Raw genomic sequence first — 56,464 nt, 5'->3', positions numbered from 1 at the left:
TCGGCCATGAGGTGGCCGTTGCGCCGGTAGGACTCGATGACCTCGATGACCCGGGCTTCCTTGTCGATCTGCCCCTCGCGCGTGACCCGCACGTCCGGCATCCAGCGCACCGGCTCGTAGGGGATCCGCAGCGAGCGGAAGACCTCGTCGTAGAAGCCGTCCTCACCCAGCAGCAGCGAGTGCAGCTTGCGCAGGAAGTCGCCGGACTCCGCGCCCTGGATGATCCGGTGGTCGTAGGTCGAGGTGAGCGTGATGATCTTCGAGACGCCCATGTCCGTGAGCACCTCGGGGCTCATCCCCTGGAACTCGGCGGGGTACTCCATGGCCCCCACGCCGATGATCGCGCCCTGCCCGGCGGTCAGCCGCGGCACCGAGTGGTTGGTGCCGATCGTGCCCGGGTTGGTCAGGCTGATCGTGGTGCCGGAGAAGTCCTCCATCGTCAGCTTGTTGTTCCGGGCGCGCCGGATGATGTCCTCGTAGGCGGCCCAGAAGGCGGCGAAGTCCATCTCCTCGGCGGCCTTGATCGACGCCACCACCAGGGACCGCGAGCCGTCGGGCTTGGGCAGGTCGATGGCGAGCCCGAAGTTGACGTGCTCGGGCGCCACCAGCACCGGCTTGCCGTCGACCTCGGCGAAGGCGCTGTTCATGTTCGGGAACGCGTCGAGCGCCCGGATCAGCGCGTAGCCGATCAGGTGCGTGAAGGAGACCTTGCCCCCGCGTGCGCGGGCCAGGTGGTTGTTGATGACGATGCGGTTGTCGACCAGCAGCTTCGCCGGGACCGCGCGCACGCTCGTCGCCGTCGGCACGGTCAGCGAGGCGTTCATGTTCTTGACCACCGCGGCGGCAGCGCCGCGCAGCGGGGACTGCTTGCCGTCGCCGGCCGACGGCTTGGGCGCCGGCTTGGCGGCGGGGGCGGCCTTCTCCGCGGGGGCGGCCTTCTGCGCGGGGGCGGCGGGCTTCGGGTTGCTCTTCTGCACGGGTGCGCTCCCGGTCGGCTCGGACCCGGCGGCCGGGCGCTGGACGTCCGGCGCTGCCGCGCCGGCGGGCTCCGGCGCCGCGCTGGGCGCCGGAGCGGACTGCGGCGGGGACGCCGGTGCGGGGGCGCCCTTGGCGGGCGGCGCCTGCTCGCGGTCACCGCCACCGACGGGGCTGCCCGGCCGGTAGTCGGCGAAGAACTCGTGCCACGCCTGATCGACGCTGGACGGGTCGGCGAGGAACTGCTGGTACATCTCCTCGACCAGCCACTCGTTGGTGCCGAAACCGGCGACCGGGGACGAGGTGGACGACGGGCGGGATGAGTTCACGCTTGACACGGGGTCGAGTGCCTTCTTCGTCTTGGGGCTGCGTCTGAGGGGCGTCGCTGGACCGGGTGTCGAGTCTACGCCCGTGCCGGGTCGCCGACCCGGCACGGAGCGGGAACCGCGCGCCCGTCCCGCATGGTGGTCAGTGCGTCGCGCCGTGGGCCACGAGCAGTTCGACCAGGGCGTCGTTGCCGCTGGCCTCGTGCTCGTCGGCCCGCCGGTGCCGGGCCGCCGCCACGCGGCTGATGTCCAGCGCGCTGGCACCGTCGTGGGTGGTGGCGTTGACGTCGGCTCCCGCGTCCAGCAGCAGCCGGACGATCTCGGGCACGTCCCCCGTGGCGCCCGCCGCGACCGCCGCGTGCAGCGGCGTGCGGCCGGTGTCGGGATCCCGGCGGTCGACGTCCGCGCCGGCGTCCAGGAGGAGCCGCACCAGCTCCGCGCTGCGGCCGGTGGCGGCCGCGTGCAGCGCGCCGCCATCGGGGTCGGCGCCGCGTGCCAGCAGCAGCCGGGCGGCGCCGGCGGCGCCGCCGAACGCGGCCCACGCGAGCAGGTCGACCCCCGTGGCCGGGTCGGTCAGCGCTGCGCCGCCGTCGAGCTCGGCGGTGAGCCGGTCGACGTCGTCGAGGTAGGCCGCGCTGGGGGCGTCGACCACCGCGCCCAGCTCCACCAGCACCGGGACCAGCCCGGGCGCGTGCTCGAGCGCCAGGTGCAGCGGCGTGCGGTGCTGGTCGGTGCGGGCCGAGAGGTCGGCGCCCGCCCCGGCCAGCACGCGGACGACGTCGACCCGGTCGCAGGCGACCGCCAGGTGCAGCGGGGTCCAGCCGTCCTGGCCGTCGCGCTCGACGGTGCCCTGGACCAGCTGAGGCGACTCGGCGACCGCCGTCCGGACGGCATCTGTCTCCCCGTCGGCGATCAGCCGGCCGAGTCGTTGGACCGTCATGCGAGTGGTCACGCGTTCTCCGTTCTGCGTTCGGGGCTGCTGTTCGACCGGAGCAGGGGTCGTAGGCCTGCCACTGGCGCCTCAGGCGATGTCGCGGCGGACCGCCAGGAAGGTGCCCAGGAACGCCGCCAGGAGACCGTAACCGAGCAGCAGGAGGCCGCCCTGCCACGGCGTCAGCAACTCGGGTGCCTCGAAGTCGGACGTGAGGGCCTGCACCGCCCCGCCGGGCAGCCACTTGTAGGCCGCCTGGATGGCCCCGACGGAGGCCACGATCGGCTCCACGACGTAGAGGTAGACCAGCGCACCGACGATCGCGCCGACCTGGTTGCGCAGCAGCGCGCCGACCCCGACGCCGATCACGGTGAACAGGACCAGCACCAGACCCGACAGGGCGATGGTGCGCAGGTTGTCCCCGGCCAGGGACGGCGTGGCCCCGCGGGCACCCGCGTAGACGACCGCGACCAGGACGTTGACCGCCAGGACCACCAGCGCGAACGGGAGGGCGACGAGCGCGTACGCGAGCAGCTTCGCGCCGACCACCCGGCCGCGGTGCGGGGTCGTCAGGAAGGTGGGGGTCGCGGTGCGGTGCCGGTACTCCTGGGTCATCCCGATGATGCCGAGGATGAGCAGCAGCACGCTGGCGTTGGAGCCGACGGAGAAGATCAGCTCCTCGTAGGCGGGGGTGCCGACCGCCGGCAGTCCCGGCTGGCCCTGCTGCTCCACGCCGGCCAGGGCGGTGAACAGTGCCGTGAAACCGCCGGCCAGGACGCAGGCGCCGATCAGCAGCCCGATCCACACCCGGGTGGTGAAGAGCTTGGTCCACTCGGCGCGGACGAGGTCGGTCATCGGGAGACCTCCGGGGACGTGGCGCCGGCGGCGTACTGCTCCTGGCCGGCCGTGAGCTGGAAGTAGATCTCCTCGAGGCCGCTGGTGCGGGAGCGCAGCTCGTGCAGCTCCACCCCGGCGGCGAAGGCGCGGGCGCCGACCTCGGCGGTGGTCCGGCCGGAGACGGTCAGGGAGTCGCCGTCGAGGGTGACCGGTATGCCCGCGGCGCGCAGCGACTCGGCCAGCCGCGCGATCTCCGGGCTGCGCACCAGCACCGTGCCGCCGCTCTCGGCGCCGGAGCGGAGCTGCTCCATCGAGGCCTCGCGAACCAGCCGGCCGGCGCCGACGATGACGACGCGATCGGCGGTCTGCTCGACCTCGGCGAGGAGGTGGCTGGAGACCAGCACGGTGCGGCCCTGCTCGTGCGCGAGGTGGCGGAGGAAGCCGCGCAGCCACTGGATGCCCTCGGGGTCCAGCCCGTTGGCGGGCTCGTCGAGCACGAGGACGGCGGGGTCGCCCAGCAGCGCCGTCGCCAGACCGAGCCGCTGGCGCATGCCAAGGGAGTAGCCGCCCGCCCGGCGGCCGCCGGCGTCGGCCAGGCCGACCTGGGCCAGCACCGCGTCCGCGCGCTGCAGCGGCAGCCCGGCGGCGCGGCAGTAGACGCGCAGGTGGTTGCGGCCGGAGCGGGCGGGGTGGAACGCCGTCTCCAGGACCGCCCCGACGGTGCGGATCGGCTCCCGCAGGCCCGCGTACGGGGTGCCGTTGAACGTGGCGGTGCCCGCGTCGGGCTGCACGAGCCCGAGCAGCATGCGCAGCGTCGTGGTCTTCCCCGCGCCGTTGGGGCCGAGGAACCCGGTGACGGTGCCCGGCTCGACGGTGAACCCGAGATCGCTCACCGCCCGGACGGCGCCGAAGGACTTGGTGAGCCCCTGGACCTCGACCCGCACGGGGCCGGTCGTGGGGGCGGGGGCGGTGGAAATGTCGCTCTCCTCGTCTGCTGGCCCGTGTTCCCCACCCATCCAAGCGCACGCGGGTGACCTTCCGGGAGCCCGTGGGTGCACGTTCCCCGCCACGTGGTCGACTGGGTGCGTGGGACCGGTGCGGCTGGGGCGTGCGCGGCTGGCGGTGACCGTCGTCTTCGCGGCGAACGGTGCCCTCTTCGGGAACTGGGCGGTGCGGATCCCCGCGGTCAAGACCGCCCTCGGGCTCTCCGACGCAGCACTCGGCGGCGCCCTGCTCGTGCCGGCGGTCGGGGCGCTGATCGCCATGCCGCTGGTCGGTGCGCTCAGTGCCAGGCTCGGCAGCCGGACGACGACGGTGGCCACCGCGCTGGCCTTCTTCGCGGTCCCGGTCCTGCTGGGGCTGGCGCCGTCGCTGCCCTGGCTGGTCCCGGCGCTGCTGGTGTTCGGGCTGGCGTTCGGCGGCCTGGACGTGGCCATGAACGCCCAGGCCGTCACGGTGGAGCGGGCGATCGCCCGGCCGGTGATGTCGTCGTTCCACGCGGCGTTCTCGGCCGGGGCCCTGGTGGGGTCGCTGACCGGTTCGCTGGCCGCGGCGGGGGACGTCGGGCTGCCCTGGCACCTGGGCGGCACCGGCCTGGCGCTGCTGCTCCTGACCGCGCCGCTGTTCCCGGCGCTGCTGCGGGAGCAACGGACCGAGGGGGAGGCGGGGCCGCTGTTCGCGTGGCCCCGCGGCCGGCTCCTGCCGCTGGCCCTCATCGCGCTGGTCGTCCTCCTCGCGGAGGGCGCGGTCGGCGACTGGAGCGCGGTCCACCTGCGCGACGAACTAGGTGCCTCCGCCGGGGTGGCGGGGCTGGCGTTCACCGCCTTCAGCCTGACGATGGTGGCCGGCCGGCTGGCGGGCGACCGCGTCGTCGCTGCGTGGGGGAGGGTCCGCACCGTCCGCACCTCGGCACTGGTGGCCACGGCCGGCGGGGTGCTGGTGGTCGCCGGCCCGACCGTCGCCGTGGTGCTGGTCGGCTTCGCCGCCCTGGGGGCCGGGCTGGCCTGCACGGTCCCCCTGGTCTTCTCCGCCGCGGCGGAGGGCGAGCCGGAGGCCGGGCCGGCGCTCGCCGCGGTGAGCACCCCCGGGTACCTCGGCTTCCTGCTCGGCCCGCCGGCGATCGGGGGCCTGGCCGAGCTGGTGGGGCTCTCCGCGGCGCTGGCGCTGCTGCCGCTGCTGCTCGCCGCGGTGGCGCTCCTGGCCGGCCGCACCGGCCCCGCCCGCGTGACCCCGGGCACACGGGCGGTCGTCGTCCCCTAGAGTGCCCGCCGTGAGCGAGCCCGTGACCGCCTACTCCACGGTCGTCGTCGGAACCGACGGCTCGCAGTCCTCGCTGCGCGCCGTCGCCCGGGCAGGAGCGCTGGCCGGCGCCTGCGGGGCGACGCTGGTCGGCCGGCTGCTGGGCTCCGTGCCGGCCGATGCCACCCGCGGTCGCGGTGCGCTGATCGTGCACACCACCGACTGAGGTCTGCGACGGGCATGGTTGATCCCGGGGAGGGTCCGGACCCCGGCGCCCGGGAGGCGCTGGAGCGGCTCCTGCTCGGCGGGCCGCGCCGGTACACCCGGCTGGAGGTCGGCCGGATGGCGGGGATGCCGCCGGAGCGGACGCAGCGGCTCTGGCGGGCGCTGGGGTTCCCCGACGCCGCCGACGACGACCCCGCCTTCACCGACGCCGACATCGCCGCTCTCGGCGTGCTGTCGACGCTGATCGACTCCGGCTTCGTCGACCCGGAGAGCGAGGCCTCGATCGCGCGGGCGATGGGGCAGTCACTGTCCCGGCTGGCCGACTGGCAGACCGACATGCTGGCCGACGCGCTGCTCCGCGGCGCGCAGGCCGGCGAGGACCCGGCCGCGACCACCGAGCGCGCGGTGGCGGCCGCGCAGGCGCTCCTGCCCCGGCTGCGCGAGGTGCAGGACTACGTCTGGCGCCGGCACCTCGTGGCCAACGTCGACCGGCTGCTCGCGGCCACCGGCCCCGGCGACCGGCGGGAGCTGGCGGTGGGGTTCGCCGACCTGGTCGGCTACACCTCCCGCAGCCGCGGCATGGGCGGCCGCGAGCTGGGTGCGATGGTGGAGGACTTCGAGAGCACCGCCGCCGAGGTGATCGCCCGGCACCACGGCCGCGTCGTGAAGACCGTCGGTGACGGCGTGCTGTTCACCGCCTGGTCGGCCACGGACGCCGCGGACATCGGACTGGAACTCCCTGACGCCTGGGCGGCCGCCGACCGTCCGCCGCTGCGGGTGGGAGCCGCCTACGGGGCGGTGCTCACCCGCCTCGGCGACGTCTACTCGCCGGTCGTGAACCTCGCCAGCCGGCTCACCTCGCTCGCCCGGCCCGGCGCGCTGCTGGTCGACCGGGACCTCGCCGACCGGCTGCGCGGGCTGCCGGACTACCGGGTGCGGCCGCTCCGCCGGGTCTCGGTGCGCGGCTACGACCACCTCCAGCCGTGGCTGGTCCGGCGGAGCAGGACGACGAGCGGCGAGGACGCCGACAGCGGCTACGGCGACGACGCCTTCGACGTCGAGGACGACCCGTCGGCGAGCCGGGGCTGACCCCGACCGGGCGGCTTGGCAGGCTGGAGGGGTGAGCGCCACCCTCGTCGCCCGCGGACTGGCGGCCGGCCACGGCGCCCGCGTGCTCTTCTCCGACCTCGATCTCGTCGTCGCCCCGGGCGATGTCGTCGGCCTGGTCGGGGTGAACGGCGCGGGCAAGTCCACGCTGCTGCGCACCCTGGCCGGGGAGCTCGCCGCCGAGGCCGGCAGCATCGCCCTCAGCCCGCCGACGGCCACCCTGGGCTACCTCCCGCAGGAGCACGAGCGGCGACAGGGGGAGACGGTCCTCGCCGCGCTCGCCCGGCGGACCGGTGTCACGGCCGCCCAGGCGGCCCTGGACGCCGCGACCGATGCGCTCACCGCCGGCGCGGCGGGCGCCGACGACGCGTACGGCGACGCACTCGAGCGCTGGCTCGCGCTCGGCGGCGCGGACCTCGAGGAACGGGCGGCCGAGGTGGTCGCCGAGGTGGCGCCCGGCGTCGCGCTGGACGCGCTGATGACCGGGCTCTCCGGCGGGCAGGCCGCGCGCGTGGGGCTGGCCTCGCTGCTGCTGTCCCGCTACGACCTCCTGCTGCTCGACGAGCCGACCAACGACCTGGACCTCGCCGGGCTCGACCAGCTGGAGCGGTTCGTGACTGGTTCCCGGGCCGGTGTCGTCGTCGTCAGCCACGACCGCGAGTTCCTCGCCCGCACGGCCAACCGGATCGTCGAGCTCGACCTCGCCCAGCAGCTGGTGCGGGTGCACGACGGCGGCTACGAGGCGTACCTGGCAGAGCGGGAGGTCGCCCGCCGGCACGCGCGCGAGGAGTACGAGGAGTTCGCCGAGACCAAGGCGGGGCTGGAGGCGCGCGCCCGGATGCAGCGCAACTGGATGGCCAAGGGTGTCCGCGACGCGGTCAAGAAGCAGAAGGACCCCGACAAGTTCATCAAGGCGCACAACCGGGCCTCGGCGGAGAAGCAGGCGGCCAAGGCCAAGCAGACCGAGCGGATGATCGAGCGGCTGGACGTGGTCGAGGAGCCCCGCAAGGAGTGGGAGCTCCGCATGGAGATCGCCGCCGCGCCGCGGGCCGGCGCCGTCGTCGCCACGCTGCGCGGCGCCGTCGTCCGCCGGGGCGGCTTCACCCTCGGCCCGGTGGACCTGCAGGTCGACTGGGGCGACCGGGTGGCGATCACCGGCGCCAACGGATCGGGGAAGTCGACCCTGCTGGCCGCTCTGCTCGGCCGCGTTCCCCTGGACGAGGGGTCGGCGTCGCTCGGGCCGTCGGTCCGGATCGGCGAGATCGACCAGGCCCGGGAACGCTTCCTCGGTCAGGAGCAGCTGCTCGACGCGTTCGGCGCGGAGGTCCCCGACTGGCCGACGGCGGAGGTGCGGACGCTGCTGGCGAAGTTCGGCCTCACCGCCGACCACGTGCTGCGCCCGGCGGTCACCCTGTCGCCGGGGGAGCGCACCCGCGCCGCCCTGGCGCTGCTGCAGGCCCGAGGCATCAACGTGCTGGTGCTCGACGAGCCGACCAACCACCTCGACCTGCCGGCGATCGAGCAGCTGGAGCAGGCGCTGGCCGGCTACACGGGCACGCTGCTGCTGGTCACCCACGACCGGCGGATGCTCGCCGCCGTCGCCACCGACCGCCGGCTCGAGGTCGACGGCGGGCGGGTCACCGAGCGCTGAGCCGGTCAGCCGGCGGGGGCCCCGAGCTCGTCGGCGATACCGACGGTGTCCATGCCCGCCCACGTGTCGGACACGTGGTGCGCCAGCACCATCAGGTCGCGCAGCTCGCCGCTGCGGTCGCGGATGTGGTCGCGCAGCAGGGCCTCACCGCTGAAGCCGAGGTCGCTGAAGAGCGCCAGCGCCGCCCCCTGCTCGGCGACCACCTCGACGACGAGCTTCGACAGCCCCGAGGAGACCGCGCCGACCAGGGCCTGCCGGGCCAGCTCCCGCCCGAGCCCGCTGCCGCGGCGGGACGGGGCGACGACCAGGCGGACCTCGCCGACGTGGTCCGACCAGCCCGGCAGCGGCCGGACGGCGACGTAACCGGTCACCTCGTCGCCCTCGACCGCCACCCAGCGGCCGCCGGCGGAGTCACCGGTCGCCCACGAACGGACGGTCTCGGGGTCGGTGACCTCCTCCTTGATGAAGGTCAGGTCTCCCTCGGGGAGGTCACCGAAGAACCGCAGCAGCGCGTCGCAGCGATCGGGTCCCAGTTCCACCACCGTCACGTCAGGCCTCCTGGCTGGTCTCGTCGGCGTCGAGCGGGTCGCTGCGCCGGCGGACGAAGTCGATGATCGTGGGCACCGTGGTCTTCGCCGCGGTGCGCCCGACGACCAGCCCCATGTGTCCGGCGTCGAGGCAGAGCTCGTGCTTGTCGGGGGAGCCGACCAGGTCGATCAGCGGTGCGGTGGCGTCCGGCGGCACGATGTGGTCGCGGTTGGCCCGCACGGTCAGGAACGGCACCTGGATGTCGGCGAGGTGCACCGGGTCCCCACCCACGGCGAGCCGGTCGTCGACCATGCCGTTGTTCCGCACCAGCATCTCCGCCGTCTGCCGCGCGGCGGCGCCGGGGAAGGGCACGTGGTCGTCCGACCACCCCGTCATCGCCTGGTAGGAGGCGACGTACTCGTCGTTCCAGAGCCGCTCCCACAGGGTGACGTAGCGGGTCACCTCCGCCGTCGGGGTCAGCGCCCGGAAACCCTGGACGACGACCGAGGGCGGGACGTTGCCGTCCGCGTCGAGGACCGAGCCGACGTCCATCCCGCCGACGGCGAAGATGTCGGCGAGCGGCCCCATGTGCCGGAAGTCGACCGGTGTCGCCAGCACGGTGAGGCTGCGCAGCGGCGCGTCGGGGTGGTGCGCGGCGTAGAGCAGGGCCAGGTTCCCGCCGAAGCAGTAGCCGAACAGGTTGACCTCGTCGGCGCCGGAGAGCTCGAGGACGCGGTCGACCCCGGCGGGGATGTAGTCGTCGACGTAGTCCTCGAGACCGTTGCCCGCGTCGCGCTCGTCGGGCTCGCCCCAGTCGAGCATGTACACGTCGAAACCGGCCTTCAGCAGCTGCTCCACGAAGCTGTTGCCGGGCGTCAGGTCGAGGATGTAGCTCTTGCTGATCATGCTGAACACGATCAGCAGCGGTGGCCCGTAGCGGACGCCGCCATAGGGGTCGGGGTCGTTGCGGTAGTGCCAGAGCTGGGTGCGGCCCCGCTGCCAGACGACGTCCTTGGGGGTCTGCCCGACACCGGGCCGGTCGACGCCGGCGACGAGCTTGATGCCGTTACGGGCGCGCAGGGTGTTGCGCTCGACGTCGCGCCGGACGCGGTCGAGCACCGTCTGCGGGCTGGGCACCGTCGGCATCGCTGTCCTCCGTGGTCGGGGCGGTCGTCGTTCGGGCCGGGCCGGGGCGCGACGGAGAGCCGCGTCGCCGCTCCTGCTCCAGCTGGATGGTCAGCCGGCGCACCTCGCGGTCCAGGGAGCCGATCTGCGCGCGCAGCCGGCTGATGTCGCTGCCCGCGGGCAGGTTGACCAGGTGCCAGGCGCGCGCGCTCAGGTCCCGGACGGAACTGCCCGCGACGGTCTGCGCGCGACGCAGCAGCGCGGTGGCCAGGGAGAAGTACTCGCTGCGGACCAGGTCGTCGGCCCGGGGCGCGATCGCGCGCTCGGCGGCGTCGTAGGCCTGTCGCCACATCGGGGCGCTCACCGGCGCTCCCCGGTCGCCGGCGCCGCGCGGTCGAGCGGCTGCTGCGCGAGGTCGGTCATGGTCGGTCTCCCTGTGCCCGGTGTCTGGACCCAGCGCCCCTACCCGGCTCGACCGGTGATCTACCGCACACGGCCGATACGGTGGCGGGACACCCCATCGTCTGCGAGGAGATCCCCGCTCATGCCCGACCGCTCGATCCTCGACCTGTTCCGCCTCGACGACCGCGTCGCCATCGTGACGGGGGCGTCCTCCGGGCTGGGGGCGGTCTTCGCCCGCACCCTGGCTGAGGCCGGCTGCGACGTCGCCCTGGGGGCCCGCCGGGTCGACCGGCTGGCCGACACCCAGCGCGCGGTGGAGGCGGCCGGGCGGCGCGCGATCAGCGTGGCCACCGACGTGTCCCGGCCCGAGGACTGCCAGGCCCTCGTCGACGCGGCCGTGGCGGAGTTCGGCAAGGTCGACATCCTGGTGAACAACGCCGGTGTGGGCACCGCCGCGCCGGCGACCAGGGAGACGCCCGAGCAGTTCCGGCAGGTCATCGACGTCAACCTCAACGGCTGCTACTGGATGGCCCAGGCCTGCGGCCGGGTGATGCAGCCCGGCAGCTCCATCGTCAACATCTCCAGCGTGCTGGGGCTGACCACGGCCGGCCTGCCGCAGGCGGCCTACGCCGCGAGCAAGGCGGGGCTGATCGGGCTGACCCGTGACCTCGCCCAGCAGTGGACCGGGCGCAAGGGCATCCGCGTCAACGCGCTGGCGCCGGGGTTCTTCACCTCGGAGATGACCGACCAGTACCCCGAGGGCTACCTGGAGTCGCAGCTGTCCCGGGTCCTCGTCGGGCGGAAGGGCGAGCCCGAGGAACTCGCCGCTGCGCTGGTCTTCCTGGTCAGCGACGCCGGCGGGTACGTCACCGGCACCACCATCCCGGTCGAGGGCGGGATGCTCACCAGCTGAGCGACGGGTCCGCGGCGGCGAGGTCGGCGCGGGCGGTGCACGGGCGGACCCGGTCGGCGTCGGGGTCCGGTTCCGGCAGCGCGGCCGCCCCGCTGTCGCGCAGCGGTCGCGGGCGGCGGGGGTGGCGGCTGCCGCTCCCGCCGCCCCGGTGCGGGTAGACCAGGACGCCGTTGACCGGGTCGGGCGCGGCGTCGAGCGCCGCCCGCACCGCCGGTGCGTCGCGGAAGCCGTCGCGCTGGCCCTCCTCGTCGAAGACGAACTCCAGGACGACGCCCCAGCGGTGCTCGTGCTCGTCCCAGAACCGGGCGCCGGACGTCACCGCCGTCTCGACGAGCAGGTCGTGCCAGGCGCGCAGCCATCCCGAGGCGGGGGTGCCGCCGTCGAAGACCTCGATGGTGACCCAGTTCACAGTTGTCCGACGCTATGCGGTTCCGCCGGTCACCGGTAGGGCCGCCGGAGCGGTGGTCACGCTCGGCGTTCGACGCGCTCGATCAGCGCGGTGATCCGGTCGGTGAGCTGCGGCCAGACCTCGCGCGGCAGGTCGTGGCCCATGCCGTCGACGACCAGCAGCTCCGCCCCCGGGACCGCCGCAGCCGTCGCGCGACCGCCGGAGACGTTCACCAGGCTGTCCTGCTCGCCGTGGATCACGAGGGTGGGCACGGCGACCCGGGCGAGGTCGGCGGTCCGGTCGTGCGTGGTGAGGATGGCGGCCAGCTGCCGGGCCACGCCGGCCGGGTCGTACGCCCGGTCGAAGGAGAGCCCGGCCCGGTCGCGCACCGCGGCCTCGTCGAACTCGAAGCCAGGAGAGCCGATCACCCGGTAGGTGTCCACGACGCGCTGGATCGCGCCCTCGCGGTCGCCCGCCGGTGCGGCCAGGAGCACCCCCATGGCGGCCTCGTCCGGGGCGCCCACGGCCGGGTCGCCGGTGGTCGACATGATCGAGGTAAGGCTGCGCACCCGGTCGGGGTGGGAGATGGCCACCAGCTGGGCGATCATCCCGCCCATCGAGGCGCCGACGACGTGCGCGCTGTCGAGGCCGAGGGTGTCGAGCAGGCCGACGGTGTCCTCGGCGAGGTCGGTCAACGAGTACGCGACCGAGGAGCGGTCGCCGCCGAGGATCGCCAGGACGTCCGGGGCGCCGGCGCCGTCGAGGTGGGTGGACAGCCCGATGTCGCGGTTGTCGAAGCGGATGACGAACAGCCCCTGCTCGGCCAGGCCGCGGCAGAAGTCGTCGGGCCAGCCGATCATCTGGGTGGCCAGCCCCATGACGAGCAGGACCGGCGGATCCGCCGTCTCGCCGAACGTCTCGTAGGCGAGCTCGAGATCGCCCACCCGGGCCATGTGGATGCCGCTGGTCTCCATGCAACGGACGCTAGTGCAGCCGTCCGGCACTCAGGTCGCGGCCCGGGCGGGCGAGGGGCTGTCAGGCCTGCCGTGTGCGCCGGGTCAGCGGTCCCGGTGCCCGTTCTCGGCGCGGTCCTCGACGTTCCCGTGGCGCAGCAGGCTGGCGACGGCCAGCACGAGGCCGCCCCAGATGACGACCATCGCCACCACCATCATCGCGATCGCCTCGGCGCTCATCGCCGGCCTCCCTCGTCGTGCCCGGTTCCCGGGCGGTTCGGGTCCGCCGCGGAGGTCGCGTGCAGCGGCGCCGCGGGGTCGGAGCCGGGTGGCGGCCCGTCCAGGTGGGTCCCGGAGCGCCACGGCAGCCGGGCGAGGAGGAAGCCGACCAGCGGGAGCGCCACAGCCATCAACCAGCCGAAGACCAGCAGCAGCCACGTCGGGTAGTCCCCGGCCCCGTAGGGCGCGGTGAGGTCCTCTCGCACCGTGAAGACGAGCACGATGGCCAGGCCCGCCGGGGCGACGACGCTGGTCAGCACCCGCCAGCCGGTGCCGACCCGCGGCCGGCCGTGGACGTTGAGGTGCTCGCTGAGACGGGGCAGAGCCCGCACCAGCCAGGAGACGACCAGCATGCTGACGAGCGCCACGACGAGGATGCCGTACTGGTTGACGAAGCGGTCGACGACGTCGAGCACGTAGATGCCGCTCGTCGTGCTGAAGAGCACCAGGCTCAGCACCGCGGCCGGCACGCCGACCGCGAGGGTCGCGGTGAGGCGGCTCGTGTCGAGCTTGTCGCGGACCGCCGAGATCACCACCTCGATCACGCTGATCAGCGAGGTGATGCCGGCGACGACGAGCGACCCGAAGAACAGGACGCCGAGGAGGGCGCCGGCCGGCGCCTCGCTGATGATCGTGGGGAAGGCGATGAAGGCCAGGCCGATCCCGCCGTCGACCACGTCGCCGACCGCGTCCCCGCTCGCCTGGGCCATGAAGCCCAGGGCGGCGAACACGCCGATGCCGGCGAGCAGCTCGAAGCTGGAGTTCGAGAAGCCCACGACGAGGCCGGAGCCGATCATGTCCTCGCGGCGGCGGACGTACGACGCGTAGGTGATCATGATGCCGAAGCCGACCGACAGCGAGAAGAAGATCTGGCCGAACGCGGCGGCCCAGACGGGGGCCGAGGTGAGCGCCGACCAGTCCGGCGTGAAGAACGCGTCGAGGCCCGCGCCCGCGCCCGGCAGCAGCAGCGCCTGCACGACGAGGGCGGCGAAGGCGAGCACCAGCACCGGGATCAGGACCAGCGACGTCATACCGACCCCGCGCTGGACGCCGAGGGCCATGATCACGAGGACGGCCAGCCAGACCAGCGCCAGGGGCACGAGCACCCCGGGCACCACGTCGGCGGTGACCTCGACGTCACCGGCCTGCAGGAACTCGCCGAAGAAGAAGCCTTCCGGGTCGGCGCCCCAGGCCTGGTCGAGCGAGAAGAGGGTGTAGCGCAGCGCCCAGGCGAGCACCGCGGCGTAGTAGACGGCGATGACGAAGCAGATGCCCACCTGCCACCAGCCGAGCCCCTCGGTGCCGCGGCGCAGCCGGGCGAAGGAGAGCGGCGCGGAGCCGCGGTGGCGGTGGCCGATCGCGTAGTCGAGCAGGAGGAACGGGATGCCGGCGGTGAGCAGCGCGACCAGGTAGGGCAGCAGGAAGGCGCCGCCGCCGTTCTCGTAGGCGACGTAGGGGAACCGCCAGATGTTGCCGAGCCCGACCGCCGAGCCGATCGCCGCCAGGATGAAGACGCGGCGGGAGCTGAACGCGCCGCGCCGGCGCTCCTCGTGCGTCTGCGGGGTGCCGTCTCCCGCTGTCGTGCTCATCTGACCTCCTGCGTGGTGGTCTGCCGATCCTGCGAGCACCTCGAACACCGGTCCCGATGGGCCGTCGGCGGGAGGTGCCAGAACTGGGGCCACGTCGAACGCCCGGACTCTAGCGGGCCGGGCCGCGGTCCGGGTCCTGATCCCCAGCGTCCTGGTCGTCGGCACCTGGAGCCGTCCTCCCGACCGGCCGCGGGGCGAGCACGGGGCCGCGCCGCACCGCAGAACGGGGTTGCGCCGGCGTCTCCCGGGGCAGCCCGGTGGCATGGAACCCGTGGTGCGCACCGCAGCCGAGGCCGAGACCGAGGTGTGGGACGACCCGGTCCGGGGCCACGTCGCCTTCCAGGTGCTGATCAGCCGGGACCGGACGCCGACGTCCTCGCTCTACACCGGCCTCGCCGAGCTGCCCCCCGCCGGCTGGCTCGGTCGGCACCGGCACATCCAGGCCGAGGTCTACCACGTCATCGCTGGCACCGGGGTCGTCGTCCTGGACGGGGTCGAGCACCCCGTGGCCGGCGGGTCGGCCGTCTTCATCCCCGGGAACGCCGAGCACGGCATCCGGAACACCGCGGAGGAGCCGCTGCGCTTCGTGTACGCCTTCGCGACCGACTCGGTCGAGGACGTGGTGTACCGGTTCTCCGGGGAGGAGTGAGCCGGCACGCCCGTGGCGTCGCGCGGCGTCGGCCCGTCCGGAACGCGCGAGAGGCCCCGCTGGCACCCGTCTCCGGGGCCGGTGGGGCCTCTCCCGCTGTTCGTCCGCGGCCAACGGTCGGTCCACGCGGGCGACGGTCAGCGGCTGGTGGTGCCCCCGGCAGGATTCGAACCTGCGCACCCGCCTCCGGAGGGCGGTGCTCTATCCCCTGAGCTACGGGGGCTCGGTGGTGGGGCAGGGGAGAAGTTACCAGCCCCCGACCCCGCCCCGTGCGGCGGCTCCTGCGCCGCGGGTCACGGCTCGGGGAGGGGGGTTCCGCCCCGGGCCGTGAGCATCCGCGTCATCGTCGTCGTCTCCACGCCCTGCGCCTGCTCGATCGACCGGGCGAGGTCGCGCACGGCCTCCACATCGGCGTGCTCGGCCGCGTAGCGGGCCATGTCGAAGCCGCCCTGGTGGTGGCGGATCATCAGCTGGAGGAACCGGACGTCGAACTCCGTGCCCGACAGGCTCCGCAGCTCCGCCAGCTCCTCCGTGGACGCCATGCCGGGCATGTCCGCGGCGGTGTCCATGGCGCCCATGTCGTGACCGGCGTGCTCGTCCGCGGGCATCCACGTCATGGGCTCGCCGGACTGGGGCAGCCCCCAGAGCGCCAGCCAGCCCTGCATCCGCCCCGCCTGGTTGGTCTGCGCGGCCGAGATGTCGAAGGCCAGGTGCTCGAGCTCGGGGTCGTCGCTGCGCTCGTCGACCAGGTTGGCCATCTCGACGCCCTGCAGGTGGTGCCGGGACATGTCCCGGGCGAAACCGGCGTCGACCGAGTCGGCGGCCGGCGTGGGCGTGCCCCGCCCGATGCCCAGCGCCACGGCGAGCCCGCCGCCGAGCAGCACCAGCCCGACGGCGATGACGGCGAGCAGGGCGGTGCGCAGGCCGCGGGTGGGCGAGCGGTGGGGCGCGGTCACGGGGTCACCTCCCGGTGGACGGCGGCGGTCACTGGTCGGACGTCGCGCCTGCGTCCGCACTCTCCAGCAGCGGGTCGGCCAGGAAGGTCGGGCTCTCGCAGGTGGCGCCGGGCTCCGGGAAGCTGTCCGGCTTGTAGGTCATGAGGTCGGCGAACTGCTTGATCCGCTCGTCGTCGGCGCTGTCGACCTTCAGCTGGTGGCCCCACGACTGGACGCTGATCGGGGTGTCCTGCCCCTCGTACGGCGAGAGCATCCGGCCGGAGACGCCGTCGACCAGCTCGGCCAGCTTCTCCACGTCCGCATCGGAGACCTCGTCGGGGTTGTAGGTGATCCACACCGCGCCGTGCTCCAGGCTGTGCACCGCGTTCTCGTGCCGGATGTCGACGTCGTAGACGGTGCCCGTGCAGTCGGCCCAGAGGTTGGCGTGCTCGCCGCCGACCGGCGGGGACTCGCTGTACTCGATGGGGCCGTCGTTGTGCAGGCCGCCCTCGTACTCGTAGGTCTGCGCGCCGGCGATCTCGTCGATCGAGTCCACGCGCGAGGCGTCTGCCGCCCGCACCTGGACGACGGCCCAGGTGATGACGGCCGCGGCGAAGACGACCACCGCCACCGCGGCGGCGATCAGCCCCCACGGCCGCTGCTGTGCCACGACCTGCGTCGGCGGCCGGGTGCGGCCACCGGTCGCCCGCCCACCGGACCGGGTGGCCCCACCACCGCTGGCTCGGCTCTTGTCGGGCGTGCGGTCCTTGGCCAAGGCCTCTCCTCGTTACGGGGCGCATCCGCGCCGCTGCGTTCCGGCGCGCGGGTAGGCCCCGCTCACCGCGGGCGAGTCTAGGTCGCGCGCCTGTGCGGAAGCTGGGAGCCGGGCGGCCCGGCGGGCCACCGGAAGCCGGTCAGTACGCTCGCCGGGTGACACCGGAGCAGCTTCAGGACGTCGTTCGTACCGCCGTGGCCGCGGTCGTCGAGCGAGGCGCGCTGCCCGTCGATGTCCCCGCGGAGGTCGTCGTCGAGCGGCCGCGCAACCCCGAGCACGGCGACTACGCCACCAACGTCGCCCTGCGGCTGGCCAAGCCCGCCGGTCGCCCGCCGCGTGAGGTCGCCGACCTGCTGGCCGCCGAGCTGCGCACGCACGCGGGTATCGCCGGCGTCGACATCGCCGGGCCGGGCTTCCTCAACATCACGCTCGCCCAGGGCGCGCTCGGCCTCATCGCCGTCCAGGCCGTGACCGCCGGGGACGCGTACGGGCGCACCGGGGCCCTCGCCGGGCAGCGGCTGAACGTCGAGTTCGTCTCGGGCAACCCGACCGGCCCGCTGCACATCGGGCACACCCGGTGGGCCGCCATCGGGGATGCGCTGTCCCGGCTGGTGGAGGCCGCCGGCGCCGAGGTGACCCGCGAGTACTACATCAACGATGCCGGCGCGCAGATCGACCGGTTCGGCCGCAGCCTGCAGGCCGCGGCCCACGGGCGGGCGGTGCCCGAGGACGGGTATGCCGGCGCCTACATCGACGAGATCGCCCAGCAGATCCGCATGTCCGAACCGGATGTGCTGGACCGCGACGACGCCGCCCAGCTGCACGTCTTCCGCGAGCGCGGCATGGAGTTGATGCTGACCGAGATCCGGCAGTCGCTGCTCGACCTCGGTGTCGAGTTCGACGTCTGGTTCAGCGAGCGGGAGCTGCACCGGTCGGGAGCCCTGGACAAGGCGCTCGCCCGGCTGCGGGAGCAGGGCCACGTCTACGAGGCCGACGGTGCGGTCTGGTTGCGGACGACGGACTTCGGCGACGACAAGGACCGGGTGCTGGTCAAGGCCGACGGCGAGACCACCTACTTCGCCTCCGACTGCGCCTACTACCTGGACAAGCGGGCCCGCGGGTTCGACCGGGTCGTCATCGTGCTGGGGGCCGACCACTCGGGCTACGTCGGCCGCTACAAGGCGCTCGTCGCGGCGACCGGCGACGATCCCGAGGCGAACCTGGAGATCGTCCTGGGCCAGCTGGTGAACCTGGTGCGCGACGGTGCCCCGGTCCGCATGAGCAAGCGGGCAGGGACGATCGTGCTGCTCAGCGACGTCGTCGACGCCATCGGGGTGGACGCGGCGCGCTACGCCCTGGCACGTGCCTCGATCGACCAGCAGATCGACATCGACGTCGACCTGTGGAGCCGGCGCACCAACGACAACCCGGTCTTCTACGTCCAGTACGCGCACGCCCGCATCTCCTCGGTGCTGCGCAACGCCGCCGACCTCGGGATCGCGCTGGGCGAGGCGGCCGATGTCGACGGCGCCGCCCTGGTGCACGAGCGGGAGAACGACCTGCTGCGGGCGATCGGCGAGTTCCCGCGGGTGCTCACCTCCGCCGCCGAGCTGCGCGCGCCGCACCGGGTGGCCCGCTACCTGGAGGAGCTGGCCGGCACCTACCACCGCTTCTACGACGCCTGCCGGGTGCTGCCCCGCGGCGACGAGGAGACCACCCCGCTCACCACCGCCCGGCTGTGGCTGTGCGCGGCGACCGCGGTGGTGCTGCGGAACGGCCTCGGGGTGCTCGGCGTCACCGCGCCGGAGCGCATGTGATGCGGGCCCACCCCGCAGGGCCGCTGCACGGGACCATCACCCCGCCGACGGCCGCCGGCGCGCCGCCGGCCGAGCTCGGGTCGCTCGACCCGCACGTCTGGCCCCGGACGGCGCGGCGGGTCGACGGCGAGCTGCACCTCGGCGGCCGCCCGGTGACCGATCTCGCCCGCGCGCACGGGACGCCGCTGTTCGTCCTGGACGAGGACGACTTCCGGGGGCGCGCCGCGGAGTTCGCCGGGGCGTTCGCCGACGCCGACGTCCACTACGCCTCCAAGGCGTTCCTCTGCGGCCAGGTGGCCCGGTGGATCGCCGATGACGGCCTGCACCTGGACGCCTGCAGCGGCAACGAGCTGGCGCTGGCCCTGGCGGCCGGCTTCCCCGCGGAGCGGATCGCGCTGCACGGCAACAACAAGTCCCTGGTCGAGCTGCAGCTGGCCGTCGACTCCGGCATCGGGCACGTCGTCCTGGACTCCTTCGACGAGATCGACCGGCTGGTGCCGCTCGCCGAGAAGCGGGTCGCCGATGGCGGGACGCCGGTGCCGGTGCTGATCCGCGCGACGGTCGGCATCGAGGCGCACACCCACGAGTTCATCGCCACCGCGCACGAGGACCAGAAGTTCGGCTTCTCCCTGGCCACCGGTGACGCGCTCACCGCGGCGGTGCGGGTCATCCGCGAGCCCGCGCTGCGGCTGACCGGCCTGCACAGCCACATCGGGTCGCAGATCTTCGACACCGCCGGCTTCGAGGCCGCGGCGCACCGGGTCGTCGGGCTGATGGGGCAGGTGCACCAGGCCACCGGTCAGGTGCTTCCCGAGCTCAACCTCGGCGGCGGCTTCGGCATCGCCTACCTGGCCGAGGACGACCCGGTCAGCCCGGTGGACGTCGCGACCCGGCTGCGCGCCGTCGTCGCCGCCGAGTGCGCCCAGCTGGGGCTGCCGGTGCCGCGCCTGGCGGTCGAGCCCGGTCGTGCGATCGCGGGCCCGGGCACGGTCACGCTGTACGAGATCGGCACGATCAAGCCGGTGCGGCTCGGCGCGAGCGGGGCCCCGGGCGCGCCCCAGGTGCGCAACTACGTGTCGGTCGACGGCGGGATGAGCGACAACATCCGCACCGCCCTGTACGACGCGGCCTACACGTGCGTGCTGGCCAACCGCGTCTCCGATGCCCCGCCGGCCCTGTGCCGGGTGGTCGGGAAGCACTGCGAGAGCGGCGACATCCTGGTCCGGGACCTGTGGCTGCCCTCCGACGTCCAGCCGGGTGACCTGCTCGCCGTCGCCGCCACCGGCGCCTACTGCTGGTCGATGGCGAGCAACTACAACTACCTGCTCAAGCCCCCGGTGGTCGCCGTCCGGGACGGCGCCGCCAGGGAGATCGTGCGACGTCAGACACTGTCGGACGTGTTCGCCCTCGACGCGGTCCTCGCCGACCGCCCTGCCCCCTCGCCGGCCATCGACCAGCCGGCGCCCGAGCACCCCGCGGGAGCGACCTCGTGAACGGACCCCTCAAGGTGGCCCTGCTGGGCTGCGGGACGGTCGGCGGCGCGGTGCTGCGGGCGCTGCAGGAGCAGGCCGACGACCTCGGCGCGCGGATCGGCCGCCCGGTGGAGGTGGCCGGCGTCGCCGTGCGCCGCCCGGCGCACCACCCCGACGTCCCGGCGCACCTGCTCACCACCGACGCGCACGGGCTGGTGACCCGCGACGACGTCGACCTCGTCGTCGAGGTGATCGGCGGCATCGAGCCGGCGCGCTCGCTGATGCTGGCGGCGTTCGAGGCGGGCAAGTCGGTGGTCAGCGCGAACAAGGCGCTGCTGGCCGAGGACGGCGTCGCCCTGCACGCCGCGGCCGCGAAGGCCGGGGTGGACCTCTACTACGAGGCCGCGGTGGCCGGGGCGATCCCGATCCTGCGGCCGCTGCGCGAGTCGCTGGTCGGTGACCAGCTGTCCCGCATCGTGGGCATCGTCAACGGGACGACCAACTACATCCTGTCGCGGATGGCCGAGACCGGCGCCGGCTTCGGCGAGGCGCTGGCCGAGGCCACCGAGCTGGGCTACGCCGAGGCCGACCCGACCGCCGACGTGGACGGTTTCGACGCCGCCGCGAAGGCCGCGATCCTCGCCTCGCTGGCGTTCCACACGCCGGTCTCGGCCGCGGACGTCCACCGGGAGGGCATCTCCACGGTGACCGCCAGCGACGTCGCCCGCGCCGCCGAGATCGGCTGCACGGTGAAGCTGCTGGCCATCTGCGAGCGCGTGCCCGCCACCGACGGCGACGGCGACTCGGTGGCCGTCCGGGTGCACCCGGCGATGATCCCGACCGCCCACCCGCTCGCCTCCGTCGGCGGCGCGTTCAACGCCGTCTTCGTCGAGGCCGAGGCGGCCGGGCAGCTGATGTTCTACGGCCAGGGCGCCGGGGGAGAGCCCACCGCCAGCGCCGTCCTGGGGGACCTCGTCGCCGTCGCCCGCAACCGCGTGGCCGGCGCCTCGGGCCAGGGCCCCACCGGCTACGCCGACCTCGCCGTCCGTCCCATGGCCGAGACGCCGACGCGCTACCACGTCAGCCTCGACGTGGCCGACAAGCCGGGTGTGCTCGCCGCCGTCGCGCAGGAGTTCGCGCAGCACGGCGTGAGCATCTCCACGGTCCGGCAGACCGGCCGCGGGGACGCCGCGACGCTGGTCATCGTGACCCACAGCGCCCCGGACGCGGCGCTGTCGGCCACCATCGCCGCGCTGCGGGAGATGCCCGCGGTCCGGGGCGTCACCAGCGTGCTGCGCGTGGAGGGTCTGTCATGACGGTCTCGTCGTCGGTCGTGTCCCCGGGCTGGCCCGGTCTCATCGAGGCCTACCGGTCCCGCCTGCCGGTCTCCGGCACCACCCCGGTGGTCACGCTGCAGGAGGGCGCCACCCCGCTGGTGCCGGCGCGCGAGCTGTCGCGGCGCACCGGCTGCGACGTCTACCTCAAGGTCGAAGGGGCGAACCCCACCGGCTCCTTCAAGGACCGCGGGATGACGATGGCCATCACCAAGGCGCTCGAGGAAGGGGCGCAGGCGGTCATCTGCGCCTCCACCGGCAACACCAGCGCGAGCGCCGCGGCCTACGCCGCCCGCGCCGGCATGACCTGCGCCGTCCTCGTGCCCCAGGGCAAGATCGCGATGGGCAAGCTGGCCCAGGCGCTGGTGCACGGCGCCAAGCTGCTGCAGGTCGACGGCAACTTCGACGACTGCCTGGCGCTGGCCAGCAAGCTGGCGATCGACTACCCGGTCAGCCTGGTCAACAGCGTCAACCAGTACCGGATCGAGGGGCAGAAGACCGCCTCCTTCGAGATCGTCGACGTGCTCGGCGACGCCCCGGACATCCACTGCCTGCCGGTGGGCAACGCCGGCAACATCACCGCCTACTGGCAGGGCTACCGCGAGTACGCCGACGACGGCCCCGCCACGCGCACACCGCGCATGTGGGGCTTCCAGGCCGCCGGCGCGGCCCCGATCGTCACCGGCCAGGTGGTGGAGAACCCGAGCACCATCGCCACCGCCATCCGCATCGGCAACCCCGCCTCGTGGACGAAGGCGCTGGCCGCGCGCGACGAGTCCGGCGGGCGCATCGACGCCGTCACAGACCGGGCGATCCTGTCGGCCTACCGGCTGCTGGCCCGCAGCGAGGCGGTCTTCGTCGAGCCGGCGTCGGCGGCGTCGGTCGCGGGCCTCCTCCAGGTGGCCGACGCCGGGGAGCTCGAGCCCGGCCAGCGGATCGTCTGCACCGTCACCGGGAACGGTCTCAAGGACCCGGAGTGGGCGATCTCCGGCGCGCCGGCGCCGCTGACCGTGCCGGTCGACGCCGCGGCCGCCGCGGCGCAGCTCGGGCTGTGAGCGTCCTCGACCCCGACCGGGTGACGATCCGCGTCCCGGCGACCAGCGCGAACCTCGGGCCGGCGTTCGACTGCGCCGGCCTGGCGCTGACCCGCCACGACCACGTCTCCTTCGCGGTCGAGCCCGGCGGGCTGTCGGTCGAGGTGCAGGGCACCGGTGCGGGCGAGCTGCCCACCGACGAGTCGCACCTGGTGGTGCGCGCCTTCCGCGCCGCCTGCGCCGAGCTGGGCTGGACGCCACCGGGCCTGCGGGTGGTCGCCGAGAACGCGATCCCGCAGGGCCGGGGGATGGGCTCCTCCGCCGCGGCCGTCGTCGCGGGGGTCCTGGGGGCCTGGTCGCTGTGCCCGGACGTCGACACGGTCGACGGGAACGCCGTCCTGCGGCTCACCACCGAGCTGGAGGGTCACCCCGACAACGTCGCCGCCTGCCTGCTCGGCGGGCTGACGTTGTCGTGGACCGGTGAGCGGGGTGTCGGCGCGGACAGCCTGCCCGTGCACGAGGACGTGCTCCCCGTGGTCCTCGTGCCGGACGCGACGCTGTCGACGGAGGTGGCCCGCGGGTTGCTGCCGGACGTCGTGCCGCACGCCGACGCCGCCTTCAACGCGGGCCGGTCCGCGCTGCTGGTGCACGCCCTGACCTCGGGCACCTCGATGCTCGAGGCCACCGAGGACCGCCTGCACCAGCGGCAGCGCACCGCGGCGATGCCGGGCACCCTCGCGCTGATCGACCGCTTGCGCGAGGCCGGGCACCCGGCGGTCGTCTCCGGCGCGGGGCCGTCGGTCCTGGTGCTGGGCCGGCGGACGGTGCGGAGCGACGACCGGGCGGCCGGGGCCGAGGAGATCGAGGAGATCGCCGCGCTGGTTCCCGGGAACTGGTCGGTGCTGCCGCTCGAGGTGGACCCGACGGGGGCGCGCGTCGACCGCCCCGTGCGCCAGGTATCGTCTCGATAACGGGGAACACGCCGAGATCATCCGGTGTTGTCCTGCCCGTGAGCTGCGACTAGGCTCACGGCGTAGCCGCCCACTCGGGTGAGCCTCGCGCGGGGCCGAAGCAGATGTCCGAACCTCTTCGCCGCTGATCCGCCTCGCACCTCTCGACCTGTCTCCTGACGCGCACCCGCCCTCCGGGCCGGTCCGCCGGGGACCGGGCACCCCCTGCGCTGAGACGCGCAGGTCACCCGCAGGGAAGGACCTGTACGTGAGCGAAACCACCGACCTCGGCACGACCGGCGCGCCCGATGCCGCCGCCTCCGCCGAGGGCACTGCCGCTTCTGGGACGGCGGGCCGTCCCCGCCGCCGCGGCAACGGGCTGTCGGGCATGCTCCTGCCCGAGCTGCAGCGCCTGGCCGGCGAGCTGGGCATCCCCGGCACCGGCCGGATGCGCAAGAGCGACCTGGTCGCCGCCATCTCCGCCCGCCAGGTGGGCGCCGGCTCCGAGGGCGGCGCGCCTGCGCCGCAGACGGAGAGCGGCTCCACCGGCGGCACCGACGCCCCGGCCGGCGTCGCCGCGTCGGCGGCCCCCCTCGAGGCCCCGGTCAGCGGCGGCGCCAACGGCGGCCCCCTGACCACGGAGGCGCCGGTCCGCACGCGGCGTGCGGCCAGCCGCCCCGCCGGATCGCCCGGCGCCCCCGCCGAGGGCTCCGCCCCAGCGGTGGGATCGCCCGGCGCCCCCACCGAGGGCTCCGCGCCGGCGGTGTCCGCTCCGGCGGAGGCTCCCACCGAGGCACCGGCGGTCCCCGCAGCGGAGTCGGCACCGGCCGGCCCGCGCGAGGACGAGCAGCGCGACGGCGATCGTCCGCAGCGCACCCGCGGCCGCAACCGCGGCGAGCGGGACGGCAGCCGTGACGGCGGCCGGGAGAACAACGACCGCGCCGAGCGGGGCACCCCCCGCGACGGGGGCGAGCGCGCCGGCAACCGCGACGGCGGCCGGGAGAACAACGACCGCGCCGAGCGCGGCGCCACCCGCGACGGCGGCGACCGCGCGGAGCGGGGCAACCGGGACGGCGGCGCCCGCGACGGCAACCGGGGCCCCGACCGGGACCGCAACGACCGGGGCGGTCGGCCGGACAACCGCACCGATAACCGCACCGACGGCGGCCGCAACGAGCGCCCCGCCGAGGACGACGACGAGGACTTCGAGGGTGGCCGCGGTCGCCGCGGTCGCCGGTACCGCGACCGCAACAAGCGCGGCGGCGGCAACCGGGACCGCTTCGAGGCGGGCGAGCCGACCGTCAGCGAGGACGACGTCCTGCTGCCCGTCGCCGGCATCCTCGACGTCCTGGACAACTACGCGTTCGTCCGGACGTCGGGCTACCTGACCGGGCCGAACGACGTGTACGTCTCGTTGTCGCAGGTGCGCCGCTACGGGCTGCGCCGCGGTGACGCCATCACCGGCGCGGTCCGCCAGCCGCGCGAGGGCGAGCGCAAGGACAAGTACAACGCGTTGGTCCGCCTCGACACGGTCAACGGGCTGGACCCGGAGCAGGCCCGCAACCGGCCGGAGTTCACCAAGCTCACCCCGCTCTACCCGCAGGACCGCCTGCGGCTGGAGACCGAGCCGCACCTGCTGACCACCCGGGTCATCGACCTGGTCATGCCGATCGGCAAGGGGCAGCGCGCGCTGATCGTCAGCCCGCCCAAGGCCGGCAAGACGATGGTGCTCCAGTCGATCGCCAACGCGATCACGACGAACAACCCCGAGTGCCACCTGATGGTCGTCCTGGTCGACGAGCGTCCGGAAGAGGTCACCGACATGCAGCGCTCGGTGAAGGGCGAGGTCATCGCCTCGACCTTCGACCGGCCGCCGGCGGACCACACCACGGTGGCGGAGCTCTCCATCGAGCGGGCCAAGCGCCTGGTCGAGATGGGCCACGACGTCGTCGTCCTGCTGGACTCGATCACCCGCCTGGGCCGCGCATACAACCTGGCGGCCCCCGCCAGCGGGCGCATCCTCTCCGGTGGTGTCGACTCCACGGCGCTCTACCCGCCCAAGCGCTTCCTCGGCGCGGCCCGCAACATCGAGAACGGTGGCTCGCTGACGATCATCGCCTCGGCGCTGGTCGAGACCGGCTCCACGATGGACACGGTCATCTTCGAGGAGTTCAAGGGCACCGGGAACGCCGAGATCAAGCTGGACCGCCGGCTGGCGGACAAGCGGGTCTTCCCGGCGGTCGACGTCAACGCGTCGGGCACCCGCAAGGAGGAGATCCTCATGTCGCCCGACGAGCTGGCCATCGTCATCAAGCTGCGCCGGGTGCTCGCCGCGCTCGAGCCGCAGCAGGCCCTGGAGCTGCTGCTCGACAAGCTGAAGAAGACGCGCAACAACGTCGAGTTCCTCATGCAGATCCAGAAGACGACGCTGGGCCCCGGCGGGGAGTGACCCTCCCGCCCGCCGGCGGGGCTCGAGCATCAGGGATACTGAGCAGCTGAGCCCCGTCGGCGCGGCCGGAAATAGCCGTCCGGTCCCCGGCGTTCACAGCACTGAACGACACAGACTCCGCAGAAGAGGCGCAGCCATGAAGCCCGACATCCACCCGGCCTACAACGTCACCACCGTGACCTGCGGCTGCGGCAACACGTTCACCACCCGCAGCACGAGCCCGACCGGTCAGCTGACCGTCGAGACCTGTTCCGCCTGCCACCCCTTCTACACCGGCAAGCAGCGCATCCTCGACACCGGCGGTCGCGTCGCCCGCTTCGAGAAGCGGTTCGGCAAGCGCGCCGCCGGCGCCTCGACCGACGCCCAGTAGCACCCCCGACGGCGCCCGTCCCACCCTCGCGGTGGGACGGGCGCCGTCGTCATGTCCAGCTCCGTCCGGCTGCTCCACGGTGGTGGAGCACCCCCGTCCCGAGAGGCAGCAGCGATGAGCAGTACCGAGACGTCGGCGCCCGACCGGCTGGCCGGGCTGCTCGCCGAGCACGCGCGCCTCGAGCAGGAGCTGGCCGACCCGGCGGTGCACGCCGACCAGTCCCGCGCCCGCCGGATGGGTCGTCGCTACGCCCAGCTGGCTCCGCTCGTGGAGACCGCTCGCGCGCTCGACGAGGCGCGCGACGACCTCGGCGCGGCCCGGGAACTCGCCACGGAGGACGCATCCTTCGCCGCGGAGGCGACCGCGCTCGAGCGGCGGATCGCCGCGTTGACCGACCGGCTGCGCGAGCAGCTGCTGCCCAAGGACCCCGACGACGACAAGGACGTCATCCTCGAGATCAAGGCGGGGGAGGGCGGCGCGGAGTCGGCGCTGTTCGCCGGCGACCTGATGCGCATGTACCTGCGCTACGCCGAGCGGCGCGGGTGGTCCACCGAGGTGCTCGACGCCGTCGAGGCCGAGCTCGGGGGGTACAAGGACGTCGCGATCGCGGTCAAGTCCCGCACCGACGAGGGCATCTGGTCGCGGCTGAAGTTCGAGGGCGGCGTGCACCGGGTCCAGCGGGTGCCCGTGACCGAGAGCCAGGGGCGCATCCACACCTCCGCGGCCGGGGTGCTCGTGCTGCCCGAGGCGGAGGAGGTCGACGTCAGCGTCGACCCGAACGACCTGCGCATCGACGTCTTCCGCTCCTCGGGCCCGGGCGGGCAGAGCGTCAACACCACCGACTCCGCGGTCCGCATCACCCACCTGCCCAGCGGCATCGTGGTCAGCTCGCAGAACGAGAAGAGCCAGCTGCAGAACCGGGAGTCCGCGCTGCGCGTGCTGCGCGCCCGGCTGCTGGCGGCCGCCCGCGAGGAGGCCGCGGCGACCGCGAGCGACCAGCGGCGCAGCCAGGTGCGCACCGTCGACCGCAGCGAGCGGGTGCGCACCTACAACTTCCCGGAGAACCGCATCTCCGACCACCGGGTCGGCTACAAGTCGCACAACCTCGACCAGGTGCTCGACGGCGACCTCGACGGCGTCATCGACGCGCTGGTCAGCGCCCACACCGCCGAGCTGCTGGCGGCCGGCTCCTGAGCGCCCGCGCGCTGCTCACGGCGGCGTCCCGCCGCCTCGCCGAGGCCGGCGTCGAGTCGCCGCGGGTGGACGCCGAGCTGCTGCTCGCCCACGTCCTCGGGGTGGCACGCACCCGGCTGCTGACCCTGGACGCCGTCGACGACGCGGCCGCCGAACGGTTCGAGGAGCTGCTCGGCCAGCGCGCCGACCGCGTGCCGCTGCAGCACCTGACCGGCCGGGCGCCCTTCCGGTACCTGGAGCTCGCGGTCGGGCCCGGGGTGTTCGTGCCGCGGCCGGAGACCGAGCAGCTGGTGGGCTGGGCCCTCACGCGGCTGGCCGGCGTCGCGGCGCCCGTCGTCGTCGACCTCGGCTCCGGCTCGGGGGCGATCGCCCTCTCCCTCGCCCACGAGCACCCCGGCGCGCGGGTGACGGCGGTGGAACGCGATCCCGGGGCGATCGGCTGGACCCGGCACAACGCCGCTGCCCGCGCCGCGGCGGGGGACACCCCGGTCGACGTCGTCGCCGGGGACATGACCGATCCGGAGCTGCTGCGGGAGCTGGACGGCGCCGTCGACCTCGTGGTCAGCAACCCGCCGTACGTGCCCGACGGCGCGCGGGTGCCCCGGGAGGTCGCCGACCACGACCCCCCGCTGGCCCTCTGGGGCGGCCCCGACGGGCTGGACGTCGTGCGCGGGCTGCTGGTCACCGCGGCCCGGCTGCTGCGGCCCGGCGGCTGGCTGGGCATCGAGCACGCCGATCAGCAGGGGAAGGCACTGCCCGCCGTCGTCCGCGCCCACGGCGGGTTCACCGACGTCCACGACCACCCCGACCTCGCCGGCCGCCCCCGCCTCACCACCGCTCGCCGCTCCGGCTGAGCCCTGCGGAAGACTGCATGTCCGTGGCCGACCTCTACGACTGCTCCGACCCCGAAGCCCGCGCCGCCGGCCTGGACGCCGCCGCGGCGGCCATCAGCCGGGGTGAGCTGGTGCTGCTCCCGACCGACACCGTCTACGGCGTCGCCGCCGACGCCTTCGCGCCCGCAGCGGTGACCCGGCTGCTGGCCGCCAAGAACCGGGGGCGGGCCATGCCGGTCCCGGTGCTCGTCGGCGAGGCCTCCACCCTGGCCGGGCTGGTGCTGCAGACCCCCGCGGTCGCCACGCGCCTGGCGCAGGAGTTCTGGCCCGGTGGGCTCACCCTCGTGCTCGAGCACGCCCCGTCGCTGGCGTGGGACCTCGGTGACGCCGAGGGCACGGTGGCCGTCCGGCTGCCCGACGACGAGCTCACCCGCGACCTGCTCCGCCGCACCGGGCCGCTCGCCGTCTCCAGCGCCAACCGCTCCGGTCGCCCCGCGGCGACCAGCGCGGAGGAGGCCGTGCAGCAGCTCGGCGAGCACGCCGCGGTCGTGCTCGACGGCGGCCCGCGGGACAGCTCGGCGGCGAGCACGATCGTCGACTGCACCGGCCCCGCACCTCGGGTGCTGCGCGTCGGCGCCGTCCCGGTCGAGCGGCTGCGCGAGATCGCGCCCGAGCTCACCGACTAGGAGGACCCCCGTCCTCCCCAGCCTGCGCACGCTCAGGGCGGGCTCCGGGACGGGGCCGCTTCTCGGGTCACCTGTCCGCACGCGTCGGAGGGATACCGTGGAGCACTGACCGCCGCGCGCCCGGAGCCGGGTACCGCGGGCGCCCGCACGGACGTTCTGGAGCGCGACCGAGATGAGCACGCCCTACTGGGGACCGGACTTCGGGGCCCTGGCCGCCGTCGATCCCGACATCGCCGACGTGGTCACCGACGAGCTGGACCGGCTGCGCGGTGGGCTGCAGCTGATCGCCAGCGAGAACTTCACCAGCCCGGCCGTCCTCGCGGCGCTCGGCAGCACGCTGTCGAACAAGTACGCCGAGGGTTACCCGGGGCGCCGCTACTACGGCGGGTGCGAGGTCGTCGACCGCGCCGAGGAGATCGGCATCGCCCGGGCCAAGGAGCTCTTCGGCGCCGAGCACGCCAACCTCCAGCCGCACTCCGGCGCCAACGCCAACCTGGCCGCGTACGGCGCCTTCCTCCAGCCGGGTGACACCCTCCTCGCCATGGCGCTCCCGCACGGCGGGCACCTGACCCACGGCGCGAAGGTCTCCTTCTCCGGCAAGTGGTTCAACGCGGTGCAGTACGGCGTGGACCCGCGGACCGAGCACATCGACTACGACCAGGTGCGCGACCTGGCCCGGGAGCACCGGCCCAAGATGATCATCTGCGGCGGCTCGGCCATCCCGCGGCTGATCGACTTCCCGCTCTTCCGGGAGATCGCCGACGAGGTCGGGGCGATCCTGATGGTCGACGCCGCGCACTTCATCGGCCTGGTCGCCGGCAAGGCGATCCCGAGCCCGGTGCCCTACGCCGACGTGGTCACCTTCACCACCCACAAGGTGCTGCGCGGGCCGCGCGGCGGCGCGATCGTGTGCAAGGCGGAGCACGCCAAGGCCATCGACAAGGCGGCCTTCCCGATGATGCAGGGGGGCCCGCTCATGCACGCCGTCGCCGCCAAGGCGGTGAACTTCAAGGAGTGCCTCCAGCCGGAGTACCAGGCCTACGCCCGCCAGGTGATCGCGAACGCGCAGGCGCTCACCGAGGGCCTGGCCGCCGAGGGGCTGCGGCCGGTGGCCGGCGGCACCGACACCCACCTGGCGCTGCTGGACCTGCAGGAGACCGGGGTGACCGGTGCCGACGCCGAGGCCCGGTGCGGCGCCGCCGGCATCGTGCTGAACAAGAACGCGATCCCGTTCGACCCGCAGCCGGCCTCGGTCGCCTCGGGCATCCGGGTCGGCAGCCCCGCGGTCACCACCCAGGGCATGACCGAGGCCGACATGAAGTCGATCGCCTCGCTGATCGGTGCCGCGATCCGGGACGCCGACGGCAGCCGCACCGCCGAGGTGGCCGCGGGTGTCCGCGAGCTGGTCGGTGCCCACCCCGCCTACCCTCACCCGACCCGGCCGACTGCCTCCCCCGAGCCGACGCGGACCGTCTGACCCGTGCGCGAGTACGTCGTCGTCCTGCTCACCGCGGCGCTGGTCACCTTCCTGGCCACGCCCGTGGTGCGGATGATGGCGATCCGGCTGCGGATGATGGCGGCCCCGCGTGAGCGCGACGTGCACGTCATCCCGACCCCGCGGGGCGGCGGCGTCGCCATGTACCTGGGCGTGGTGGCCGCCGTCCTGGTCGCCTCGCGGCTGCCGGCGCTGCAGCGGACCTTCGACGACACCCAGGTCTACGCGGTGCTCGTCGCGGGCGGGCTCATCTGCGCGCTCGGGGTGCTCGACGACAAGTGGGGCCTGGACGCGCTGACGAAACTCACCGGTCAGATCGCCGCCGCGGGCGTGATGGTCCTCATCGGCGTGCAGCTGGCGTTCCTCTTCCTGCCGTTCGCTGACATCGGCACCGTCTCGCTCGGCCCGGACGTCGGTGTGCCGCTGACCATCCTGCTGACCGTGTTCGCGGTGAACGCGCTGAACTTCATCGACGGGCTCGACGGCCTCGCCGCGGGGGTCTCGGCGATCGCCGCGCTCGCGTTCTTCGCCTACAGCTACAACCTGGGGCTGACCGGCTACGGTGACGTCGCGAGCGCCCCGGCACTGATCACCGCGGTGCTGGCCGGGACCTGCCTGGGCTTCCTTCCGCACAACTTCAGCCCGGCGCGGATCTTCATGGGCGACTCGGGCTCGATGCTCGTCGGGCTCATGCTGTCGGCCGCGGTGGTCACCGCCACCGGGCGGGTGGACGCGCAGACCTTCGGCTCCGCCGCCAGCCTGCTGCCCCTGACGCTGCCGCTGCTCGTGCCGATCGCCATCCTCTTCATCCCCTTCACCGACCTGGTGCTGGCCGTCGTCCGGCGCACCCGCGCGGGACGCTCACCGTTCTCTCCGGACAAGATGCACCTGCACCACCGGCTGCTGTCGATCGGGCACTCGCACAAGCGCGCGGTGCTCGTCATGTACTTCTGGGCGGCCCTGCTCTCCTTCGGCGCGGTCGGGCTCTCGATCACCGGTGGGCAGGTCGAGCTGCTCGTGGCGATCGCCGTCCTGCTCGTCGTCGGCGTGGTCGTCGTGCTCAGCCCGCGGGCGCGCCGGGCGGCCCGGGAGGCCCGCGCCGCCGAGATGGAGGCGCAGCGCCGGCGCAGCCGGGCCGACCATCCGACCGCACGTGCCGCCGTCCCCCGGGCGGCGCCGCACCGCCGGGCCGCCGGGGTCGCACCACCCGCCGCTGGGACCAGTTCCCCTGATCCCCGGGAGACCGTCGGATGAGCACCTCGCGCACCACCCCGCCGGCCACCGGCGGCACCTGGGACGTCTCCTTCCTCCGCGTCGGGGCACTCGTCACCGCCGCCGTCGCGGTCGTCGCGGCAGCGCTGGCGTGGCTGCTGGGGGAGGGCAGCGACGCGGTGGCGGTGCTGGTCGGCGCGGTCATCGTCACGGCGTTCTTCGCCGTCTCCGGCCTGGCGGTGGCCTGGGCCGGCCGGATCGGTGACACGCTCACGCTCCCGGTGGCGTTGCTCGCATTCATGGTGAAGGCGATGGTGCTCTTCGGCGTGCTGCGCGCCCTGCCCGAGGAGGGCTGGCTCGACCAGCGGACGCTCGCGTGGTCGGTCGTGGTCGGCGCGCTCCTCTGGAGCGGGATCCAGCTGCGCTGGGTGTGGACGCGGCAGGTGTTCTACGTGCCCCCGCCGGCACCACCCGGACGGGGGACCGTCGAGCACCCGCCGAGCGGCGACGGGGGCGGCTGATAGTGTCCGAGCCGATGGCCGACAAAACCTCCGGAGACGGAGGCGCTCGTCCACGCCCTGCGAGCCCGGCTCGTCAGCCCTCCGGGGCGGACGCTGGCTGGGCGGTCACCGGGACGATCCTCTCCGGGATGGCCGTGTGGGGCGGGGTCGGGTGGGTGCTCGACCGGTGGCTGGAGACGCGGTTCTTCCTGCCGGTGGGCATCCTTCTCGGAGTCGCGGTTGCCATCTACGTGGTCGCCGTGAAGTTCGGGGCCTTCGACCCGCTCCCCGGGTCGGAGGAGGCCAGCAGCACCCAGGGCGGGCGACGAAGCCCGCCCGGCAGGACGCAGAAGGGACGAAGGTGACCTCCAGCGCTTCCGCGCTCAGCGGCGTGCTCGCTGTGGAGAGCGATCCCGGCGGCGGTTTCACGCCCCCGGGGATCGGCGAGTTCTTCCCCGAGACCCTCTTCGGCTTCTCGTTGCTCGGCATCCAGTTCGACTTCGACCGGATCATCCTGGCGATGTGGCTGGCCACCGCCGCGATGCTGGTCTTCCTGGTGCTGTCGGCGCGCAAGGCGGCGATCGTCCCCGGCCGGCTGCAGTTCATCGGCGAGTCGGGCTACTCGCTGGTGCGCGACGGCATCGCCCGCGACGTGGTGGGCCCCAAGGGGCTGCCGTTCGCACCCTTCCTGGCGTCGCTGTTCTTCTTCATCCTGGCCAACAACCTGCTGGCGATCATCCCCGGCATCCAGATCTCGCCGATGGCGCGGTTCGCCTTCCCGCTGGTCCTGGCACTGATCTGCTGGGTCGTCTACATCGGGGTCGGCATCAAGAACCAGGGCCTGTGGCCCTACTTCCGCGACATCATGTTCCTGCCGGGTGTGCCGAAGCCGGCCTACATCCTGGTGACGCCGCTGGAGATCCTGCAGAACTTCGTCGTGCGGCCGTTCACCCTGGCGATCCGGCTCTTCGCCAACCTCTTCGCCGGCCACATGCTGCTGGTCACCTTCGCGCTGGGCGCCACCTACCTGTTCACGGTGGGCAACTTCTCGGCCGTCTTCGGCCCGCTGTCGGCGCTCATGGCGATCGTGATGACGTTCTTCGAGCTGCTGATCATCTTTCTGCAGGCCTACGTCTTCACCATGCTGATGGGCACCTACCTCAACGGTTCCGTCGAGGCCGCGCACTGATCTGATCAGGTGGCCGCGCCGCGGTCGCCCCACGCACTGCACCACCCGCACGATCCCGCCAGCCGCCCGGTAGCTACCGGGCGACCGACACAGGAGGAACACCCCGCAATGGACGTTACGGCAGAACTGGTCGGCAGCATCGGCTCGGTCGGCTACGGCATCGCCACGATCGGCCCCGGCATCGGTGTCGGTCTGGTCTGGGCCGCCTACATCCAGGCCACCGCCCGCCAGCCCGAGTCGGCCGGCCTGACCCGTACCTACGCCTTCCTCGGCTTCGCCCTCGCCGAGGCGCTGGCCCTCATCGGCTTCGTCGCCCCCCTCGTCTACGGCACGGGCAGCTGATCCCTACCCGTCGCACGGGTACGGATCACCGATTCCAGACAGGGACGTGCAGAGCATGAGCATCCTGGCCGCCGAACAGCCGAGCGTGCTTCTCCCACCACTCGGCGAGATCATCATCGGGCTGATCGCCTTCTTGATCCTGCTGTTCGTGATCGCCAAGTTCGTCGCGCCCCGCTTCGAGCAGGCCTTCCAGGCCCGCCGCGAGGCGATCGAGGGCGGCATCGAGCGCGCCGAGGCCATGCAGGCCGAGGCGAAGGCGGCGCTCGAGCAGTACCGGGCGCAGCTCGCCGAGGCGCGCACCGAGGCCGCGCAGATCCGGGACCAGGCCCGCGCCGAGGGCCAGCAGATCCTCGAGGAGCTGCGGGCGCAGGCGCAGGAGGAGTCGGCGCGGATCGTGGCGCGGGGCGAGGAGCAGATCGCCGCTTCCCGCCAGCAGGTCGTGCACGAGCTGCGCGGCCAGATCGGTGCTCTCGCCGTCGAGCTCGCCGGGCGGGTCGTCGGGGAGTCCCTCGCCGACGAGGCGCGCCGGCAGGGCACCGTCGACCGCTTCCTCGACCAGCTCGACGGCATGGTCGGGACCGGTCGGCGTGGCGGCGCGACCGCCGAGAGCGCGCGCTGATGGAGGCCTCGAGCCGCGCCGCGCTCCTCGTGGCCCGGGAGCGACTGGCCGAGCTGACCCGGGACCCCTCGGGGCTCCTCGGCCGTGCGCGCGACCGGATCACCGGTCAGGCGCGGGCCACCTCCGCCGAGGACCTGCTCACGCTGGCCGGTGAGCTGTTCTCGGTCGCGCGACTGCTCCAGGCGCAGCCGTCGCTGCGGCGGGCGCTGTCCGACCCCGCGGGCAAGCCGGAGGAGCGGGCCGCCCTGGTGCAGCGGCTGTTCGCCGACCGCCTCTCCCCGGTCGCGCTCGACCTGCTCGGGGTCAGCGTGCGGCAGCGCTGGTCGCGTCCCCTGGACCTGGTCGAGGCCGCCGAGAACCTGGCGACCGAGGCAGCGCTGGACGCCGCCGACGTCCGGGGTGAGCTGGACGACGTGGAGGACGAGCTCTTCCGCTTCGGCCGGATCGTCTCGGGCGACCGTGAACTCTCGCGCATCCTCAGCGACCGGAGCGCCTCCCCGCAGGGCAAGGGGGAGCTGCTCGAGCGGTTGCTGTCCGGCCGGGTCAGCCCGGTCACCGAGCTGCTGCTCCGCAACGTCCTGACCGGCTCGCACGTCGGTCAGGCCGCGGTGGCCGTCGAGCGGCTCTCCGAGGCCGCCAGCCGCCGTCGTGGTCAGTCGGTCGCCCGGGTGACGACGGCGGTGCCGCTCACCGCCGCCCAGGAACAGCGGCTGACCGAGGTGCTCGGCCGCCTGTACGGGCGGACCATCGGGCTGCAGGTGACCGTCGACCCGACGGTGCTCGGCGGCCTCCTCGTCCAGGTGGGCGACGAGGTCATCGACGGCAGCATCGCGCATCGGCTGGAAGCCGCCCGACGGCAGCTCGCCGGCTGACCGCCCACCACCACTGATCACGACCCCGCAGGGAAGAGGACTCCACGCCATGGCCGAGCTGACGATCTCCGCAGACGAGATCCGCAGTGCCATCCAGAACTACGTCACCGAGTACTCGCCTGACGTGTCCCGCGAAGAGGTCGGGATCGTCACCGAGGCCGGCGACGGCATCGCCCGGGTCGAGGGCCTGCCCTCGGTCATGACCAACGAGCTGCTCGAGTTCGAGAGCGGCGTCCGCGGCCTGGCGCTGAACCTGGACACCCGCCAGATCGGTGTCGTCGTCCTGGGTGACTTCGCCGGGATCGAGGAGGGGCAGCAGGTCCGCCGGACCGGGGAGGTCCTCTCCGTCCCCGTCGGTGACGGCTACCTCGGGCGCGTGGTCGACTCGCTCGGCAACCCGATCGACGGTGCCGGCCCGATCGCCACCACCGGCCGGCGCGCCCTGGAGCTGCAGGCGCCGACCGTGGTGCAGCGGCAGTCGGTGCACGAGCCGATGCAGACCGGCATCAAGGCCATCGACGCCATGACGCCGATCGGCCGGGGGCAGCGGCAGCTGATCATCGGTGACCGGCAGACCGGCCGGACGGCGATCGCGATCGACACCATCATCAACCAGCGCCAGGCCTGGGCGACCGGCGACCCGAAGCAGCAGGTCCGCTGCATCTACGTCGCCGTCGGCCAGAAGGGCTCGACGATCGCCTCCATCCGCGCGGCCCTCGAGGACGCCGGCGCCCTGGAGTACACGACGATCGTCGCCGCCCCCGCCTCGGAGGCCGCCGGCGTGAAGTACATCGCCCCCTACACCGGCTCGGCCATCGGCCAGCACTGGATGTACGAGGGCAAGCACGTCCTGATCGTCTTCGACGACCTGTCCCGCCAGGCCGAGGCCTACCGCGCCGTCTCCCTGCTGCTGCGCCGCCCGCCGGGCCGCGAGGCGTACCCGGGTGACGTCTTCTACCTCCACTCCCGGCTGCTGGAGCGCTGCGCCAAGCTCTCCGACGAGCTCGGCGGTGGCTCCATGACGGGTCTGCCCATCGTGGAGACCAAGGGCAACGACGTGTCGGCGTACATCCCGACCAACGTCATCTCGATCACCGACGGCCAGATCTTCCTCGAGACGGGTCTGTTCAACTCCGGTGTCCGCCCCGCCATCAACGTCGGCATCTCGGTGTCCCGCGTCGGCGGCTCCGCGCAGATCAAGGCGATGAAGTCGGTCGCCGGCCGGCTGCGCCTGGACCTCGCGCAGTACCGCGAGCTCGAGGCGTTCGCCTCGTTCTCCTCCGACCTGGACGCCTCCAGCCGGGCCACCCTGGAGCGCGGTCAGCGTCTGGTCGAGCTGCTCAAGCAGGGCCAGTACTCGCCGTACCCGGTGGAGCGCGAGGTCGTGTCGCTGTGGCTGGGTACGACCGGCAAGCTCGACCGCGTCCCGGTCGCCGACGTGCGCCGCTTCGAGTCCGAGTTCCTGGAGTTCGTCGGCCGCGGTGACAACGCCGTCTTCGAGTCGATCCGCCAGACGAAGAAGCTGGAGGACGACGCCGTCGCCAGCCTCGAGCGGGCGGTGGAGACCTTCTACGGGCAGTTCACCACCTCCGAAGGGCAGTCGCTCGCGGGCAACGAGCCCGAGGCCGAGGCCATGGACGCCTCGGAGCGGGGCCAGGAGCGCGTCCAGGTCAAGCGGGGCAGCTGACCCATGGCCGCTTCTCTCCGCGCGCTGCGGCGCCGCATCCGCTCCACCCAGTCGACGAAGAAGATCTTCTCGGCCCAGGAGCTGATCGCCGGTGCCCGCATCGTGCGCGCCCAGGCCCGGGTGGAGGCGTCCAAGCCCTACGCCCGGGAGATCACGCGCGTGCTGTCGGCGCTGGCGTCCTCGGCGTCGCTGGACCACCCGCTGCTGACCGAGCGGGAGAACCCGCGCCGGGCGGCGGTCCTGGTGATCACCTCCGACCGCGGGTTCGCCGGGTCCTACAACGTCAACGTGCTGCGGCGGACCGAGGAGCTGCTCGCCCTGCTGCGGCAGGAGGGCAAGGAGCCGGTGCTGTACGTCGTCGGCCGGAAGGGGGAGACCTACTACTCCTTCCGCGACCGCCCGACGGCCGGCACCTTCACCGGGTTCTCGGAGCAGCCGGGCTACGCCGACGCCCAGGAGGTCGGTCGCGTCCTCATCGACGCCTTCACCGCGGGTGAGGACGACGACGAGTCCGGGGCCGGCGCCGACGGCGTCCAGGGCGTGGACGAGCTGCACATCGTCTACACCGAGTTCCGGTCGCTGCTCTCGCAGGTCCCGGTCGCCCGGCGGATGGCTCCGCTGGAGGTCGAGGAGGTCGACGAGTTCGACTACGAGCGGGAGGAGCGGGCGTCCGGCGGGGCCGGCGACACCGGCATCCCGACGTCGTACGAGTTCGAGCCCTCGGCCGAGGGGCTGCTCGACGCCCTCCTGCCGAAGTACATCACCACGCGCATCTACGCAGCGATGCTGGAGGCGGCCGCCTCCGAGTCCGCCTCGCGTCGCCGGGCCATGAAGTCGGCCTCGGACAACGCCGAGGAGCTGGCGAAGAACCTGTCCCGGCAGGCCAACCAGGCGCGCCAGGCGGAGATCACGCAGGAGATCAGCGAGATCGTCGGCGGCGCCGACGCGCTGGTCTCCTCCGGCGCCAACGACTGACCCCACCGAACAGCAGACACCCGAGCCCCAGGGCAGGAGAGCAGTACAGATGACCGTCACCGAGGACCGTCCGACCACCTCGCAGACCACCGGCACCGGCCGGGTCGTGCGGGTCACCGGGCCGGTCGTCGACGTCGAGTTCCCGCGCGACGCGATGCCCGACCTGTACAACGCCCTGAAGGTCGACGTCACGCTCGCCGACCTCGGCAAGACGCTGACCCTCGAGGTCGCCCAGCACCTGGGTGAGAACGTCGTCCGCACCATCTCGATGGCGCCGACCGACGGGCTCGTCCGGGGCGCCGAGGTCACCGACACCGGGAACCCGATCATGGTCCCGGTCGGCGAGGTGGTCACCGGGCACGTCTTCAACGCCCTGGGCGAGTGCCTCGACACGCCCGGCTACGCCGCGGACGCCCTGCGCTGGTCGATCCACCGGAGCGCACCGCGGTTCGACCAGCTCGAGGGCCGCACCGAGATGCTGGAGACCGGCATCAAGGTCATCGACCTGCTCACGCCGTACGTGGCCGGCGGGAAGATCGGCCTGTTCGGCGGCGCCGGGGTGGGCAAGACCGTCCTCATCCAGGAGATGATCCGCCGCGTCGCCCAGGAGTTCGGTGGTGTGTCGGTGTTCGCCGGCGTCGGCGAGCGCACCCGTGAGGGCAACGACCTGATCACGGAGATGACCGAGTCCGGCGTCATCGAGTCCACCGCGCTGGTGTTCGGGCAGATGGACGAGCCGCCGGGCACCCGGCTGCGCGTCGCGCTCTCCGCGCTGACGATGGCGGAGTACTTCCGCGACGAGATGAACCAGGACGTCCTGCTGTTCATCGACAACATCTTCCGGTTCACCCAGGCCGGGTCCGAGGTCTCCACGCTGCTGGGCCGCATGCCCTCGGCCGTGGGGTACCAGCCGACCCTCGCCGACGAGATGGGTCAGCTGCAGGAGCGGATCACCTCGACCCGTGGCCGGTCGATCACCTCCATGCAGGCGATCTACGTGCCCGCCGACGACATCACCGACCCGGCGCCGCACACCACGTTCGCCCACCTCGACGCGACGACCGTGCTCTCGCGGCCGATCTCGGAGAAGGGTATCTACCCGGCCGTGGACCCGCTGGACTCCACCAGCCGGATCCTCGACCCGCAGTACGTGGGCTCGGAGCACTACGAGATCGCCCAGACCGTGAAGCAGGTGCTGCAGCGCTACCAGGAGCTGCAGGACATCATCGCCATCCTCGGCATCGACGAGCTCTCCGAGGAGGACAAGGTCACCGTCCAGCGGGCCCGGCGCGTCGAGCGCTTCCTCTCGCAGAACATGTTCGTGGCCGAGGCCTTCACCGGTCAGCCGGGCTCGTTCGTGCCGCTGGCGGAGACGCTCCAGGCGTTCAAGGCGATCACCGAGGGCGAGTACGACAACGTCCCGGAGCAGGCCTTCTTCATGTGCGGTGGTCTCGAGGACCTCGAGAAGAACGCCGCGAAGCTCCGGAAGTAAAGGGATCCCGCTGCCCCCCACGCCGCGCTCCGCGCGGCGTGGGGCCCCGCAGCGGGACCGATCCAGTACGTCCCGACGGCCGGGTTCCCGAGAGGGGGCCCGGCCGTCGGCGTTCCGGAGGTGGGGATCGCCCGATCGAGTGGTTCTGCGCTCCGGGGTCTGCGGGGAGGCCGCGCACCTGCCGACCATGCCCGCAGGCGCGCCCGGGAGACGGGCGCCGGCACGAGGGGCGACGTGGAACGGGACAGGGCGCTACTGCCGTCCGGGAGCCGGAGTGCTCCCGACTGGACCTGGCCGCCGTGCGCGCCGGTGGACCGGCGGATCGCGGACTTCGACACCGAGCGCTGGGCGGCGGCCAGCTGCGTCCGGCACCCGTGGGTGCGCGTCGGCCGCTGGACGCTGCTCTACCGTCGCGCCGCCTGAGGAAGGACGCCTCTGCCCCCACCGCTCGCGGTCCGGGCAGGCCCTGGGCGGGGGCCACGCGCGACACGCCGGTACAGTGGCCGCATCGTCCGCCGTCCCGCCCGGGCCGGCGGAGCACGAACCGCAGCGCACCTCTTCCCCGGTGGAGAGGTGGACCCCGAGGAGTGTCGTGGCGACCCTGCAGGTCGAGTTGGTGGCCGTCGAGCGCAAGATCTGGTCGGGCGAGGCCACGCGCGTCATCGCCCGCACCACCGAGGGCGAGCTCGGTGTCCTGCCCGGCCACGCGCCGCTGCTCGGCCAGCTGGCGGACGGCGGCGTCGTCACGATCCGCACCGAGTCGGGCGAGGACATGGTGATCGCCGCCCACGGTGGCTTCCTCTCCGTCACCGAGCGGGGTGTCTCCATCCTGGCCGAGACGGCGGAGATCTCCTCGGAGATCGACGTGGAGCGCGCTCGCGAGGCGCTGCGGCGCGCCGAGAGCGACGGGGACTCCCCGGCCGCGCGCCGCGCGCAGTCGCGGTTGAGGGCGGCCGGCCAGGGCGACTGACCCGACCGGCGAGCGCGCGGGATGACCACCGCCCTGTGGGTGCTGATCGGCGTCCTGCTGCTGCTCGTCGTCGTGGTCTTCCTGCTGCGCCGCCGGTTCCTGCTCTCGGGGCTCGGCGCGGTCACCATGTGGCTGCGCCCCGAGGGGACGCCGCGCTGGTCGGTGGGTGTCGCCTGGTACGGCGGCGACGCCCTGCTCTGGTACCGGGCCCTCTCGCTCTCCGTGCGCCCGCAGCAGCGGCTCACCCGGGCCGGGTTCCGCGTGCTCGCCCAGCGACCGGCGGGACGCGAGGATCTCGCGCTGCCCGCCGACGTCCACGTGCTGTCGTGCAGCACCGCGCAGGGGCGCCGGGAGCTGGCCATGGACCGCTCCACGGTGACCGGCTTCCTGTCCTGGGTGGAGTCGGCGCCCCCCGGTAGCTGAGCGGGCGGCTCAGTCCTCCCGCGAGGCAGCGCGGCGCTGGGCGTGGACGCCACTGTGCGCCCCGGGCTCCCACAGGATGTCGCCCTCGGGGTTGGCCACCCGGCCGAGGATGAACACCAGGTCCGACAGGCGGTTCAGGTAGCGCGCGGTCTCGGGGTTGGTGCGCTCGGCGTCGCTCTCCAGGAGCGCCCAGACGCTGCGCTCGGCCCGGCGCACCACCACCCGTACCTGGTGGAGCAGCGCGGCCAGCGGGGTACCGCCGGGCAGGATGAAGCTGTCGAGCTTCGGGAGCGTCTCGTTGTAGGTGTCGCACGCCGCCTCGAGCCGCTCGGTGTAGGCGGCCGTCACCCGCAGCGGCGGGTACTGCGGCTCCGCCACGATCGGCGTGCACAGGTCCGCGCCCACGTCGAACAGGTCGTTCTGGATGCTGCGCAGGAGTTCGGCCAGCTCCGCTCCCGGGGCGCCGAGGGCCAGCGCCACGCCGATCGCGCTGTTGGCCTCGTCGACGTCGGCGTAGGCGACCAGCCGGGGATCGGTCTTGGCCACCCGGCTCATGTCGCCCAGATGCGTCTGACCGGCATCGCCGGTCTTCGTGTAGATGCGGGTGAGCCGGACAGTCATGCCCGCAGCCTAGGAGAAGGACCCTCCTGCCCCCCACCCCTCGCTGACGCTCGGCGCGGGTCCCTGCGGGAGGGCCGTTCCAGCACGTCACCGGCGCTCGGAGCGAGTCCCTGCAGGAGGGCCGGGCCAGCACGTCGCCGGGCTCGCGGTGGGGCCCTGCAGCCGGGCCGCCGTAGGGTGGGCCGGTGGAGTGCTTCGAGGTGACCGGGGGAGCGAGGCTCGCGGGCCGGGTGCGGGTCACCGGTGCCAAGAACAGCGCGTTGAAGCTCATGGCGGCCGCGCTGCTGGCCGCCGGGCGCTCGACCATCGACGAGGTGCCCGACATCCTCGACGTGGCCATCATGAGCGAGGTGCTGCGCCGCCTGGGCTGCGCGGTCTCCTACGAGCGCACGCCCGGCAGCGGCGGCGGGGGCCGCCTGACGATCGACGTCCCGGACCAGCCCTCGACCGAGACCGACTACGACCTGGTGCGCCGCATGCGCGCCTCGATCAGCGTCCTGGGCCCGCTCGTCGCCCGCTGCGGCAGCGCGCGGGTGGCGCTGCCAGGTGGTGACGCCATCGGTTCCCGCGGGCTGGACATGCACATCTCCGGCCTGGAGCGGCTCGGCGCCACCATCGTCAGCGAGCACGGCTTCCTCGTCGCGACGGCGCCCCAGCTCACCGGGACGTCGATCTGGCTGGACTTCCCGTCGGTCGGGGCCACGGAGAACCTGGTGATGGCGGCGGTGCTCGCGCAGGGCACGACCGTCGTCGACAACGCCGCGCGCGAGCCCGAGATCGTGGATCTCTGCCGGATGCTCTGCGAGATGGGCGCGCGCATCGACGGCGCCGGCACCTCCACCATCACCGTCGAGGGCGTCGACTCCCTGCGCCCCGTCGAGTACACGACCGTGCCCGACCGGATCGTGACCGGCACCTGGGCGATCGGGGCGGTGATGACCCGCGGCGACGTCGTCATCGAGCGCGGCGTCGCCGAGCACCTCACCGTGGCCCTGGACAAGCTGACCGACGCCGGCGCCACCGTCGAGGCGCTGCCCGGTGCCATCCGCGTCGCGATGGCCGACCGGCCCCGCTGCGTCGACGTCGTCACCCTGCCCTTCCCCGGCTTCCCCACCGACCTGCAGCCGATGGCGGTGGCGCTGGCCGCCGTCTCCACCGGCACGGCCCTGATCACGGAGAACGTGTTCGAGGGCCGCTTCATGTTCGTCAACGAGCTGGTGCGGCTGGGCGCCGACGTCCGGATCGACGGGCACCACGCCGTCGTCCGCGGCCGCGAGCGGTTCTCCAGCGCGCCGGTGCTGGCGACCGACATCCGCGCCGGTGCCGGGCTCGTGCTCGCCGGGCTGTGCTCCGACGGCATCACCGAGGTGCAGGACGTGCACCACGTCGACCGCGGCTACCCCGACTTCGTCGACCAGCTGTGCGGCCTCGGCGCCGTGGTGCGGCGCACGGAGCGACCGGACTAGGGGCGACCTCAGGCGTCGCCGAACGAGGCGGCCAGCGACCGGGCGCGCTCGGCGTCCTCCGGGAACACCAGCACCTCGGCGCGGTGGGCCGCCGGGTAGCGCACGGTGGAGCGGATGCCGGCGTCGGACAGCAGCGCCCGCAGCGCGAGGGCCGATTCGCGGTGGGTCAGCGTGGCCACGCGGGTGAGGAGCCCGTCGTCGGGTGCGCCGGCGCGCCGGCCCCCGGCCGGATCGCCGCCGAAGGCCCACCGGGTGAACAGAGCCAGCACCGCGACCACGGCGACCGCGACCACCGGGCCCAGCTCGAGGGGCAGGCTCCCCACCTCCACCGGACCTCCCTGCGGCCCTCGTGCCGGGGCGTGGCCCGGGCGGAGCGAGTGCCCGGGGGCACGAGGTGCTTCCGCCGGACGAGTGTGCCACTGCACACGTCGGGGCGCGGGGCTGCTACTCGCGGGTAACAGCCCTACACTCCGCTGGCATGCCGTTCCCGCAGACGCCGAACGAGCGCGACCGCCCCTGGGTCATGCGCACCTACGCCGGCCACTCCTCGCCGGCCGAGTCCAACGCCCTCTACCGCCGCAACCTGGCGAAGGGGCAGACCGGCCTCTCGGTCGCCTTCGACCTGCCGACGCAGACCGGCTACGACCCCGACGACGAGCTCGCCCGCGGGGAGGTCGGGAAGGTCGGCGTGCCGGTCACGCACATCGGTGACATGCGCGCGCTCTTCGACGGCATCCCGCTCGACGAGATGAACACGTCGATGACGATCAACGCCACCGCCATGTGGCTGCTCGCGCTCTACCAGGCGGTCGCCGAGGAGCACGGGCACGACGTCACCAAGCTGGCGGGGACGACGCAGAACGACATCATCAAGGAGTACCTGTCGCGGGGGACCTACGTCTTCCCGCCGGCGCCGTCGATGCGGCTGATCACGGACATGGTCGCCTACACGGTCACGACGATGCCGAAGTGGAACCCGGTCAACATCTGCAGCTACCACCTGCAGGAGGCCGGGGCCACGCCGGTGCAGGAGATCGCCTACGCGATGAGCACCGCGATCGCGGTCCTGGACTCGGTCCGCGACTCCGGCCAGGTGCCGCAGGAGCGCTTCGGCGAGGTCGTCGCCCGCATCTCCTTCTTCGTCAACGCGGGCGTCCGCTTCGTCGAGGAGATGTGCAAGATGCGGGCCTTCACCCAGCTCTGGGACGAGCTGACGGAGGAGCGCTACGGCGTCCAGGACCCCAAGCACCGGCGCTTCCGGTACGGGGTGCAGGTCAACTCCCTCGGCCTGACCGAGGCGCAGCCGGAGAACAACGTCCAGCGCATCGTGCTGGAGATGCTCGCCGTGACCCTGTCCAAGGACGCCCGCGCCCGCGCCGTGCAGCTGCCGGCCTGGAACGAGGCGCTCGGGCTGCCCCGGCCGTGGGATCAGCAGTGGTCGCTGCGCCTCCAGCAGGTGCTCGCCTACGAGACCGACCTGCTCGAGTACGAGGACCTGTTCACCGGCTCGGTCGTCGTCGAGAAGAAGGTGGCCGAGCTCGTCGAGGGCGCCCGGGCCGAGATCGCCCGCGTGCAGGAGATGGGCGGGGCCGTGGCCGCCGTCGAGTCCGGCTACATGAAGGGCGAGCTGGTCGCCTCGCTGGCCGAGCGCCGGCGGCGGATGGAGAGTGGTGAGGACGTCGTCGTGGGCGTCAACCGGTTCGACACGACCGAGCCCAACCCGCTCACCGCCGACCTCGACACCGCGATCATGGTCGTGGACCCGGCCGTCGAGGCCGCCGCGTGCGAGGCGGTGCGGAAGTGGCGTGCCGACCGTGACCCCGAGCCGGTGCGCGCGGCCCTGGAGGCGCTGCGCGAGGCGGCGTCCTCCGACGTCAACCTCATGCCCGCGACCCTCGCCTGCGCCCGCGCCGGCGTGACCACGGGGGAGTGGGCCGGCGTGCTGCGCGAGGTGTTCGGCGAGTACCGCGCGCCCACCGGCGTCGCGGCCGCCACCGGTGGGGGAGAGGCCGACGAGAGCCTCACCGCCGTCCGCGAGCGGGTGCGGGCCACCGGTGAGGAGATCGGTGGGCGGCTGCGCTTCCTGGTCGGCAAGCCCGGCCTGGACGGCCACTCCAACGGCGCCGAGCAGATCGCCGTGCGGGCCCGCGACGCCGGGTTCGAGGTCATCTACCAGGGCATCCGGCTCACGCCGGCGCAGATCGTGAGCGCCGCCGTGGAGGAGGACGTGCACGTGGTGGGCCTGTCGGTGCTCTCGGGCTCCCACCTGCAGGTGATCCCGGCGGTGCTGCAGGGGCTCCGGGACGCCGGGCTGGACGACGTCCCGGTCGTGGTCGGCGGGATCATCCCCGACAGCGACGCCCGGCGGCTGCGGGAGCAGGGCGTCGCCCGGGTCTTCACGCCCAAGGACTTCGGCCTGAACGACATCATGGGCCAGGTCGTCGACGTGGTCCGCGAGGCGAACGGTCTGCCCGACCTGGTGCCCGCGCCGGCCTGACCACCGGGCCGAAGCGGACGTCGACGCCCGGGGAGAACAGCACGCTGTCGGGCGGGCCCGAGACGTCGCCCAGGCCCGCCGCGGGCAGCAGCGTGTCGTCGAGGGCGACGAGCTCCGCCCGGTGCAGCGGCCAGGCGGGGTGCTCGGTGGGCCAGTAGGCCGGGCCACCCCGTCCGGGCCGGTGCAGCCCCCACCGGGCGGTCAGGAAGAGCGCCAGCGGGTCCGGCCGGAGCAGCCGGCTGCCCACCTGCAGCGTGAGGCTGCTGTGGGCCCCGGCGGGCGCGGGCCAGCGCCGGCGGCAGCTGTAGGTCAGGCGGTCGCCGGCGCGCTCGATCCGCATGCGCGACCACGCGTACGGCAGCCGAGCGGCCCAGCGGGCGGTGACCACCGGAACGAGGCGTCCGGCGTCCAGCGACCGGAAGACGACGCCGCGGCGGCCCTGCTCGTCGACCGAGTAGAGCCGGACGTTGGTCTCGGCGAACGAGCCGAGGTAGGGGATGCCCGGCGCCCCGAGCAGCCCGATCCGCTGCATGCGGAACGGGATCAGCCCGACGTAGGTGGCGCCGTCGAGCACGTCGGGGCGGGTGCCGGCCGGCAGCAGGGGAGCGACGCGCACCGGGTCCACCGCCCAGTGGAGGAACGCGACGTCGCGCCAGCCCTGGGTGAACACGGTGCGGCCCGCCGGTCGCGGGGCGGTCGGGCTGAGCGGCTCGGTCTCGGGCACCGGCCCAGCTTCCCCGCTCGGAGCGCGATCGTCGTTGCCGAGCGCGCCCGGACGTGGTGAGGTCGGGCATGGCCGACGGTGCACCCCGGGTCGAGCGCGACGGCGACGTCGTCCGCATCACGATGACGCGCGCGTCGAAGCGCAACGCGCTCTCCCGCGAGCACCTGACGCAGCTGCTCGCCGCCGTCACCGAGGCGGGGGGAAGCGACGCCGCGGGCATCGTGCTCGGCGCGGAGGGGCCGGTGTTCAGCGCCGGCCACGACTTCGCCGACGTCGCCGGGGCCTCCCTGCCCGAGGTGCGCAGCCTGCTGCGGCTGTGCACCGAGCTGATGCAGACGATCCAGGACGTGCCGCAGGTCGTCGTGGCGCGGGTGCACGCCCTGGCCACGGCCGCCGGCTGCCAGCTCGTGGCCTCGTGCGACCTGGCGGTGGCCGCCGAGTCCGCGGGCTTCGCCGCGCCCGGCGGCAAGGGCGGCTGGTTCTGCCACACCCCGATGGTCGCGATCGCCCGGAACGTCGGCCGCAAGCGAGCCATGGAGCTGGCGCTGACCGGCGACGTCATCGACGCGGCGACGGCACTGGACTGGGGGCTGGTCAACCGGGTCGTGCCCGATGCCGATCTGGACGCCGCCGTCGACGAGCTGGTGGAGCGGGCCACCCGGGGCTCACGGGCGAGCAAGGCGTGGGGGAAGCAGACGATGTACGCCCAGCTGGACCGGCCGGAGCAGGACGCGTATACCACCGCGATCGAGGTCATGGCCGCGGCCAGCCAGCTGCCCGGCGCGCGCGAGGGGATGGCGGCGTTCCTGGAGAAGCGGCGGCCGGTCTGGCCGGACTAGGGATGCACCCGAGCGGGTGAACCCGGCCACAGCCGGAATGCCCGGGGGCGCGGGAGGACTGATCCCCCCGTGCAGAACATCTGGGGGCTGACGCGGCGGCGCACCGTCGACTTCGGCCGCGTGACCGTGGACCGCTGTCGGGGCTGACGCCCCGTCCCGCCCGCCCGGTCATCCCCCCAGAACGGAACCACCCTCGTGCTCGCTCGTCTCCGCCGCGTCCCCTTCGCGGCCCAGGTACTGCTGGGCCTCGTGGTCGGCATCGCGCTCGGGCTGGTCGCCCGCGACCTCGGCCCCGTGGCCGACGGAACACCCAACTGGCTGACCAGCACCCTGCAGACCATCGGCAGCACCTTCGTCACGCTGCTGAAGACCCTCGTCCCCCCGCTGATCGTCACCGCGGTGATCGTCAGCATCGCCAACCTCAAGCAGGTGTCGAACGCGGCGAGGCTGGCCGGCCAGACCCTGCTCTGGTTCGCCATCACCGCGCTGATCGCCGTCGGCATCGGCATCGCGCTCGGGCTGCTCACCGAGCCCGGCCGCAACAGCTCCGTCGACGCCACGGCCCAGGCCGACCCCACGCGGACCGGCTCCTGGTTCGACTTCCTGAACGGCATCGTGCCCGGCAACATCCTCGGCCTGCAGTCGTCGGCCGAGGGCGCCCTGTCCTTCAACGTCCTCCAGCTGATCGTCATCGCCGCGGCGATCGGCATCGCGGTGCTCAAGGTGGGGGAGGCCGCCGAGCCGTTCCTCGGCTTCGTGCGCTCCGCGCTGGCGGTCGTGCAGAAGGTGCTGTGGTGGGTCATCCTGCTCGCGCCGCTGGGCACCGTCGGACTGATCGGCAACGCCGTCGCCAGCTACGGCTGGGAGTCCCTCGGCTCGCTCGCGGTCTTCGCCGGCGCGGTCTACGCGGGGCTGGCCCTGGTGCTGTTCGTCGTCTACCCCGTGCTCCTGCGCCTGCACGGCCTCTCGCCGTTGCGGTGGTTCGCCGGAGCCTGGCCGGCCATCCAGCTGGCCTTCGTCTCGCGCTCGTCGATCGGCACGCTGCCGGTGACCGAGCGGGTGACCGAGCAGAACCTGGGCGTCCCGCGGTCCTACGCCTCGTTCGCCGTCCCGCTCGGCGCGACGACGAAGATGGACGGCTGCGCGGCGATCTACCCCGCGCTGGCGGCGATCTTCGTCGCCCAGTTCTTCGGGGTGGACCTCGGCCTCACCGACTACCTGCTCATCGTGCTGGTGTCGGTCATCGGTTCCGCCGCCACCGCGGGGGTCACCGGCGCGGTGGTCATGCTGACGCTGACCCTCTCCACGCTCGGTCTGCCGCTGGCCGGCGTGGGGCTGCTGCTGGCCGTCGACCCGATCCTGGACATGGGGCGCACCGCGGTGAACGTGGCCGGCCAGGCGCTGGTGCCCACGATCGTGGCCAAGCGGGAGGGCATCCTCGACCTGGAGCGCTACCGCTCGACGCGGACGATCGACCCGCTGGCCCCGGTCGAGGAGCGGGGCGGCGTGGACGCCGACCTGCGCGAGCCCGCCACCGCCTGAGAAGACACCCCTGCTCCCGTCACTCGAACGCTCGTGCCGGGGCCCTGCAGGGGGCCGGGCCCGGACCTCTCCGGAGGTCCGGGCCCGTCGTCACGCCTGCCCCAGGTCCGCGCAGCCGGACTCGTGCGGCAGCAGCGGCCGCAGCACCAGCGACCACCGCGAACCGTCGGGGGTGACCCAGGGCGTGGCGGCGTTCGCCTCCGCCGCGGCGTCGAGCACCGCCCGCGCCTCCTCCCCGGTGGCGGTCACGCAGGTGATTCCCGGGCCGATCGGCTCGCCCGGGAGCTCCGGGCCCGGCCACTGCTGCTCGGCCTGGGCGGGGTCCACCTCGACGTAGGGGGTCGCCACCGCGGCGACGGCGTCGGGCTGGTACGGCTCGGGCCCGCTCACCCGGTCCGCGCCCAGGGCCGTGACCGGGTCGCGGAGCGCATCGGCCAGCTCGGCCAACCGGGCCCGGGCGGCCGCCTGCTCCTCGGTGAGCCCCGTGTCGAACTCGCCTCGCGGGTCCGACCCCACCCCCAGGGCGTAGACCTCGCGGGTGACCGTCTCCCCGTCGGTGCGGAGGGTGAACCGCGTGCTGGTCATGTCCGCGACCGGCGGCTGGCCGAGGTCGCCGGTCTCGGTCACCCCGGCGGACACCGCCCGCTCGACGAGGTCGCGCACCCCGCCGTCACCGAGCCGGTACAGCTGCAGGTTGGGCAGCGCCGGCGCCGGCCAGATGGCGATCTGAGGGCCGTCGGTGATCAGCCGGCCGTCGGCGTACAGGGTCGCCGACGGCACCCGGCCGGCGAGCAGGGCCGGCGTGGTGAAGCCGCCGACCTCGCCGACCTGGAGCACGACGGTCGCGTCCTCGCCCGCGGGCGACGGGTCCTCGGCGGAGGCGCCGCCGCCGGCCGAGTCGGCGCAGGCGCCGAGCAGCAGGGCCAGGACCAGCAGGGCGGTGACGCGCACGGGACGGGTGCTCATACCGGGAGGACGGGTCGGGGTGGCCGGGAGGTTCCCCGCGGGCCGTCCCCGTTCAGGCGGGCAGCCGGTCGAGCACGTCACGCGCCGGCCGCGGCCGGCCGAACAGGTACCCCTGCCCGTAGCGGACCCCGCGGGCGACGAGGACGTCGCGCTCGGCGGCGTGCTCGACGCCCTCGGCCACCAGCCGCGCCCCCGTCTCCTGGGCGAACGTCACCATGGCCGAGGTCATGGCCTGGCGCGCGGGGTCGGTGTGCAGCCCCATGACCAGGCCGATGTCGAGCTTGATGACGTCGGGGTTGAGCCGCAGGATGTGCCGGAGGCTCGAGTAGCCGGCGCCGGCGTCGTCCACGCTGACCGCGACGCCCGTGCGGCGCAGCCGCGTCGTGACGGCGACGACCGCCTCGTAGTCGTCGACCGGGCTGTGCTCGGTGATCTCCACGGCTAGCGGGCAGTCGGCGTGGGCCAGCAGCAGGTCGACCACGGTCGGGCACAGGAGGGCGTCCGGCGAGAGGTTCACCGCGAGGGTCAGCCCGCCGGGCAGCCGGCCGGCCTCGGCCAGCGCGGCGCGCACCGTGACCTCCTCCAGCTCCACGCCGACCCCGACGGCGGCGGCCTCGCCGAACAGCGCCGCCGGCCCGTCCCCGCCCCACCCGGGGAAGCGGGCGAGGGCCTCCTGCCCGGCGATCGCGCCGGTCACCATGTCGACCACCGGCTGGAGGTGGATCTCGACGGCGCCCCGCGCCAGGAAGGCACGCACCCGGGCCCGGCGGGCGGCGAGGTCGAGGCCGCCCGCTGCGCCGGCATGCCGGAAGTGATCGCTGATCAGGTCGGCCAGCAGCTCGACCGTGCGCACCGACTCGCCGTCCAGCTGCGTGCCCGGGTCGCGGCTCACGCAGCACAGCATCCCGATGGGCCGGGAATCGTGTCCCCGCACCGGGGCGCCGACGTAGGAGCCGATGTTCAGGTCGCCGGTCACCGGCAGGTCGCGCGTCCGGGGATCGCGAGCGGCGCCGGTGACCAGGGGAGGGAGCTGGCCGCTGAGCACCCGCACGCAGTAGGAGCCCTCCAGCGGGGCCGTCATCCCCTCCTGCACGTTCATGGACTCCAGGTCGCCGGTGGCGGAGGTGATCAGCTGGCTGCCCTCGGTGAAGAGCGAGACCCAGGCGACGTCCATGCCCAGCCGGGTGCGGGCGGCGTCGAGCAGCCAGTGCACCCAGTCGCCGTCCAGGCGCTCCCCGTCCCGGGTACCGATCGCTCCCGCTGCGCCCACCCGCCCATTCTGAGTGCCGGTGGCGGAGGTCACCACGATTTCGTCCTGGTTCTTTCCGGAACTCGGCGCCGGCGCGGCGACCGGTCGAGGAGCGGTAGCCTCGTCGCCCGTGCGTCTGGTCATCGCCCGCTGCTCCGTCGACTACATCGGTCGACTCACCGCCCACCTCCCCATGGCGACCCGTCTGCTGCTGGTCAAGGCGGACGGCTCCGTGTCGGTGCACGCCGACGACCGCGCCTACAAGCCGCTGAACTGGATGAGCCCGCCGTGCCGGCTGGACGAGGCGCTGACCGACGGCGCGGGCACGTGGACGGTGACGAACAAGGCCGGTGAGCAGCTGGTCATCAACATCGCGGAGGTCCTGCACGACCACAGCGAGGACCTCGGCGTCGACCCCGGGCTGCAGAAGGACGGCGTGGAGGCCGAGCTGCAGCGGCTGCTGGCCCTGCACGTGGAGACGTTCGGCCAGGGCTGGTCGCTGGTGCGGCGCGAGTACCCGACGGCGATCGGCCCGGTGGACCTGCTCTGCCGGGACGCCGCCGGTGGGGTGGTCGCGGTGGAGATCAAGCGCCGCGGCGAGATCGACGGCGTGGAGCAGCTGACCCGGTACCTGGAGCTGCTCAACCGCGACCCGCTGCTCGCCCCGGTCAAGGGCGTCTTCGCCGCGCAGGAGATCAAGCCGCAGGCCCGGGTGCTGGCGCAGGACCGGGGCATCGAGTGCGTCACCGTCGACTACGCCGTCCTCAAGGGCACCGACGACCCGTCCCAGCGCCTCTTCTGATCCGGCTACCGGGCGGTAGCCCCCGCACGACCGGAATCCGGGGGTGAGAGACTTCCCCGCGATCACCGGCGATGGGAGATGGCAACGTGGCCAGGGAACTGAACGAGGTCGGCGTCGTGGGGCTGGGCACCATGGGTGCCGGCATCACCGAGGTGCTCGCGCGGGCGGGGCTCTCGGTCACCGCCGTGGAGGTCGGTGGCGAGGCGCTGGCGCGTGGCCGCGGCCATCTGGAGCAGTCCACCGACAGGGCCGTGGCGCGCGGCAAGCTGGACCCGGCCGAGCGGGACGCCATCTTCGAGCGGATCCGCTTCACCACCTCGCTGGAGGACCTCGCGAACGCGGAGCTGGTCATCGAGGCTGTGCCCGAGCGGATGGAGCTCAAGGCGGAGCTCTTCGCCAAGCTGGACAAGATCTGCCCGCCGGACACGATCCTGGCGACCAACACCTCCAGCCTGTCGGTCACCGAGCTGTCCGTGGTCACCGGCCGGCCGAGCAAGGTCATCGGCATGCACTTCTTCAACCCGGCCCCGGTCATGAAGCTGGTCGAGGTCGTCCGCACCGTGGTCACCGAGCCCGAGGTGGTCGAGACCGTCGAGGCGCTCGCCGACCGGCTGGGCAAGGTCGACGTGACCATCGGCGACAAGGCCGGGTTCATCGCCAACGCGCTGCTGTTCGGCTACCTCAACCACGCCGTCTCGATGTACGAGAACCGCTACGCCTCGCGCGAGGACATCGACGCGGCCATGCGCCTGGGCTGCGGCCTGCCCATGGGCCCGCTGTCGCTGATGGACCTCATCGGCATCGACACCGCCTACGAGATCCTCGACACGATGTACAAGCAGTCGCGGAACCGGCTGCACGCGCCCAGCCCGGTGATCAAGCAGATGATGACCGCCGGGCTGCTGGGCCGGAAGTCCGGCCGGGGCTTCTACACCTACGCCGAGCCCGGCTCGGCCGAGGTCGTCGCCGACGCGCAGACCCCGACCCCCGGCGGGGCCGCGGCCGGTGCCCGCGACGTGCGGACCGTCGGTGTCGTCGGCTCGGGGACGATGGCCACCGGCATCATCGAGGTCGTCGCCAAGGGCGGCTACGACGTCGTCTTCGTCGCCCGCGCGGCCGAGAAGGTCGAGGCCGTGCAGAAGGCGCTGGCCAAGTCGCTGGACAAGCAGGTCGTCCGGGGCCGCCTCGAGGAGGCCGCCCGCGACGAGATCCTCGCCCGGGTCACCGGCACGACCTCGCTGGACGACCTCGCCGACCGCGACCTGGTCATCGAGGCCGTCGTCGAGTCGCTGCCGGTCAAGGAGGCGCTGTTCGCCAACCTCGGCGAGATCGCCAAGCCCGGCGCGGTGCTCGCCACCACCACCTCGAGCCTCCCGGTCATCGAGTGCGCCAAGGCCAGTGGCCGTCCGGCCGACGTCGTGGGCATGCACTTCTTCAACCCGGCCCAGGTCATGAAGCTGGTCGAGGTGGTCTCGACGATCTCGACCACGCCGGACGTCGCCGCCACCATCCACGCGGTGTCGGCGCAGCTGGGCAAGCACGCGGTCTCCTGCACCGACCGGGCCGGCTTCATCGTCAACGCCCTGCTCTTCCCGTACCTGAACGACGCGGTGAAGATGCTCGAGGCGCACTACGCCACCGCCGACGACATCGACGCCGCGATGAAGGTCGGCTGCGGGTACCCGATGGGGCCGTTCGAACTGCTCGACGTCGTGGGCCTCGACGTCTCCCTCGCGATCGAGAAGGAGCTCTACACCGAGTTCCGGGAGCCCGGCTTCGCCCCGGCGCCGCTGCTCGAGCACCTGGTCACCGCCGGCTACCTCGGCCGCAAGACCGGTCGCGGTTTCCGGGACTACGCCGGCCGCTGACGCGTGCCCCGTCGCCGTCCCCGGGCCGGCTCCCGACCTGCGCGTCGGGAGCCGGCCCGCTCCGTCGATGCCGTCGAGGAGTCCGGTGACGGGGACTGGGTGGTCCGGCCGGTCACCGGCAGCTCGACCGGCAAGACCTACCGCTGCCCCGGCTGCGACCAGGAGATCCGCCCGGGGACGCCGCACGTGGTCACCTGGCCGGCCTACCTGCGGGACTCCGACCTCGAGCCCTGGGACGTCGAGTCGGCGGCCGACCGGCGCCGGCACTGGCACACCGTGTGCTGGCGGTCGCGCGCCCGGCGTCGCTGAAGAAGGACCCCGCTGCCCCCCACGCGTCGCGAGCTCGGCGCGGGCCCCTGCAGCGGGGCCGTTCCATCAGGTCACGAGCTCGGCCGACACCACCACGTTGTCCCGGTAGCTGCCCGTCGCCGGGTCGAACGCCCCGCCGCAGGTGATGATCCGCAGCTGGGGCCCGGGGGTCGGCGCGTAGACCGTCGTCCCCGGGAACTCCGCCTTGGCGTACCGGTCGACGGCGGTGACCCGGAAGCGGGCCGTCGTCCCGTCGCCCCGGTCCACCAGCACCTCGTCCCCGGGGGCCACCCCGCCCAGTCCGGCGAGCGCCCCGGCGCGACCGGCCCAGTCGACGTGCCCGGTGAGCACCGCCGGGCCGGCGGCGCCCGGGCGCGGGCCCCTGGAGTACCAGCCCGCCACGGAGGGGTCCGCCGGAGGGACGAGGGCGCCGGAGCCGTCGAGCCCGGCCGCGACCAGCGGGGCGTCGATCTCCGCTGTGGCGATGCGCAGCCGCACCGGGGCGGCGGCGGGCTCCGCTGATCGTGCGGCGGCGCGCCAGGGCGCGCCGGCCAGGACGGAGACGGTGCGGGGGAGCCAGCCGCCGACCGCGCCGGCCCCACCACCGCCGGCCTCCACCCCGCCCACCGGTCGGACGGCGGGGCCGGTGGCGTCCGCGACCACTCGCAGCTCCACGCCGCCGCCGGGGCGCTGCAGGGCGAGCACCGTGCGGATCGAGCCAGCGGGCAGGTCCAGCTCGGCTTCGGCGCCGGTGGCCGGCACCAGGGCGTGGTGCCGGCCACCCGGCACGACGACGGGCGGCCCGGCGTCCGGGAAGCCCAGACCGGCCGCGAGCACCGGGCCGTCGGCCAGCACGACGTCGAGCGGGGTGGCCGCGGGCGCGGCGGCGAGCACCCGCACCCGGGCGGCGCCGGACGGCGGAGGGCTCAGGTCGTCGTCGAGCGGCTGCAGGGTCAGGTCGGCGAAGGTGCCGGTGAGCGCCAGGGTCCGGGCCCGCCCCGGGGAGAGGTCGACGCGGGCCGAGAGCACCGGGGCGGTACCGGCGGACGCACCGGCGGCCCGGACGCTGACCGCGTACGCGCCGGCGGGCAGCTCGGCGTAGGCGTCCACCGCGCCGTACCCCAGCCCCGCCGCGACGACGGGCCCCGGGTCGACGAGGACCTCACCGGGAGGTGCGGCCGCGGTCAGCGAGACGTCGACCGCCGGGGTGTCGGGCGAGAGGTGGGCGACCCGCAGGAGGCCGGACCGCGGCTCGTCGGCGGCCGCGCGACCCGGCGCGCCCAGCACGGCCGGCAGCGCGAGGAGCAGCAGGGCCAGGAGCGCCGACAGCCCGCGTGCCGGCCGGACACGGGGGTCCGGGGTCACGCGGGCTGCCGCAGGGCGGTACCGGGGGATCAGGAGCGCCCCTGGCCCACCGGCTCGTCGATCGACTGCGTCGTCGGGGCGGCCTGCGCAGCCGGGGTCGACCCCGTGGTGTTCGGCCGCGACGGCAGGGGCAGCGCGCGGGTGGTCGGCTCCGCGCGCGTGACCGCCGGGAACGTGGCGGTCACCGGCTCGGGGCGGGTCGGCTGGCGCGCCGCGGCGGACTCGCCCTCGGCCCGGGGGGCCTGGACGGCGGGCTGCTGCCCGGTCTGGGGGCCGGCGACCGCTGCGGGGGCCTGGCCGGCGGGTGCCGGCGCCTGCGCGCGCTCCGGCCGCTCCGCCGGGGCCGCCTGCTGCTGCGGAGCTGTCTGCTGGGGGGCGGTCTGCGGGGCTGCGGGCTGCCGCTGACCGGCCTCGCCCGTGGGTGCGGCGTGCTGTGCGCGCCGCTCGGTGTCGGCGTCGTCGCGGGACTGCTGCGCGCGGTCGCCGAGGTCGGGGAGGCTGTCCAGCAGCCGCCGGGCCTGCACCAGCCGGCTGGTGAGCTCGTCGCGGACCTCGCGGATCGCCTCGGCGCGCGCCTCGGCGTCGGCGACGAGCTGGGCGGCGTGCTGCTCGGCGGCGGCGATCCGCTGGCGTGCGGCCTGGGTGGAGACGCGCTCGCGCTCCTCCTCGGCCTGGGCGGCCTCGGCCCGGCGGGCGCGCTGCGCGATGTCGAAGTCCTCCTCGACCTTCGCCCGGCGGGCCTGCGACTCGGCGTCGAGGCGGGCCACCCGCTCCTGCGCCTTGGCGACCAGCTCGTCGGCCCGCTGCTGCGCCTTCTGCATGATCTGCTCGGCGGCCTGCCGCGCCTCGGCGATCATCCGCTCGACCTCGGCCTGCCCGGCCGCGTGCCGCTCCTGCAGCGCGCGCTCCTCGGCGTCGGTCTGCTCGCGGACGGCCTGGGCGTCGAGCTCGGCGGCCCGCCGGATCTCGCCCGCCTCCTCCTCCGCCAGCTGCAGCATGTGCTGGATGCGCTCGCTGATGTTCTCGAACGTGGGGGCGGCGGCGGTCGCGGCCTTGCGCCGCAGCGACTCGACCTCGCCGTGCAGGGCCGACAGCTGGCTGGCCAGGTCGGCCGAGCGCTCGACGGCGGCGTCGCGGTCGGCCAGCGCGATGCGGAAGTCCGCCTCCAGCCGTTCGATCGTGTCGGCGACCTGGTTGCGGTCGTACCCCCGCAGGACGACGTCGAAGGAGTGCTGCGCCTCGTGCATCGGCATGTCACGGCGGGGGTCGCTCATGGGTTCATCCTCGCAGAAGGCCAGGGGCTCGTCACCGTCCTGGGCATGGTGCGCCCCAGGTGTCCCGGATGTCCCGGGTGACACGCCGGGCGACGTGAGCCGGGGGGGGGGGGGGGGGGGGGGGGGGGGGGGGGGGGGGGGGGGGGGGGGGGGGGGGGGGGGGGGGGCGGGCGCGCCCGCGCGCGCGCCGGCGGCGCAGCA

The 56,464-nt window shown here is 73.9% G+C and carries 56 protein-coding genes and 1 tRNA gene (1 of these 57 cut by a window edge); 36 read left to right on the top strand and 21 right to left on the bottom strand.

Going from position 1 to position 56,464, the window contains the following annotated elements; genetic code table 11:
• The 4 genes from ACI79Q_RS17040 to ACI79Q_RS17025 all read right to left on the bottom strand — a co-directional run.
• Nucleotides 1-1,304, bottom strand: the beginning of a protein-coding gene (locus ACI79Q_RS17040) for a multifunctional oxoglutarate decarboxylase/oxoglutarate dehydrogenase thiamine pyrophosphate-binding subunit/dihydrolipoyllysine-residue succinyltransferase subunit (protein WP_456589248.1). 2,488 nt of this gene lie to the left of the window's left edge; only the first 1,304 of its 3,792 coding nucleotides appear in the window; it begins with the start codon at nt 1,302-1,304; the stop codon falls past the left edge of the window.
• 139 nt (nt 1,305-1,443) lie between these two features.
• On the bottom strand, nt 1,444-2,253 hold the full coding sequence (locus ACI79Q_RS17035) for an ankyrin repeat domain-containing protein (protein WP_456615069.1): 810 nt from the start codon (nt 2,251-2,253) through the stop codon (nt 1,444-1,446).
• Nucleotides 2,254-2,322: 69 nt separating this feature from the next.
• On the bottom strand, nt 2,323-3,087 hold the full coding sequence (locus ACI79Q_RS17030; RefSeq protein ID WP_456589246.1) for an ABC transporter permease: 765 nt from the start codon (nt 3,085-3,087) through the stop codon (nt 2,323-2,325).
• A complete protein-coding gene (locus ACI79Q_RS17025) occupies nt 3,084-4,013 on the bottom strand; it encodes an ABC transporter ATP-binding protein (RefSeq protein WP_456599550.1) in 930 nt (309 codons plus the stop codon). The genes ACI79Q_RS17030 and ACI79Q_RS17025 overlap by 4 nt, the downstream gene beginning before the upstream one ends.
• A gap of 142 nt (nt 4,014-4,155) precedes the next feature.
• Here ACI79Q_RS17025 and ACI79Q_RS17020 point away from each other — a divergent pair, with 142 nt between their 5' ends.
• The 4 genes from ACI79Q_RS17020 to ACI79Q_RS17005 are packed head-to-tail and all read left to right on the top strand — an operon-like array spanning nt 4,156 to nt 8,290.
• Nucleotides 4,156-5,328 carry an MFS transporter gene (locus tag ACI79Q_RS17020; RefSeq protein WP_456598006.1) on the top strand — a complete coding sequence of 391 codons (1,173 nt, stop codon included), beginning with the start codon at nt 4,156-4,158 and terminating at the stop codon, nt 5,326-5,328.
• Between the two features lie 10 nt (nt 5,329-5,338).
• A complete protein-coding gene (locus ACI79Q_RS17015; RefSeq protein ID WP_456589243.1) occupies nt 5,339-5,533 on the top strand; it encodes a universal stress protein in 195 nt (64 codons plus the stop codon).
• Between the two features lie 14 nt (nt 5,534-5,547).
• Complete coding sequence (locus ACI79Q_RS17010) at nt 5,548-6,621, top strand: adenylate/guanylate cyclase domain-containing protein (RefSeq protein WP_456589242.1); 1,074 nt, start codon at nt 5,548-5,550, stop codon at nt 6,619-6,621.
• Between the two features lie 31 nt (nt 6,622-6,652).
• Nucleotides 6,653-8,290, top strand: a complete 1,638-nt coding sequence (locus ACI79Q_RS17005) for an ABC-F family ATP-binding cassette domain-containing protein (protein WP_456599551.1) — start codon at nt 6,653-6,655, stop codon at nt 8,288-8,290.
• A gap of 5 nt (nt 8,291-8,295) precedes the next feature.
• Here the strand turns inward: ACI79Q_RS17005 and ACI79Q_RS17000 are convergent, their stop codons facing one another.
• From ACI79Q_RS17000 to ACI79Q_RS16990, 3 genes are read right to left on the bottom strand one after another with little or no spacing between them, the layout of a single operon-like run.
• On the bottom strand, nt 8,296-8,838 hold the full coding sequence (locus ACI79Q_RS17000) for an N-acetyltransferase family protein (RefSeq protein WP_456589240.1): 543 nt from the start codon (nt 8,836-8,838) through the stop codon (nt 8,296-8,298).
• 1 nt (nt 8,839) lies between these two features.
• Nucleotides 8,840-9,964 carry an alpha/beta fold hydrolase gene (locus ACI79Q_RS16995; protein WP_456599552.1) on the bottom strand — a complete coding sequence of 375 codons (1,125 nt, stop codon included), beginning with the start codon at nt 9,962-9,964 and terminating at the stop codon, nt 8,840-8,842.
• Nucleotides 9,885-10,307, bottom strand: a complete 423-nt coding sequence (locus ACI79Q_RS16990; RefSeq protein WP_456589238.1) for a hypothetical protein — start codon at nt 10,305-10,307, stop codon at nt 9,885-9,887. Before ACI79Q_RS16990 ends, ACI79Q_RS16995 begins: the two co-directional genes overlap by 80 nt.
• 180 nt (nt 10,308-10,487) lie before the next feature.
• On the opposite strand from ACI79Q_RS16990, the gene ACI79Q_RS16985 reads away from it, so the two are divergent.
• A complete protein-coding gene (locus ACI79Q_RS16985) occupies nt 10,488-11,258 on the top strand; it encodes an SDR family NAD(P)-dependent oxidoreductase (protein WP_456589237.1) in 771 nt (256 codons plus the stop codon).
• Here ACI79Q_RS16985 and ACI79Q_RS16980 read toward each other — a convergent pair.
• From ACI79Q_RS16980 to ACI79Q_RS16965, 4 genes are all read right to left on the bottom strand, one after another.
• Nucleotides 11,248-11,667 carry a hypothetical protein gene (locus ACI79Q_RS16980; protein ID WP_456589236.1) on the bottom strand — a complete coding sequence of 140 codons (420 nt, stop codon included), beginning with the start codon at nt 11,665-11,667 and terminating at the stop codon, nt 11,248-11,250. The two genes, ACI79Q_RS16985 and ACI79Q_RS16980, sit on opposite strands and share 11 nt — an antisense overlap.
• 56 nt (nt 11,668-11,723) lie before the next feature.
• Nucleotides 11,724-12,620, bottom strand: coding sequence for an alpha/beta fold hydrolase (locus ACI79Q_RS16975; protein WP_456589235.1), 897 nt, complete (start codon nt 12,618-12,620; stop codon nt 11,724-11,726).
• Nucleotides 12,621-12,704: 84 nt separating this feature from the next.
• A complete protein-coding gene (locus ACI79Q_RS16970; RefSeq protein WP_456589234.1) occupies nt 12,705-12,839 on the bottom strand; it encodes a methionine/alanine import family NSS transporter small subunit in 135 nt (44 codons plus the stop codon).
• On the bottom strand, nt 12,836-14,467 hold the full coding sequence (locus ACI79Q_RS16965; RefSeq protein WP_456589233.1) for a sodium-dependent transporter: 1,632 nt from the start codon (nt 14,465-14,467) through the stop codon (nt 12,836-12,838). The genes ACI79Q_RS16970 and ACI79Q_RS16965 overlap by 4 nt, the downstream gene beginning before the upstream one ends.
• A 262-nt stretch (nt 14,468-14,729) precedes the next feature.
• On the opposite strand from ACI79Q_RS16965, the gene ACI79Q_RS16960 reads away from it, so the two are divergent.
• The gene (locus tag ACI79Q_RS16960) at nt 14,730-15,116 is read left to right on the top strand and encodes a cupin domain-containing protein (protein WP_456589232.1); all 387 of its coding nucleotides are present in this window, start codon (nt 14,730-14,732) and stop codon (nt 15,114-15,116) included.
• 148 nt (nt 15,117-15,264) lie between these two features.
• Here the strand turns inward: ACI79Q_RS16960 and ACI79Q_RS16955 are convergent.
• From ACI79Q_RS16955 to ACI79Q_RS16945, 3 genes are all read right to left on the bottom strand, one after another.
• Nucleotides 15,265-15,339 (bottom strand) — tRNA-Arg (locus tag ACI79Q_RS16955).
• A 70-nt stretch (nt 15,340-15,409) separates the two neighbouring features.
• A complete protein-coding gene (locus ACI79Q_RS16950; protein ID WP_456599553.1) occupies nt 15,410-16,072 on the bottom strand; it encodes a DUF305 domain-containing protein in 663 nt (220 codons plus the stop codon).
• A 28-nt stretch (nt 16,073-16,100) separates the two neighbouring features.
• Entirely contained in the window at nt 16,101-16,826 is a 726-nt protein-coding gene (locus tag ACI79Q_RS16945; RefSeq protein ID WP_456615068.1) for a DUF3105 domain-containing protein, read from the bottom strand.
• A gap of 155 nt (nt 16,827-16,981) precedes the next feature.
• Between ACI79Q_RS16945 and argS the strand changes: the two genes are divergently transcribed.
• The 23 genes from argS (at nt 16,982) to ACI79Q_RS16830 (ending at nt 40,741) form a co-directional block, all read left to right on the top strand.
• A complete protein-coding gene (gene argS, locus ACI79Q_RS16940) occupies nt 16,982-18,643 on the top strand; it encodes an arginine--tRNA ligase (RefSeq protein WP_456589229.1) in 1,662 nt (553 codons plus the stop codon).
• Nucleotides 18,643-20,136: a diaminopimelate decarboxylase gene (gene lysA, locus ACI79Q_RS16935; protein WP_456589228.1), complete on the top strand. Its 1,494-nt coding sequence runs from the start codon at nt 18,643-18,645 to the stop codon at nt 20,134-20,136. The genes argS and lysA overlap by 1 nt, the downstream gene beginning before the upstream one ends.
• Entirely contained in the window at nt 20,133-21,431 is a 1,299-nt protein-coding gene (locus ACI79Q_RS16930) for a homoserine dehydrogenase (protein WP_456599556.1), read from the top strand. Before lysA ends, ACI79Q_RS16930 begins: the two co-directional genes overlap by 4 nt.
• On the top strand, nt 21,428-22,504 hold the full coding sequence (thrC, locus tag ACI79Q_RS16925) for a threonine synthase (RefSeq protein ID WP_456589226.1): 1,077 nt from the start codon (nt 21,428-21,430) through the stop codon (nt 22,502-22,504). Before ACI79Q_RS16930 ends, thrC begins: the two co-directional genes overlap by 4 nt.
• Nucleotides 22,501-23,454 carry a homoserine kinase gene (thrB, locus tag ACI79Q_RS16920; RefSeq protein WP_456615067.1) on the top strand — a complete coding sequence of 318 codons (954 nt, stop codon included), beginning with the start codon at nt 22,501-22,503 and terminating at the stop codon, nt 23,452-23,454. Before thrC ends, thrB begins: the two co-directional genes overlap by 4 nt.
• A gap of 247 nt (nt 23,455-23,701) precedes the next feature.
• Nucleotides 23,702-25,882, top strand: a complete 2,181-nt coding sequence (gene rho, locus ACI79Q_RS16915; RefSeq protein ID WP_456589224.1) for a transcription termination factor Rho — start codon at nt 23,702-23,704, stop codon at nt 25,880-25,882.
• 136 nt (nt 25,883-26,018) lie between these two features.
• Nucleotides 26,019-26,252 carry a 50S ribosomal protein L31 gene (gene rpmE / locus ACI79Q_RS16910; protein ID WP_456589223.1) on the top strand — a complete coding sequence of 78 codons (234 nt, stop codon included), beginning with the start codon at nt 26,019-26,021 and terminating at the stop codon, nt 26,250-26,252.
• A 114-nt stretch (nt 26,253-26,366) separates the two neighbouring features.
• The gene (gene prfA / locus ACI79Q_RS16905; RefSeq protein WP_456589222.1) at nt 26,367-27,446 is read left to right on the top strand and encodes a peptide chain release factor 1; all 1,080 of its coding nucleotides are present in this window, start codon (nt 26,367-26,369) and stop codon (nt 27,444-27,446) included.
• Nucleotides 27,443-28,300, top strand: a complete 858-nt coding sequence (gene prmC, locus ACI79Q_RS16900; RefSeq protein WP_456615072.1) for a peptide chain release factor N(5)-glutamine methyltransferase — start codon at nt 27,443-27,445, stop codon at nt 28,298-28,300. Before prfA ends, prmC begins: the two co-directional genes overlap by 4 nt.
• 17 nt (nt 28,301-28,317) lie before the next feature.
• Nucleotides 28,318-28,965, top strand: coding sequence for an L-threonylcarbamoyladenylate synthase (locus ACI79Q_RS16895; RefSeq protein WP_456599557.1), 648 nt, complete (start codon nt 28,318-28,320; stop codon nt 28,963-28,965).
• Between the two features lie 172 nt (nt 28,966-29,137).
• Nucleotides 29,138-30,442, top strand: a complete 1,305-nt coding sequence (locus tag ACI79Q_RS16890; RefSeq protein WP_456589220.1) for a serine hydroxymethyltransferase — start codon at nt 29,138-29,140, stop codon at nt 30,440-30,442.
• A 3-nt stretch (nt 30,443-30,445) separates the two neighbouring features.
• Nucleotides 30,446-31,714: a glycosyltransferase family 4 protein gene (locus tag ACI79Q_RS16885; RefSeq protein ID WP_456589219.1), complete on the top strand. Its 1,269-nt coding sequence runs from the start codon at nt 30,446-30,448 to the stop codon at nt 31,712-31,714.
• Nucleotides 31,711-32,193, top strand: a complete 483-nt coding sequence (locus ACI79Q_RS16880; protein ID WP_456615066.1) for a hypothetical protein — start codon at nt 31,711-31,713, stop codon at nt 32,191-32,193. Before ACI79Q_RS16885 ends, ACI79Q_RS16880 begins: the two co-directional genes overlap by 4 nt.
• A gap of 128 nt (nt 32,194-32,321) precedes the next feature.
• Entirely contained in the window at nt 32,322-32,537 is a 216-nt protein-coding gene (locus ACI79Q_RS16875) for an AtpZ/AtpI family protein (RefSeq protein WP_456589217.1), read from the top strand.
• A complete protein-coding gene (atpB, locus tag ACI79Q_RS16870) occupies nt 32,534-33,361 on the top strand; it encodes a F0F1 ATP synthase subunit A (protein WP_456589216.1) in 828 nt (275 codons plus the stop codon). The genes ACI79Q_RS16875 and atpB overlap by 4 nt, the downstream gene beginning before the upstream one ends.
• Nucleotides 33,362-33,469: 108 nt before the next feature.
• A complete protein-coding gene (atpE, locus tag ACI79Q_RS16865) occupies nt 33,470-33,703 on the top strand; it encodes an ATP synthase F0 subunit C (protein WP_346619795.1) in 234 nt (77 codons plus the stop codon).
• A 55-nt stretch (nt 33,704-33,758) separates the two neighbouring features.
• The gene (locus tag ACI79Q_RS16860; RefSeq protein WP_456589215.1) at nt 33,759-34,322 is read left to right on the top strand and encodes a F0F1 ATP synthase subunit B; all 564 of its coding nucleotides are present in this window, start codon (nt 33,759-33,761) and stop codon (nt 34,320-34,322) included.
• Nucleotides 34,322-35,194 carry a F0F1 ATP synthase subunit delta gene (locus tag ACI79Q_RS16855; protein ID WP_456613485.1) on the top strand — a complete coding sequence of 291 codons (873 nt, stop codon included), beginning with the start codon at nt 34,322-34,324 and terminating at the stop codon, nt 35,192-35,194. Before ACI79Q_RS16860 ends, ACI79Q_RS16855 begins: the two co-directional genes overlap by 1 nt.
• A 49-nt stretch (nt 35,195-35,243) precedes the next feature.
• On the top strand, nt 35,244-36,881 hold the full coding sequence (gene atpA / locus ACI79Q_RS16850; RefSeq protein ID WP_456589213.1) for a F0F1 ATP synthase subunit alpha: 1,638 nt from the start codon (nt 35,244-35,246) through the stop codon (nt 36,879-36,881).
• Between the two features lie 3 nt (nt 36,882-36,884).
• Complete coding sequence (locus ACI79Q_RS16845) at nt 36,885-37,856, top strand: F0F1 ATP synthase subunit gamma (protein ID WP_456589212.1); 972 nt, start codon at nt 36,885-36,887, stop codon at nt 37,854-37,856.
• A gap of 49 nt (nt 37,857-37,905) precedes the next feature.
• The gene (gene atpD / locus ACI79Q_RS16840; protein ID WP_456589211.1) at nt 37,906-39,348 is read left to right on the top strand and encodes a F0F1 ATP synthase subunit beta; all 1,443 of its coding nucleotides are present in this window, start codon (nt 37,906-37,908) and stop codon (nt 39,346-39,348) included.
• A gap of 592 nt (nt 39,349-39,940) precedes the next feature.
• Nucleotides 39,941-40,318, top strand: coding sequence for a F0F1 ATP synthase subunit epsilon (locus ACI79Q_RS16835; RefSeq protein ID WP_456589210.1), 378 nt, complete (start codon nt 39,941-39,943; stop codon nt 40,316-40,318).
• Nucleotides 40,319-40,339: 21 nt separating this feature from the next.
• On the top strand, nt 40,340-40,741 hold the full coding sequence (locus ACI79Q_RS16830; protein ID WP_456589209.1) for a DUF2550 domain-containing protein: 402 nt from the start codon (nt 40,340-40,342) through the stop codon (nt 40,739-40,741).
• Nucleotides 40,742-40,750: 9 nt separating this feature from the next.
• On the opposite strand, the gene ACI79Q_RS16825 is transcribed toward ACI79Q_RS16830, so the two are convergent.
• The gene (locus ACI79Q_RS16825) at nt 40,751-41,362 is read right to left on the bottom strand and encodes a cob(I)yrinic acid a,c-diamide adenosyltransferase (RefSeq protein ID WP_456589208.1); all 612 of its coding nucleotides are present in this window, start codon (nt 41,360-41,362) and stop codon (nt 40,751-40,753) included.
• Nucleotides 41,363-41,547: 185 nt separating this feature from the next.
• Here ACI79Q_RS16825 and murA point away from each other — a divergent pair, with 185 nt between their 5' ends.
• Nucleotides 41,548-42,828 (top strand): UDP-N-acetylglucosamine 1-carboxyvinyltransferase, encoded by a 1,281-nt coding sequence (gene murA, locus ACI79Q_RS16820; RefSeq protein ID WP_456613486.1) that lies wholly within the window; start codon nt 41,548-41,550, stop codon nt 42,826-42,828.
• Nucleotides 42,829-42,836: 8 nt separating this feature from the next.
• On the opposite strand, the gene ACI79Q_RS16815 is transcribed toward murA, so the two are convergent.
• A complete protein-coding gene (locus tag ACI79Q_RS16815) occupies nt 42,837-43,157 on the bottom strand; it encodes a hypothetical protein (protein WP_456615065.1) in 321 nt (106 codons plus the stop codon).
• A 149-nt stretch (nt 43,158-43,306) separates the two neighbouring features.
• Here ACI79Q_RS16815 and ACI79Q_RS16810 point away from each other — a divergent pair, with 149 nt between their 5' ends.
• Nucleotides 43,307-45,325, top strand: coding sequence for a protein meaA (locus ACI79Q_RS16810; RefSeq protein WP_456615064.1), 2,019 nt, complete (start codon nt 43,307-43,309; stop codon nt 45,323-45,325).
• Here the strand turns inward: ACI79Q_RS16810 and ACI79Q_RS16805 are convergent.
• Complete coding sequence (locus ACI79Q_RS16805) at nt 45,255-46,049, bottom strand: YqjF family protein (protein ID WP_456599561.1); 795 nt, start codon at nt 46,047-46,049, stop codon at nt 45,255-45,257. The two genes, ACI79Q_RS16810 and ACI79Q_RS16805, sit on opposite strands and share 71 nt — an antisense overlap.
• A 68-nt stretch (nt 46,050-46,117) precedes the next feature.
• Here ACI79Q_RS16805 and ACI79Q_RS16800 point away from each other — a divergent pair, with 68 nt between their 5' ends.
• A complete protein-coding gene (locus ACI79Q_RS16800; protein ID WP_456589203.1) occupies nt 46,118-46,888 on the top strand; it encodes an enoyl-CoA hydratase-related protein in 771 nt (256 codons plus the stop codon).
• A gap of 195 nt (nt 46,889-47,083) precedes the next feature.
• Nucleotides 47,084-48,430: a dicarboxylate/amino acid:cation symporter gene (locus tag ACI79Q_RS16795; protein ID WP_456615063.1), complete on the top strand. Its 1,347-nt coding sequence runs from the start codon at nt 47,084-47,086 to the stop codon at nt 48,428-48,430.
• Nucleotides 48,431-48,520: 90 nt separating this feature from the next.
• Here the strand turns inward: ACI79Q_RS16795 and ACI79Q_RS16790 are convergent, their stop codons facing one another.
• Nucleotides 48,521-49,396 carry a hypothetical protein gene (locus ACI79Q_RS16790; protein ID WP_456599562.1) on the bottom strand — a complete coding sequence of 292 codons (876 nt, stop codon included), beginning with the start codon at nt 49,394-49,396 and terminating at the stop codon, nt 48,521-48,523.
• 52 nt (nt 49,397-49,448) lie between these two features.
• Complete coding sequence (locus ACI79Q_RS16785; protein ID WP_456589200.1) at nt 49,449-50,666, bottom strand: sensor domain-containing phosphodiesterase; 1,218 nt, start codon at nt 50,664-50,666, stop codon at nt 49,449-49,451.
• A gap of 109 nt (nt 50,667-50,775) precedes the next feature.
• On the opposite strand from ACI79Q_RS16785, the gene nucS reads away from it, so the two are divergent.
• The 3 genes from nucS to ACI79Q_RS16770 all read left to right on the top strand — a co-directional run bounded on the left by nucS (nt 50,776) and on the right by ACI79Q_RS16770 (nt 53,624).
• Entirely contained in the window at nt 50,776-51,447 is a 672-nt protein-coding gene (nucS, locus tag ACI79Q_RS16780; protein WP_456589199.1) for an endonuclease NucS, read from the top strand.
• 86 nt (nt 51,448-51,533) lie between these two features.
• Nucleotides 51,534-53,315 carry a 3-hydroxyacyl-CoA dehydrogenase family protein gene (locus tag ACI79Q_RS16775; RefSeq protein ID WP_456615062.1) on the top strand — a complete coding sequence of 594 codons (1,782 nt, stop codon included), beginning with the start codon at nt 51,534-51,536 and terminating at the stop codon, nt 53,313-53,315.
• Nucleotides 53,316-53,414: 99 nt separating this feature from the next.
• Entirely contained in the window at nt 53,415-53,624 is a 210-nt protein-coding gene (locus ACI79Q_RS16770) for a hypothetical protein (RefSeq protein ID WP_456591305.1), read from the top strand.
• Between the two features lie 66 nt (nt 53,625-53,690).
• Here ACI79Q_RS16770 and ACI79Q_RS16765 read toward each other — a convergent pair whose 3' ends face one another.
• Nucleotides 53,691-54,989, bottom strand: coding sequence for a class F sortase (locus tag ACI79Q_RS16765; protein WP_456613490.1), 1,299 nt, complete (start codon nt 54,987-54,989; stop codon nt 53,691-53,693).
• A gap of 29 nt (nt 54,990-55,018) precedes the next feature.
• A complete protein-coding gene (locus ACI79Q_RS16760; protein ID WP_456591303.1) occupies nt 55,019-56,263 on the bottom strand; it encodes a hypothetical protein in 1,245 nt (414 codons plus the stop codon).
• Between the last annotated feature and the right edge of the window lie 201 nt (nt 56,264-56,464).

It is taken from the genome of Blastococcus sp. SYSU DS0828, from assembly GCF_054050975.1.
Note: the sequence above shows the minus strand (reverse complement) of the source record. Positions and strands in the feature narration are given on the sequence as shown.

Coding starts and splice junctions, on each gene's coding strand:
- ACI79Q_RS16985 (WP_456589237.1), top strand. CDS start 10,488: ATGCCCGACCGCTCGATCCTCGACCTGTTCCGCCTCGACGACCGCGTC.
- ACI79Q_RS16975 (WP_456589235.1), bottom strand. CDS start 12,620: ATGGAGACCAGCGGCATCCACATGGCCCGGGTGGGCGATCTCGAGCTC.
- ACI79Q_RS16800 (WP_456589203.1), top strand. CDS start 46,118: ATGGCCGACGGTGCACCCCGGGTCGAGCGCGACGGCGACGTCGTCCGC.
- atpD (WP_456589211.1), top strand. CDS start 37,906: ATGACCGTCACCGAGGACCGTCCGACCACCTCGCAGACCACCGGCACC.
- ACI79Q_RS16845 (WP_456589212.1), top strand. CDS start 36,885: ATGGCCGCTTCTCTCCGCGCGCTGCGGCGCCGCATCCGCTCCACCCAG.
- ACI79Q_RS16875 (WP_456589217.1), top strand. CDS start 32,322: ATGGCCGTGTGGGGCGGGGTCGGGTGGGTGCTCGACCGGTGGCTGGAG.
- atpE (WP_346619795.1), top strand. CDS start 33,470: ATGGACGTTACGGCAGAACTGGTCGGCAGCATCGGCTCGGTCGGCTAC.
- lysA (WP_456589228.1), top strand. CDS start 18,643: ATGCGGGCCCACCCCGCAGGGCCGCTGCACGGGACCATCACCCCGCCG.
- ACI79Q_RS17010 (WP_456589242.1), top strand. CDS start 5,548: ATGGTTGATCCCGGGGAGGGTCCGGACCCCGGCGCCCGGGAGGCGCTG.
- ACI79Q_RS16995 (WP_456599552.1), bottom strand. CDS start 9,964: ATGCCGACGGTGCCCAGCCCGCAGACGGTGCTCGACCGCGTCCGGCGC.
- thrC (WP_456589226.1), top strand. CDS start 21,428: ATGACGGTCTCGTCGTCGGTCGTGTCCCCGGGCTGGCCCGGTCTCATC.
- atpA (WP_456589213.1), top strand. CDS start 35,244: ATGGCCGAGCTGACGATCTCCGCAGACGAGATCCGCAGTGCCATCCAG.
- ACI79Q_RS16960 (WP_456589232.1), top strand. CDS start 14,730: ATGGAACCCGTGGTGCGCACCGCAGCCGAGGCCGAGACCGAGGTGTGG.
- ACI79Q_RS16825 (WP_456589208.1), bottom strand. CDS start 41,362: ATGACTGTCCGGCTCACCCGCATCTACACGAAGACCGGCGATGCCGGT.
- prfA (WP_456589222.1), top strand. CDS start 26,367: ATGAGCAGTACCGAGACGTCGGCGCCCGACCGGCTGGCCGGGCTGCTC.
- ACI79Q_RS16965 (WP_456589233.1), bottom strand. CDS start 14,467: ATGAGCACGACAGCGGGAGACGGCACCCCGCAGACGCACGAGGAGCGC.
- ACI79Q_RS16880 (WP_456615066.1), top strand. CDS start 31,711: ATGAGCACCTCGCGCACCACCCCGCCGGCCACCGGCGGCACCTGGGAC.
- ACI79Q_RS16970 (WP_456589234.1), bottom strand. CDS start 12,839: ATGAGCGCCGAGGCGATCGCGATGATGGTGGTGGCGATGGTCGTCATC.
- ACI79Q_RS16860 (WP_456589215.1), top strand. CDS start 33,759: ATGAGCATCCTGGCCGCCGAACAGCCGAGCGTGCTTCTCCCACCACTC.
- ACI79Q_RS16890 (WP_456589220.1), top strand. CDS start 29,138: ATGAGCACGCCCTACTGGGGACCGGACTTCGGGGCCCTGGCCGCCGTC.
- ACI79Q_RS17030 (WP_456589246.1), bottom strand. CDS start 3,087: ATGACCGACCTCGTCCGCGCCGAGTGGACCAAGCTCTTCACCACCCGG.
- ACI79Q_RS16855 (WP_456613485.1), top strand. CDS start 34,322: ATGGAGGCCTCGAGCCGCGCCGCGCTCCTCGTGGCCCGGGAGCGACTG.
- ACI79Q_RS16895 (WP_456599557.1), top strand. CDS start 28,318: ATGTCCGTGGCCGACCTCTACGACTGCTCCGACCCCGAAGCCCGCGCC.
- ACI79Q_RS16760 (WP_456591303.1), bottom strand. CDS start 56,263: ATGAGCGACCCCCGCCGTGACATGCCGATGCACGAGGCGCAGCACTCC.
- ACI79Q_RS16830 (WP_456589209.1), top strand. CDS start 40,340: ATGACCACCGCCCTGTGGGTGCTGATCGGCGTCCTGCTGCTGCTCGTC.
- ACI79Q_RS16810 (WP_456615064.1), top strand. CDS start 43,307: ATGCCGTTCCCGCAGACGCCGAACGAGCGCGACCGCCCCTGGGTCATG.
- rpmE (WP_456589223.1), top strand. CDS start 26,019: ATGAAGCCCGACATCCACCCGGCCTACAACGTCACCACCGTGACCTGC.
- ACI79Q_RS16790 (WP_456599562.1), bottom strand. CDS start 49,396: ATGAGCACCCGTCCCGTGCGCGTCACCGCCCTGCTGGTCCTGGCCCTG.